We start from the raw sequence: 56109 nt of genomic DNA on the forward strand, positions 1-56109 counted from the left end.
CTGATCACCGCCGATTCGATCATCAACCTGACGCCGGATTCCCGTCGCCGGATCGAATTGGTCGTCGGCATCAGCTACGACGCCAGCATCGAAGTGGCGCGTGCGGAAGCGCTGAAAATCATGCAGTCCGACCCGCGCGTGCTGGCCGATCCGGCCGCCGACGTGCTGGTCTACGAACTGGCCGACAACAGCGTCAACCTCGGCATCCGCTGCCACGTCGGCAACGACGATTATTTCGTCACCAAGTGCGAGCTGACCGAGCGGATCAAGCTGGCCTTCGACGCCGCCGGTATCGGTATCCCGTTCCCGCAGCGCGACGTGCACATGTACCACCATCGCGCACCCACAACCGCAACCGCAACCGCAACCGGGAGTGTGGCGGAGACGACGGCGAACGAAGGCATCTCGCTGGATTCCAGCCAGCACCAACCGTCGACCGACCCGGAATAGCCGGCGGCCTCAGCTCCCGGCCAGTTCGCCCATGAAACGGCGATAGTGGCGAAGCTCGTCGATCGAGTCGTGCACGTCGCTCAGCGCGGTATGCGCGGACTGCTTGCTGACACCTTCCAGCACCTTCGGCGCCCAACGCCGGGCCAGTTCCTTCAGCGTGCTGACGTCGAGATTGCGGTAATGGAAGTACTTCTCCAGCCGCGGCATCAAGCGGTGCAGGAAGCGCCGGTCCTGGCAGATCGAATTGCCGCACATCGGCGAAGCGTTGGCCGGCAACCATTCGGCCAGGAAGGCCACGGTCCGCGCCTCGGCCTCGGCCATTCCGACCTGGCTGTCCAGCACTCGCTGCCACAGCCCCGAGCGCTGGTGCTGGTTCTGGTTCCAGCTATCCATCGCCTCCAGCACCGCCAGCGGATGGGCGATGGCGAATTCCGGACCTTCGGCCAGCACGTTCAACTGCGAATCGGTGACCACAGTGGCGATCTCGATGATCGAGTCCGCCGTGGTATCCAGGCCGGTCATCTCCAGATCGATCCAGATCAGCCGGCCGCCGCCGTTCGCCGTCCCGATTTGTGCCATACGCTCGCGCCCGGTGGTCGAAAACGAGCATCATAGCGCAGCCGCCTTCCCCACCCATCGCCTGCCAGGCACCGCCCATGCCGACCAATGCCGCCCTCTCGCACTACGCCATCCTGACCGCCATGCTGGCGCCGGCGTTCTTCCTGACCGCCACCGCGGCGCTGCTGACTTCGGCCAATGCCCGGCTGGCGCGGATCATCGACCGCGCACGCAGCCTGCTGAAGGAGCTGGCCGGCGACGTCGATGCCGAGCAGCGCGCCCTGCTGGAACAGCGGATCGCCATCCAGCGCCGGCGCACGCTGTTCATCCTGCGCGCCAGCCAGATGCTGTACGTGGCCATCACCTGCTTCGTCGGCACCAGCCTGGTGGTCGCCGGCGATTCGCTGTTCGACCACCGTTTCGGCCCGCTGCCGACCATCCTGGCGGTGCTCGGCGTGCTGTCGATGCTGACCGCCAGTCTGCTGCTCGCACGTGAGGCCTCGCTGGCGGTGCGCGCGGTCAATGACGAGATGGACGATGCCCACCGCTATGCCCGGCGCCGGCGGGGCGCCGACTGACCATTACAGCGGAGACTTGCCGCGCTTGCGGCGGAAATAGTTGCTGAGCATGGTTCCGGCCTGCTCGGCCAGCAGCCCGCCTTCGACCCGGATGCGATGGTTGTGGCGCGGATCGGCCAGCAGGTCGAACACACTGCCGGCAGCACCGGTCTTGGGGTCGCTGGCGGCATATACCAGGCGCTCGATCCGCGCATGGATCATGGCCATGGCGCACATCGCGCAGGGCTCCAGGGTCACGTACAGCGTGCAACCGGGCAGACGATGGTTGCCGACGGCCCGGCCCGCCTCGCGCAAGGCGACGATCTCGGCATGCGCGCTGGGATCGTGCAGGCGGATGTTGCGGTTCCAGCCCTCGCCCAGCGGTTCACCGTCCGGGCCGACCAGGACGGCACCGACCGGGATCTCGTCGTCTTCACTCTCTGCACGCACGGCCAGCGCCAGCGCGTGCTGCATCCAGCGGATATCCTCGCTCATGCTGCCAGTATAGGGCGTGCCTCGAAGGCGATTATTGCGCGGTCCAGCCTCCATCGACCGGGATCGCAGCGCCAGTCACGTTGTGCGCGATCGGCTGCGCCAGCCACAGCGCCAGCGAGCCGATCTCTTCCGGCCGGGACATGCGTCGGCTGGGCTGCTTTTCGGCCAGCAGCGAAGCGATCGCGGCATCGCGATCACCCGCATGCTGCGCGGCACGTTCCCGGATCTGCGGTTCGATGATGGCCGTTTCGGTCCAGCCCGGGCAGATGCAGTTGACGGTGACGCCACCGGCATCGCGCGATCCGGCATCGGCGTATTCGAGTGCCGCGACGCGCGATAGCCCCACCAGGCCGAATTTGGAAGACACGTACGGCGCCTTGCTGACCGAAGCGACGATGCCGTGTACCGAGGCGATGTTGATGACCCGGCCATAACCGCGGGCCGCCATGCCGGGAAGTGCTCGCTGCATGATGTGGAAAGGCGCGGACAGATTGACCGCCAGGATGTCGTTCCAGGTGCCGGCATCGATTTCGGCGAAGCGCAAGGTGCGTTGCATGCCTGCGTTGTTGATCACGATGTCGGCCCCGCCCCAGCCTTCCACCGCGTCCATCATCGCTTCGATGGCGGCCGCGTCGCGCAGGTCGGAGACGAACGCCCTGGCGTCCTCCGCACCCGCTGCACGCATGTCGGTCACGGCTTGCGCGGCCTGCGCATCATCGGCCGGACCATGCACGGCTACACGCGCGCCCGCGCCGGCCAATGCCAGCGCAATGGCATGGCCGATGCCCTGCACCGAGCCGGTGACCAATGCAGTCCTGCCGCTCAGGGTCGCTGCTTGCATGGGGTTTACCTCCTCTCAATCCTGCACTGTCATCAATAGCCTGCGCAGTTCCGTCTTCAGCACCTTGCCGTAATGGTTCTTCGGAAGCTCATCGACGAATACGTAGCGTTTGGGCCGCTTGAACCGGGCGATGTGCTCAAGACAATGCCGGTCCAGTTCGGCGGCATCGCGCGCCGTCGGCCCGGCTTCGACAAAAGCCACCACATCTTCGCCCCACTCCACGCTCGGTGCGCCGATCACCGATACCGCGCGCACCTGCGGATGCAGCAGCAGGGCCTCTTCGACCTCGCGCGGATAAATGTTGCTGCCACCGGAGATGATCACGTCCTTGGAGCGATCCATCAGGGTCAGGAAACCATCCTCGTCCAGCGCGCCGACATCGCCGGTGGCCAGCCAGCCATTACGCAACGCCGAGGCGGTGGCAGCAGGATTGTTCCAGTAGCCGGCCATCACAGGAATGCCGCGGACCATGATTTCGCCCTTTTCGCCGGCCGCGACCGGTTGCCCATCCGTGTCGGCGATGCGGACTTCCACGCAGGATTGCGCAGTACCGACGGATGCGGCACGAGCGGACCAGCGCGGATGGTCGCGAGCGGCCAGGATGTCACGCGACAGCGCGGTGATCGCCATCGGGCACTCTCCCTGACCGTAGATCTGCACGAACCGGGGGCCCATGGTCGCCAATGCCTCCTCGATGTCGGCCAGGTACATTGGTCCGCCTCCGTAGACGATGGTGCGAATGCCTTCGCCATGCCCGCCAAGGGCTCGCGCTTCCGCGGTCAGGTGGGCAACCATCGTGGGTGCGGCGAACATGTGCACGTCACCGAGCCGCGGAGCCAGTTCGAGGACCTCCCGTGCATCGAAGCCACCAGAGGGTGGCACCACATGACGGGCACCGCGCAGCACATGCATGAAGTTGTAGATGCCCGCGCCATGCGACATCGGCGCGGCATACAGGGCTGCATCGGTATGCTTGACCTCGTCCACATCGGCCAGATAGCTCAGAGTCATGGCCTGCAGATTGCCGTGCGAGATCATCACCCCTTTCGGCTTGCCGGTAGTGCCCGAGGTGTAGAACAGCCAGGCCAGGTCGTCGTGGGCGCGTTCCTGCAATGGTAGCGGGACGTCGCCTTCGTCCCCGATGCCGGCAATCTCCTCGGCCAACAGTATCCGCGGCGCGATCTCCGCTTCCGCGCAGGCATCACGCAGCGTCTGTGCATGGGCGGCATCCGTAAAGACGACGCGAGCGCCGCAATCGGCGAGGATCCAGGCCGTTTCGCGCGCGTGCAACTTGAAATTCACCGGCACCACGGCACCGCCGGCATGCCAGGTGCCATACAGGATCGGCAGGTATTGCGGGCAATTTGGCAGAAACAGCGCCACCCGCTCGCCAGCCGTTATGCCGCAATGGCGTTGCAGCGCCGTCCCCAGGGCGACGGCCTGCGCCTGAAAACCGGCATAGTCTAACAGAACCCGTTCTCCCAGCATCAGCGCTGGTGCATCCGGCCAGTGCCGAGCCGCGCGTTGCAGCCACAGGGCAAGGTTCATGGCAATGCTTCCAGAATGGAGACATAACTGGCGACCGCGCCGCCCCCCATGTTGAAGCACAGGCCCAGATCGGCGTGCGGCAGTTGCATGTCCCCGGCCTCGCCCAGCAACTGGCGCGATGCGATGACGTGCATCGACACGCCGGTGGCGCCAACCGGATGACCCTTGGCCTTCAGCCCGCCGGACAGATTGATCGGCAGCCGGCCATCGCGGGCGGTGTCTCCATTGATGACGGCTCGCCGTCCCTCTCCCGGTGCGGCCATCCCCATTGCCTCGACACTGAGCAGTTCGGCGATGGTGAAGCAGTCGTGCACTTCGGCGAAGGAAATGTCGTCCACGCACAGTCCAGACTGCGCATAGGCCGCTGCGAAGGCACGGCGCGGCCCTTCGAAGACCGCCAGATCCTTGGCCGACAGTGGCAACAGGTCGTTGATCTGGGCGGCGGCGCGAAATCCGACGGCACGACTATGCTCGCCGGCCAGGTCGGCACGAGTCAGGACAACGGCCGCGGCGCCGTCGGACACCAGCGAGCAGTCGGTCTTCTTCAAGGGCTCCGCAATCATCGGATTGCGTTCCGAAGACCTCAGGCAGAAGTCCAGGTCCAAGGGTCGGCGAAGCTGTGCCAGCGGATTGCGCATCGCCGCCAGGTGGTTCTTGACCGCGATATGGGCCATCGCCTCGACGGGGTCGCCATATCGGGCTGCATAAGCCTGAGCGTAACGAGCGAATATCTGCGGAAAACTGAACCCGGCCTCCTCACGCTGGTAGGCGGCCGAGCCCAGTGCGCGAGTGACCGCCTCGCCGGGAATGCCGGACATCTTTTCGGCGCCGACCACCAATGCACGTCGCACGCGGCCGGCGGCGATGGCGTCCATCGCCGCATACAGGGCCGCAGCGCCGGATGCGCAGGCATTCTCGCAGCGGGTCGCAGGCTTGAAGCGCAGCGCCGGATCGGCCGCCAGTGTCAGCGAGGCGCAGAACCCGTCGGCTACCAGTCCGGCACCGTAGTGACCCAGCCAGACCGCGTCGATGTCCGATGCCTGCAGGCCGGCGTCCATGATCGCTTCACGGGCGGCGGAAACGATCAGGTCTTCCAGCGAAAGTTCGTCGAAACGGCCGAACGGGGTGTGCCCCCAACCCACCATCACCGCATTCATGCGCTTTCCTCCCGCTCCAGCAGGAATCGCTCGATGGCCTCGTAGGCGACGGGTTCGTCCAGCATCGGCGCATGCCCCCTGCCCGGCACGGTGACTGTCAGCAGGCCGGGGTGGCGCTCGACCATGCGGGCTAGCGTCGGCACCGACAGGATGTCGGAAGTTTCTCCGCGGATTGCCAATGCGGGGAGAGGCCGCAGCGCGTCCCATAGCGGCCACAGATCCGGAGCAGGGGCAGCATCGGCGTCGGCGAAGGCATTGGCGATGGCCGGGTCGTAGGCAGACACCGGCCTGCCCTGCTCGTCTTCGAGAAAGAGCCTGCGCGTGAATGCCTGCCAGTCTCCGTCATCGTAATCCGGAAATACCACGGCATTGGCCTGACGCGCCTGCGCCACGGCTTCCTCCCAGGTTCGTGGCGAGGGTTGCGTGCCGATATGGGCGCGAATGCGTTGCAGGCCAGCGGGGTCCACTTCGGGCCCGACGTCGTTGAGGATCAAGCCGGCCACGCTTTGCGGCGCGGTCGCGCCCATCACCATCGCCATCACCCCGCCCATTGATGTCCCCAGCATCACCGCCCGGGACAAGCCCAGCCGGGCCATCAGGACAGCCATGTCCTGTACATATGTTGCCGGGGTATATCGGGCTGGCTCGGGATCATGATCGGAACGGCCGCGGCCACGCTGGTCCGGACACACGACCCTGTATCTCTCGGCCAGTCGCGGCGCCAACCGGTCGAAATCGGCACTGTTGCGGCTGAATCCGTGCATGCACAGTACCGCCAGCCGGGCATCGGCCGGACCGTAATCACGCGCATACAGGGTCAGCCCGCCGGATGCGGCCGGATAACGGAGTTCCCGATACGAGGTCATGCGCCCTCTCTGGATTGCACCGCCAGGCTGGCGACAGCCAGATCATAGGCAAGCACCCTGCGCATCGGAGGTGCCCTTTCGTACAAGGGCCTGGGTGAAAACGAGCAGCGCTCAGTGGCGATTCATTCCCACTCGATCGTAGCCGGCGGCTTGCCGCTGATGTCGTAGACCACGCGGGAGACGCCGCGAATTTCGTTGATGATGCGGTTGCTGACGGTGCCGAGGAAGTCGTAGGGCAAGTGTGCCCAGTGTGCGGTCATGAAGTCGATGGTTTCCACCGCGCGCAGGGCAATCACCCATTCGTAGGCACGGGCATCGCCGACCACGCCGACCGACTTGACCGGCAGGAACACGGCGAAGGCCTGGCTGGTGGTGTCGTACAGGTCGGCCTTGCGCAGTTCCTCGATGTAGATGGCGTCGGCGCGGGCCAGCAGTTCGGCATATTCGCGCTTGACCTCGCCGAGGATGCGCACGCCCAGACCCGGGCCGGGAAACGGGTGCCGGTAGACCATCTCGCGCGGTAGGCCCAGTTCCACGCCCAGCCGGCGAACCTCGTCCTTGAACAGCTCGCGCAGCGGTTCGACCAACTCCAGCTTCATGTCCTCGGGCAAGCCACCGACATTGTGGTGGCTCTTGATGACATGTGCCTTGCCGGTCTTGCTGCCGGCCGATTCGATCACGTCCGGATAGATGGTGCCCTGCGCCAGCCACTTGGCGTTGGACAGCTTGTTGGACTCTTCGTCGAAGATCTCGACGAACAGGTTGCCGATGATCTTGCGCTTGGCTTCCGGGTCGGCCACGCCTTCCAGCGCCGTGAAGTAGCGGTCGGCGGCGTTGACCCGGATCACCTTGACGCCCATGTGCTCTGCCATGGTCGCCATCACCTGATCGCCTTCCTGCCAGCGCAGCAGTCCGGTATCGACGAACACGCAGGTCAGCTGCTCGCCGATGGCCTTGTGCAGCAGCGCGGCGACCACCGAGGAATCCACGCCGCCGGACAGACCGAGGATGACTTCGTCGCTGCCGACCTGCCCGCGCACGCGTGCGATCTGGTCTTCGATGATGTTGGCCGGCGTCCACAGCGTGGCGCAACCGCAGGCATCGACGACGAAGCGGCGAAGCAGTTCCTGACCCTGCTTCGTGTGGGTGACTTCCGGGTGGAACTGCAAGCCGTACCACTTCCTGGACTCGTCGCTCATCGCCGCGACCGGGATGCGTTCGGTGACGGCGGTAACGGTGAAACCGGGCGGCGCCTGCGATACGTGGTCGCCGTGGCTCATCCACACGTCGATGCGCGGCGCGCCGTCATGATCGGACAGGCCGGCGAACAGCGCATCGGCCTGGACGATCTCGACCTCGGCATGGCCGAATTCGCGCTGGTCCGCCGCTTCGGTGGCGCCGCCCAGCTGCGCCGCCAGGGTCTGCATGCCGTAGCAGATGCCCAGGATCGGCAGGCCGCTGTCGAACACCTGCGGCGGTGCGGCCGGCGCACCGGCCTGGGTGGTCGATTCCGGCCCGCCGGACAGGATGATGCCCTTGGCTCCGAACCCGGCGATTTCAGCCGGATCGTGGTCCCAGGCCCAGATTTCGCAATAGACGCCGATCTCGCGAATGCGACGCGCGATCAGCTGCGTGTACTGCGCGCCGAAGTCGAGGATGAGGATCTTGTCGCTGTGGATGTTGGTCATGGTGCAAGGAGTGAGTGGAGAGGAGTGAGAAGTGAGCAAAGAAGCGGCAACTGATGGAGGAAACGAAGTGCTGGAACCATTTCTCACTCCTCACTCCTCACTCCTCTTTGCTCACTTCCCCTTTCCGCCGTCACCCCATCCGGTAATTCGGCGGCTCTTTGGTGATCTGCACGTCGTGGACGTGGCTCTCGCGCTGGCCAGCGCCGGTGATGGTCACGAATTGCGGCTTCTTCTGCATCTCGTCGATGGTCGCGCAGCCCACGTAGCCCATGGTCGCGCGCAGCCCCCCGATCATCTGGTGGATGATGCCGCCGACCGGGCCACGATATGGTACCCGGCCCTCGATGCCCTCCGGCACCAGCTTGTCGGCGTCGCTGGCGTCCTGGAAATAGCGATCCTTGGAGCCCTTCTCCATCGCGCCCAGGCTGCCCATGCCTCGATAGCTCTTGTAGCTGCGGCCCTGGAACAGTTCGACCTCGCCCGGCGCTTCCTCGGTGCCGGCGAACAGGCCGCCGATCATCACCGTGGAGGCACCGGCCACGATCGCCTTGCCGATATCGCCCGAGTAGCGGATGCCGCCGTCGGCGATCAGCGGAATGCGGTCCTGCAACGCCTCGGCCACCATCGACACTGCGGTGACCTGCGGCACGCCGACGCCGGCCACCATGCGCGTGGTGCAGATCGAACCGGGGCCGACGCCAACCTTGACCGCATCGGCACCGGCGTCCATCAGCGCCAGCGCAGCGTCGCCGGTGACGATGTTGCCGCCGATCACCTGCAATTCGGGATAGGTCTTCTTGGCCCAGGCTACGCGGTCGATCACGCCTTGCGAATGGCCGTGCGCGGTATCGACGATCACCACGTCCACACCCGCGGCAACCAGCGCATTGATGCGTTGCTCGGTGTCGCCGCCGACGCCGACCGCGGCGCCGACCACCAACTGGCTGGAAGCGTCCTTGGCGGCGTTGGGATTGTCGGTCTTCTTCTGGATGTCCTTGACCGTGATCAGGCCGCGCAGTGCGAACTCGTCGTTGACCACCAGCACCTTCTCGATGCGATTCTTGTGCAGCAGGTCCAGCACTTCCTCGTCGCTGGCGCCCTGCTTCACCGTGACCAGACGATCCTTCTTGGTCATGATGTGGCGGACCGGGTCGTCCAGCTTCTTTTCGAAACGCATGTCGCGGCTGGTGACGATGCCGACCAGTTGCCCGTCCCCGTCCACGACCGGCACCCCGGAGATGTTGCGCGCGCGGGTCAGTTGCAGCACCTCGCCGATGGTGGTTTCCGGTCCCACCGTGAACGGGTCCTTGATGACGCCGGCCTCGAACTTCTTGACCTTGGCCACTTCCGCGGCCTGCTGCTCGACGCTCAGGTTCTTGTGGACGATGCCGATGCCGCCGAGCTGGGCCATGGCGATCGCCAGCCGCGCTTCGGTCACCGTGTCCATCGCCGCCGAGACGATCGGCAGGTTCAGGCGCAGGCTTCGGGTCAGGCGGGTGGAGAGCGAAACGTCCTTGGGCAGGACGATGGAATGGGCAGGGACGAGGGAAACGTCGTCGTAGGTCAGTGCTTCAGCCTGGATGCGCAGCATCGGCGGTCCCGGGGAGTTGGGGAAGCACGGCATTCTACCGTTTTTGCCCCTCCAGCGCTTGCGTCGATATCGGATCAGCCGCCGGCTTCGGCCGCTTCCAGGGTATTCTGCATCAGGGTGGCCACCGTCATCGGCCCCACCCCACCGGGCACCGGAGTGATCCAGCTGGCGCGCTGTGCGGCGGCGTCGAAACCGACGTCGCCGACCAGGCGGCCGTCGTCCAGGCGGTTGATGCCCACGTCGATGACGACCGCGCCCGGCTTGACCCATTCGCCCGGAATCAGTCCCGGCCGGCCGGCGGCCACCACCAGGATGTCGGCTTCGCCGACGTGCCGCTGCAAGGCCTCGCGCGGGGTGAACTTGTGGCAGCTGGTCACCGTGCAACCGGCGATCAGCAGTTCCAGCGCCATCGGCCGGCCGACATGGTTGGACACCCCCACGATCGTGGCGCTGCGGCCGCGCACCGGCCGGTCGGTATAGCCAAGCAACGTGGTGATGCCGCGTGGGGTACACGGGCGCAGGCCGAACTGGCGCAGGGCCAGGTGGCCGACGTTGGCTGGATGGAAGCCGTCCACGTCCTTGCGCGGATCGATCCGCTCGATCAGCCGGCTGGCGTCGGGAATGCCCGGCAGCGGCAGCTGGATCAGGATACCGTGGATGTCCGGATCGGCGTTCAGGCGGTCGATCAACGCCAGCAGTTCGGCCTCGCCGGTGCCTGCGGGCAGGTCGAAGTCGTGGGCCTCGATACCGACCTTCTCGGCCGCGCGGCGCTTGTTGCGCACGTACACCGCCGATGCCGGGTCGCCACCGACTAGGACCACCGCCAGCCCCGGGCGCGGCAATCCGTTCGCCAGCCGGGCGTCGATGCGGACCTTCAGTTCGTCCAGCAGGTTCTCGGCGATGCTGCGGCCATCGAGGATACGGGCGGTCATGGGGAACGTATGCGGAAAACCGGGCACCTATTGTCCCCGATTCGCCTGCTTGCGCGCGAGCCCCGGGATGCGTCAGTGTGGCCTGTCTCCGGATCAGACCCACCGATTCGACCATGTCCAGACCTGCGAAATTGCTGCTTGTCGCGCTTGCCCTGGGCCTGCTGCTGTATGCGGGCACATGCACCCTGCTGTTCTGGCAGCAGCGCAGCCTGATCTATTTCCCGCAATACACGCGGATGCCTGCCGATACCACCGACATCGCCCTGCAGCGACCCGGTGGCATCGTATTGCGCGGCTGGGTCGTGAATCCGGGACAGCAGGATGCGGCGATCTATTTCGGCGGCAACGCGGAGTCGGTGCAGGGCAACCGCGAGCAGCTCGCCGAAACCTTGCCCGGGCATACGGTCTACCTGTTCGCCTACCGTGGATACGGCGCCAGCGATGGCGTCCCGGACGAGGCCTCGCTGATCGCGGACGCATTGGCGGTCCATGACGAAGTGCGGCGGCGCCATCCGGCTGGCCGCGTCGATGTGATCGGCCGCAGCCTCGGCAGCGGCGTAGCCGTCCAGCTTGCGGCGCACAGGCCCGTACCGAGGCTGGTTCTGGTAACTCCCTTCGACAGTCTGGCTCGCGTGGCCGCCGCGCACTATCCGGCGTTCCCGGTGCGCCTGCTGCTGCGCGACCATTTCGAGTCGATCCACTACCTGCCGAAGCATCGCGGCGAACTGCTGGTATTGCGCGCTGGCCGTGACAACGTGGTGCCGCCGGAGCATACCGACCGACTGCTACGATCCTTCCCCGGCACTGCGGAAGTCGTCGCGTTCGCCGACGCCGGCCATGACGACATTTCCACCGAGCCGGGCTATTGGCAATCGCTGCGCCGCTTTCTCGAGAGCGGGCCACCGTCGGTGTCCATGCACGAGGCCGTTGACTCCAAGCGCTGAAACGGGCCGTCAGGCTACCGGCGAATGCGCATCGGCAATGGCCGTACGGGGCCGCGACCGGGTTTCCCATATCGCCACGGCCAACAGCACCACCAGCACCAGCGCGTGCGCCAGCAACGGCTGCGCATGCAGGGCGACCGGCAGCAGCGCCAGCAGGCCGGCGAAACCGGCCAGATGCGACAACGGGAAGCGACCGTAGACCGCGCGCTTGTACAGTCCGTTACCGAGCAGGAACAGGGCCGCGCCACCCAGCAGCACACCAGCCTGGATCGGTTCCAGATGCCCGCGCGGATGGGCGATGACCAGGTCGTTGGCGACCGCCGCCACGATCACCCCGGCCAGGATGATCACGTGCACGTAGTGGTAATACGCGCCGTAGCGGCCGGGATCCTCGGCGGCAACGATCACCCGAGTGGCGTCTTTGACCGCGACGTTGAAGTAGATCCACCACATCGCCAGGCTGCCGACGAAGGAAATCAGGAAGGCGCCGACGATGGCCGAGTCCCAATGGTGCTCGTGGGCCAGGGTGGCGCCGGTGACCAGGATCGATTCGCCCAGCGCGACGATCATGAACAGACCGCAGCGCTCGACCAAGTGGCCGCCTTCGATGGTCCAGTCGCGCTTGCTGTCCGAGCGCCCCAGCCCCGGCAACGGGAAACCCAACATCGGCGAGACGTATTCGCACAACACCGCCACCGACCACAGGCCGATGCGCCAGCCGCCCTCGCTGAAACCGCCGGCCAGCCAGAACGCCGCGCTGATGCAGGCCCAGCCGAGGATGCGCGTGTAGTTGGCCGCCAGCGGCTGGCCGCGCAGGCTGAGGCGGATGAACAGCGCCCGCCCGACCTGGATCGCCGCATAACTGCCGGCGAACAACAGGCCGCGCTCGCCGAAGGCTTCCGGCAGCGCCGCCGCCATCAGCAGGGCCAGCAGCATGATGCCGAACAGCAGCAGGCGGATCGGCCGGGTTTCCGGATCGAACCAGTTGGTGACCCAGACCGTGTACTGCCAGCCAAGCCAGACCGCGAACCACAGCAGCATCGCCTGACCGATGCCGGCCCAGCTCAGGTGGCCGAGCAGGAAGTGCGAAACCTGGGTGACGGCGAAAACATAGACCAGGTCGAAGAGCAGTTCGGCGTAGCTGACCTTGGCTTCGTGGCCGTCGCGCACACGCAACAGCGGATGGGGAGCGGACGACATCAGGTGCTTTTCCTCGCGATCATTTTCCGGGCAGCTTCCACGCCAGCAGCGCCGCCAACGCTACCGGCAGCAGGTAGATCAGGGTCTGGATCGGCGCTTCCTCGGCCAGCGAATAGCCGTGCGACAAGCCGGTCCGCAGATTCCAGCCGACTACCAGCAACCACGCCACCGCGAAGCCGGCGAACGCCCAGCGCCGGCGGCCGGGGCCGCCCAGCCACATCGACACGGCCGCGACGGCCAGGCCGATCAGGATCAGGATCAAGGTGCGCATGCGGGTCGCCTCCGGTTCAGCGGGTAGTGTAGCCACCGTTGGCGAAAATCGTCTGCCCGGTGATCCACCAGCCGTCGGTGACCAGGAACTTGATGATCGGCGCGATGTCCTCGATATCGGTCAGGCCGGTCTTGCTGTATTTGCTCAGCGCCGCGGCGGACTTGTGATAGGCCACCGCGTCGGGCTTTTCCTGCCCGTAGAAGAACGGCGTGTCCATCGGGCCGGGACCAATGGCGTTGACCGAGATGCCGCGCTCGCCGAATTCCTTCGACGCGGCGCGGGTGAAATGCTCGACCGCGGCCTTGCTGCCCGGATACACGGCATAGAACGGCGTGTACGCGGCCAGCAGCGAGCTGACGATGGTGACGATGCTGCCACGCTCGGCCAGAGTACGGCCGGCTTCCTGGATGAAGAAGAACGCGGCCTTGGCGTTGATCGCGAAGCTGTCGTCGAAATCCTTCTCGGTCACCTCGGCGATCGGCTTCTTGATCACGATGCCGGCGGTGTTGATGGCAATGTCGATCTTGCCGAACGCCTGTAGCGCCCGCTCGAACAGCGCGGCGACCTGGGCCGGTTGGGTCAGGTCGCCCTGCACCGCCAGCGCCTTGGCCCCGGTCGCCTGCACGGCAGCCACCGTCTCCTCGGCGGCAGCCCGGGTGGCGTCGCTGTTGTAGTGGACCACGACCGCCGCCGCACCGGACGCGGCCAGGTCGCGGGAAATTAGTCCGCCCAGGTTCTTGGCGCCGCCGGCGATCAGGACGACCTTGTCTTGCAGGGAATGGTTTGCGCTCATCGGGCTTTCCTTGTGTCGTAGCGAAGGGAGTGCCCGCAGTTTCTTCGCTCGATGTTTTCGGATAAATAAGCCAGAATCTGAAATTGAATTCGATACGGTCGAATAATCATGGATCTGTTGCAGTCGCTGGGCATCTTCAGCCGGGTCGCCGAAGCCGGCAGCTTCAGCCGTGCCGCCGATGCGCTGGGCATGGCGACCTCGTCGGTCTCGGCCGCCGTGCAACGGCTGGAGCAGCACCTCGGCGTCCCGCTGTTCCAGCGCACCACACGCAAGGTCCGCCTGAGCAGCGAAGGCGAAGTGCTGTACGAGCGCGCCGCCCAGTTGCTCGGCGATGCCGAGGACGTGCGCGGCCTGTTCCGGCGCGACCGCCTGCCTTCCGGGCAGTTGCGGGTGGAAGTGCCGGCGCGGATCGCCCGCACCCTGATCGCACCGGCCCTGCCCGGCTTTCTGGCCCGCTACCCGGACATTTCGCTGGAACTCGGCAGCACCGACCGCCTCAGCAACCTGGTCGAGGAAGGCATCGATTGCGTGCTGCGCGTCGGCGAGCTGAACGTGTCGGGGCTGGTGGCGCGGCCGCTCGGCCGGTTCGCGGTCGGCACCTTTGCCAGCCCGGCCCTGATCGAGCGCCACGGCATGCCGACCGACCCGCCCACTTTGGCGCGGCTGCCGGTGGTGCACTTCGGCCGAATCGCGGCCGGCAAGCACGAGAACTGGGAATACCAGGACGACAGCGGCCAGTTGCTGTCGCTCGACCTGCGCGGCAGCGTCTCGGTCGGCAATGCCGAGGCCTACATCGCCTGCTGCGAGGCCGGCCTGGGCATGATCCAGGTGCCGCGCTACGACGTCGCCGAGTTGCTGGCGCTGGGCCGGTTGGTCGAGATCGTGCTGCCGGGGCTGCACGCCCCCAGCCTGCCGGTCAGCGTGCTGTACCCGCCGTCGCGGCGGTTGTCGCGTGCGCTGCAAGCGTTCGTCGAATGGCTGGACGACCTGCTGGCCCCGCACTTGGAATAGCACAGCCGCAAGCCTCGGACCCGCCTCCGGCGTTTGCTAGCATCGTCGCGCCTGCATCTTCAGGAATGACGGTGGTGACCCCGATCGAAGAATTCCCTGCCGACGCGCTGCCGGCCGATCTCGACACCCTGCTCGCCGGCGCCCGACCCTGCGTGCTGCGCGGGCTGTGCGCCGACTGGCCGCTAGTGCAGCTGGCGCGGCAGGACGATTCGCGCTTCGCACAAGCGCTGGCTGGGCTGGACAGCGGCGAGCCGGTGGATACCCTGCGCCTGCCACCGGAAGCCGAAGGCATCGTCGGCTACAACGACGACCTGTCCGGGTTCAGCTATCGCCACTTCCGGGTTTCGGTCACCGAGGCCTTGCAGCGATTGGCCGCCTGCAGCCGGAACGCACACCCTCCCGGTATCGCCCTGCAAAGCGCCCCGATTGCCACCTGCCTGCCCGGCATGCTGCACACCCATTCCCTGCCGCTGCGGCTGCCGGCCGCGACGACGCCGCGGATCTGGATCGGCAACCGGGTGACCACGCCGGCGCATTTCGACAGCAGCCACAACATCGCCGTCGCGCTGTGCGGCCAGCGGCGCTTCACCCTGTTCCCGCCGGAGCAGATCGGCAACCTGTACATCGGCCCGCCGGATTTCGCGCCGACGGCCGCGGCGATCACCGTGGCGCGGCTGGACCGACCGGATTTCCAGCGCTTCCCGCGACTGCGCGAGGCGCTGGAGGCCGGCCAGAGCGCCGTGCTGGGGCCCGGCGATGCGATCTACATCCCGCCGGTCTGGTGGCACCACGTCGAGTCGCTGGAACAGCTGAATGCGCTGGTCAACTACTGGTGGAGCACCCCGGTGGTCGCCGGCGAGCCGGCGCAACCCGGGCTGTCCGCGCTGATGCACGCACTGCTGGCGTTCTCCGGCCTGCCGGAGAGCGAACGCAAGGCCTGGCAGGCCGTATTCGGGCATTACGTGTTCGGCGAGGATCCCGGCACGCACCTGCCGCCGGACCGACGCGGCGTGCTCGGCCCGCCTTCGGCCGACAGCATGCAGCGGCTGAAGGAACTTGCGCGGCGCGGGCTGTAGACGACGCGGCGCTCAGTCGGCGGCGCAGAAGCGTTCGTAGTCGATGTAACCCGCCAGTTCGCGGCCCGGCGCGCAGGACAGGCATTCCGGGTCCGGCCGCAGCAACGTCTCGCGGAATCGCATGCCCAGCGCATCGAAACTCAACAGCCGTCCGACCAGCGGCTCGCCGATCTCCAACAATAGTTTCAACGCCTCGGTCGCCTGCAGCAGGCCGATCACCCCCGGCAACACGCCCAGCACCCCGGCCTCGGCGCAGTTGGGGGCGAATTCCGGTGCCGGCGGCTGCGGATACAGGCAGCGGTAACACGGCGCCCGGCCGCGATGTCGGCCCGCATCGAACACGCCGAGCTGGCCGCGGAAGCGTTCCACCGCGCCATACACCAACGGCAGGCGGTGACGGATGCAGGCATCGTTGAGCAGATAGCGGACCGGGAAATTGTCGGCGCCGTCGATCACCACGTCGACGCCGTCCAGCAGCCAGTCGATGTTGATCGAGGTGACCCGTTCGGTCACCGGCTCGACCTCGATGCGCGGGTTCAGCGCCGTCAGCGTGGCCGCCGCCGACGCCGCCTTCGGCCGGCCGATGCGATCCTCGGCATGCAGGATCTGCCGCTGCAGGTTGCTGCGTTCGATCCGGTCGTCGTCGGCGATGCGCAGATGTCCCACCCCGGCCGCGGCCAGGTAGTAGGCGGCCGGCGACCCCAGCCCGCCGGCACCGACCAGCAGCACGCGCGAACGTTCCAGCCGGCGCTGGCCCTCGACGCCGATCTCCGGCAGCAGCAAGTGGCGCGAATAACGTTCGCCGAAATCGCGCAGGTCGGCCTCCAGTTGCGGCACGACCGTCGGCAGTCCGGCCGCGGTCCACGCCGTCATGCCGCCGCTGACCGAAGCCAGCTCGGCATATCCGGCGCGCTGCAAGGCTTGCGCCGCCGCCAGCGAGCGCGCACCGACCTGGCAGAGCAGCAGGACTTCGACGCCCGGATCGGGCAGCCAGCGGCGCGGATCGGCTTCCAGGGCGGCGCGCGGAACGCCCAGTGCGCCTTCGGCCTGGCCGCCGGCGCGCTCGTGGTCCTCGCGCACGTCGACCAGCACCGCGCCCTGCGCCTGTCGCAGTCGCGCCTGTTGCGGGGAAATTTCGCGGATCGCCATGCCGCGATTATCGCGCCACGGCGTCGGCAACGCCTACTTGCGCTTCTTGACGTGGCGGATCAGCCGCCGCTTCTTCGCCAGCTGCCGTTCGCTGAGCTCATTGCGCTTGCCTTCGTAAGGGTTGCTGCCCTCGCGGAACAGGAAGCGTACGGGGGTGCCGACCAGCTTGAAGCGCTTGCGGAAGAAGTTCTCCAGATAGCGCGTGTACGAGGCCGGCAACACCTTCAGGCGGGTGCCGTGGACGACGAAGGTCGGCGGATTGGTGCCGCCTGGATGCACGTAGCGCAGCTTGGACACGTGTCCACGGATGCTGGGCGGCGGGTTGGCGACGACGGCGGTTTCCAGTGCGCGGTTCAGTTCGCTGGTGCCCCACTCGCGGGTGGCCGAATCGTGCGCACGGTGAATCGCGCGGAACAATTCGCGCAGGCCGGAGCCGTGCTTGGCCGAGATCCGCACCGCCTCGGCCCAGGCCACGAAGCTGAGCTTGCGCGACAGCAGCGCCTCGGCCTGTTCGCGCTGGTAGGTGCTCAGCCCGTCCCACTTGTTGACCGCCACCACTAGGGCGCGCCCGGCGTCGAGGATCGCGCCGAGCACGGTGGCGTCCTGGTCGGTGACGCCTTCGCTGGCATCCAGCATCAGCACCGCGATCTGGCATTGCTCGATCGCCTGCAGGGTCTTGACCACCGAGAACTTCTCGACCACTTCGTCGACCCGCGACTTGCGGCGCAGGCCGGCGGTGTCGATCAGGCGATACAGGCGGCCGTCGCGCTCCATGTCCACGGCGATCGAATCGCGGGTAGTGCCGGGCACTTCGGAGGCGATCATCCGCTCCTCGCCCAGCAAGCGGTTGACCAGGGTCGACTTGCCGACGTTGGGGCGGCCGACAAAGGCGATCCGCACGCGCTCGGGATCATCGTCCAGTACTTCGCCGGCGCCCTCTTCCGGCACCCGCGCCAGCACCTCATCGAGCAGGGTGTCGATGCCCTGCCGGTGCGAGGCCGAAACGGTAATGACGTCCTCGAAGCCGTAGCGGGCGAATTCGGCCATCGCCGCGTCCTCGTCCACGCCATCGATCTTGTTGATCACCAGCAGGGTCGGCCGTGCCGCCTTGCGCAGCCAGACCAGGATGTCGTCGTCCAGCGCCGAAGCGCCTTCGCGCCCGTCGACGATGAACAGAACCAGGTCGGCCTCTTCGGCCGCCGCCCGCGCCTGGCGCGCGGTGGCGCCGGCCAGGCCTTCGTCCTCGCCGGCGATGCCGCCGGTATCGACGATCACCAGCGGCCGCTCCGGCAGCAGCCGGCAGATGCCGTAGTTGCGGTCGCGGGTCACCCCCGGCTGGTCGTGGACCAGCGCGTCACGGCTGCGCGTGAGCGCATTGAACAGCGTCGATTTGCCCACGTTGGGGCGGCCGACGAGGGCGACGAGAGGCAGCATGGGAAACAACGTCTTGGAGATGCGGAAACCGGGGCAAGCGTAACCGCTTTTGCCCCGGCGGGTGGGTCGCCGACGGCGACCGGATCGGCTGCGGACGCTTGCCGCAGCCTTGTTCGGATATCAGTCCAGCTTGAACGCAGTCAGTTCGCCTTCGACGTTCTGCACCACCGCGATGCCGTCGACCACCACCGGCTTGGCGCGGATCGCTTCGCCACCGGCGCGCATGCGCGCGGCCAACTGGCCGTCGTCCAGCTTCAGCCAGTGCACGTAGCCGTCGAAATCGCCGACCACCGCGTAATCGCCCTGCACCGTCGGTGCGGTCAGCGAGCGCCGGGCTAGGGTCGGATTCGACCACAGCGCGCCGCCGCCGTAACGCTCCAGCGCCCACACCGTGCTTTCGCGGTCGCTCACCAAGACGCTGGCATAGGACAGGGCCAGGCCACCCACACCGCCATTGTCGCGGGTCCACATGACCCGGCCACTGGGGCCGTCGATGGCGACGGTTTCCTGCTTGTAGCTTGTCGCATACAGGGTGGCGCCATCCAGCACCGGGGCGCCGTCGACGTCGGCCATGCGGTCCAGTTCGCTGCGTCCTTCCGGAATGCCGACCGGCAGTTCCCACAGCAGGCGGCCATCGCTCAGCGACAGTGCCGTCACGTTGCCGTTGTCGTTGCCGACGAAGACCACGCTAGGGCCAAGTACCAGCGGCGCATTGCCGCGCACGGTCAATGCCGGCGTATCCTGCTGGGCAAACCAGCGCTGCTCGCCACTGCCGGCGTCGAAGGCGGTCACGGTGCCGTCATTGCCGCGCACCAGCACCAGGTTCTCGCCGATGGCCGGCGCCGAAATGATCTCGCTGCGTACCTGCGCGCGCCACTTCTCGCTGCCGTTGGCGGCATCCAGCGCGATCACCTTGCCCGACAGCGTGCCGATCACGACCAGACCACCGCCGACGCCGGGACCGCCGGACAGGCGCAGGTCGAGCTTGCGCTTGGCGCGCTTCTTGGCCAGCTTGTTGGCCTCCTTGCGCAGGCGCTTCTCTTCCTTGGTCTCGTCGCCGCCTTCCGGCGCCTCGCGGATCTCCGCCTGCGGCATCACCGATTCGGGCGCATCCTTGTCCGGGCGGTAGCGCCAGATTTCCTTGCCGGTCTGCAGGTCCAGCGCGTACACGCCGCCCTCGACCGCCGCCGCGTAGACGCGGCCATCGGCAATCGCCGGCGCCTGCCACAGGCCCAGGCGACCTTCGCCGTCGCCGACATTGGCGCTCCACAGCTTGGACACCTGCACCGTGGGGGTGAAATCGACCAGTTCGGCCGGCTCGGTCGGCTTTTCGCCTTCCTTGTCCTTGTTGCCGAACCAGCCCTTGATGGTGCTGCAGCCGGCCAGCATTGCGAGCATGGCGAACACGCCGAGGGCGCGCGTTCCGGTGGCGCGGGCTTTCACGAAAACGGACTTCATCATGCGGGCTCGGCGGGCTTGGGCGGCGTACCGCCGACATGGGTCAGCTTCAGTTCCAGCAGGCGTCGCTGCGGCGAAGCAATATCCAGCCCGGTCAGGGCCTTCAGGTAGAGGTCGCGGGCGACGTCGGTCTTGCCGGCGGCCAGTTCGGCATCGCCGCGGATTTCCAGGCTGGCCGAATCCTTGGACTGGCCCAGCACGGACAGGGCTTCGTCAGGCTTGCCGGTTTCGACCAGCAGGCGCGCCAGCCGCTGATCGACCAGCGCCTTCAGCGCCGGCTCGGGCTTCAGCGCACGCAAGGTGGCGATGGCGTCGTCGGTCTTGCCGGCATCGACCTGGGCGCGGGCCAGACGCAGCGTGGCCAGATCGCGGTAGATCGGGTCCTTGCCGTCGAGCCCGGCGATCTCCAACCTGGCCTTGTCCAGGTCGGGCGTGTCGTCACCCTCAACCTGCAGCAGGTCATCGACGTCCTGATAGGCGGTGTAGGCCTGCTGCTTGCCCTGCAGCTTGTCCTTCTGCCACCACTGCCACCCCAGAATCGCCGCCAGACCCAGGGCGATACCAGCAATCAAGCCGGTACCGTTGTCCTTGAGCCAGTTGCGGACGCGCTCACCTTGTTCGTGCTCGTCGAGCAGATCGTCAATCGCCATGCGTTCTCTTGCGCCGCCCTTGCGGGCGGCCGGTCGTTTCTTCTGTACGGATTGTTCGGGGTTGCCGGTGTCGCAGGTCCGCCCGGATCAGCGTTCGGCGGGCTCCAGCGAGCCTTCGGAGGATACCGTAAAGCGGGCCACGTTTGCCCGCTGGTACGGAGCGGTGTCTACCGTACTCCCGGCTAGCTGAACCTCGACCGCCGCGGCATTGCCCAGCACCACGTCACCCACCTCGCCCTTGCGGTAGCTGCGTTGATCGCCCGCCTCGAACAAGCCCTGTTCCACCAGCTCTCCATCCGGGCCGGAGACCTGAACCCAACTGTCGCCACTGAAACGCAGCGACAACGCCGGGGCGCTGCGTGGCAGCGGCGCCAGCGAGGCGGTGATCGGCGAAGCCTGCCGGCGCGAAGGGCCATGGACCTTGCCCGGGCTGGCCGCCGACGCGGCCGGGGTCACCTTGGCATCCACCGGAACGACCTCCAGCGAAGCGGTGCGACGGGCCTCGTTGCCCAAGTGCGGTCGGGTCGCCAGCCACACCGGGATCGCGATGGCGGCCGTCAGCACCACGTACACCGCGCGCCGGCCGATGCTTTCCAGCACCACCTGGTAATGCGGCGTGTAGGTATGGCTGACCAGTTCGGCCGGGCGTTCGAATCCGGCCTGCACCTGCGGCAGGTAGGGCTCGATGTCGAGCTTCAGGAAGCGGGCGTAGCTGCGCAGCTGCCCGCGCACGAATACCCAGGCGCCGAGCCGCTCCCACTGTTCGGCTTCCAGCGACTCCAGCGCCCGCACCTGCATTTTCAGCTGTTTGCCGACCTGCTCCAGGCTGAGGCCGGCCTGTTCCCGCGCCTGACGCAGCGCAGCGCCGACGCCGCTGCCCGCCATCGACGGAGATTGCATCGAACGAATATCGCTCATGGTCTTGCGGATTCCCCTGTGCTTGCAGCGCCAGCATCCGGAAACTCGGTCCGTAGCCGATCAAAATAGCGAGAGGCGGCAGCCTTGTCACCCAGTTTTTCCTCGATTTCGGCAGCCAGTCGCAATGTTTCCGGATTGGCCGGCGCCGCGGCCAGCCTGCGCTGGGAAAAGGCACGGGCGTCGAGGTACTGCCCCTGCCGGTACTTGAGCCCGGCCATGGCGGCCAGGGCGACGGCGTTCTGCGAATCCAGTCCGAGCGCGCCGCGCAGGTCGCGCTCGGCGCGTTCGGCCTGGCCGCTGTCCAGCGCGCAGCTGCCGGCATTGGCCAGCGCCGCCGCAGGCGTCGGGTAATTAGGGGTGGCCAGGGCGCGGTCGAACCACAGCAGCGATTCGGCCGGATAGCCATTGGCGCACAGCCAGGCGCCGTAGTTGTTCAGCGCTCCGCCCTGCCTTGGTGCCAGCTCGGCTGCGCGCTTGTAGTGCTCGCCGGCGCGCTCGGCATTGCCGCGACGCTCCTCGATGATCGCCAGCAGGGTATACGCATCGGCCGAATCCGGGCTTTCCTTCAGCACCGTGCGAGCCTCGCGTTCGGCGGTGTCCAGATCGCCGCTGCGCAGGCGCTGGGTGGCCAGGGCCAGCCGTTCCTGCACGGCCAGCCGCTGCTGGGTGGCTTCGCTGTCCTGGACGTTGTACTCGGACTTCGGCGGCTCGAAGCTTTCAATCTTCGGCGAGGGGCGGATGAAGGTCAGCCGCGAACAACCCGCGGCGAGCAGGGCCACGACCAGCAGCATCAGCACCAGCTCACGCCGCATGGTCGACTCCGCCCTGCTCCTGCAGCCGGCGCCGGAACTCGGCCTGGCGTCGGGTTCGGTCCATCACCTGCCCCTTCAGCTGGCCGCAGGCGGCGTCGATGTCGTCGCCGCGCGTGCGCCGGACCAGGGTCAGCACGTTGGCGTCGATCAGTATCTTCTGGAACGCACGCACGTCTTCTTCCGGCGTGCGCTCGAAGCGGGTGCCTGGGAACGGATTGAACGGAATCAGGTTGACCTTGGCCGCCTCGCGCGACTGCATGGTGTTGCAGAACTGCCGCATCAACCGGGCCAGCTGGCGCGCATGTTCGGGACGGTCGTTGACGCCGTGCATCAGGGTGTATTCGAAGGTGATCGAATCGCGGCGCGAATTGGCCTGCAGGTAGCGCACGCAGGCGTCCATCAGTTCGGCGACCGGGTACTTCTTGTTCAACGGCACCAGTTCGCTGCGCAGTTCGTCGTTCGCCGCATGCAGCGATACCGCCAGCGAGACGTCGCTCTCGACGGACAGGCGGTCGATCATCGGCACCATGCCGGCGGTGGACAGCGTCACCCGCTTGTTGGCCAGACCATATCCAAGGTCGTCGCGCATCACGCTCATCGCGCGCACGACGTTGTCGAAATTGGCCAGCGGCTCGCCCATCCCCATCATCACCACGTTGGTCAGGCGCCGCTGCTGGTGCGGCACGTTGCCGAGGTGGCGCGCAGCCACCCACACCTGGCCGATGATTTCGGCGGTGGACAGGTTGCGGTTGAAGCCCTGAGTGGCAGTCGAACAGAACTGGCAATTCAGTGCGCAACCAACCTGCGAAGACACGCACAGGGTGCCGCGGGTCTTGTCCGGGATGTAGACGGTTTCGATCGCGTTCCTGCCGTCCATGCCGAGCAGCCACTTGTGGGTGCCGTCGGCCGAAGGCTTGTCGAACTGCACGTCCGGCACCCGCACTTCTGCGCGTTGCTCCAGCTTGGCGCGCAAGGCCTTGCCAAGGTCGGTCATCTGCCCGAAATCGGTAACGTGGCGGTGATGGATCCACTTCATCACCTGGTGCGCGCGGAAACGCTGTTCGCCGAGGGTATCGGCGAACCAGCGTTCCAGCCCCGCCCGATCCAGTTCGAGCAGGTTCTGCCGGTCGGCGGGAACCGGCGCGGGAGTCGCCGCATCAGGCGCATTGCCCGATGTCGGTGCCCGTGTTGCCTGTTCCTCGCCAATCACGATCAATCCTCGTCTTAGCGCGCGTACACGTCGGTGCTGGGGAAGAAATAGGCGATCTCGACCGCCGCCGTTTCCGGCGCATCCGAACCGTGCACCGCATTGGCATCGATCGAATCGGCGAAGTCGGCGCGGATCGTGCCCGGCGCGGCTTCCTTCGGATTGGTCGCGCCCATCAGTTCGCGGTTCTTCAGGATGGCGCCTTCACCTTCCAGCACCTGGATCATCACCGGGCCGCTGATCATGAACTCGACCAGTGCATTGAAGAACGGACGCTCGCGATGCACGGCATAGAAGCCTTCGGCCTCCGCGCGCGAAAGATGTTTCATCTTCGCGGCGGCGATCTTCAGGCTGGCCTTTTCGAATCGCGAATAGATGTCGCCAATGACATTCTTGGCAACGGCATCTGGCTTGATGATGGACAGGGTGCGCTCCAGCGCCATGGGAATTGTCTCCGAAACGGGGCCGCAGGCGATCGCGAACGGCCAGATTAGCATGGAAAAACCCGCGTGTGGACGCGGGTTTAGCCGATATGGCTGCGGTAATTTTAGCGGATTGTTTTGCAAACGCACATGATTTTTTCGCCCCTTTTCGATCAGGTGCCGATCAGGCGATTGACCCGGTCCGGGATTGGTCCTATCATCAAACAAGCGTTTGAATGATCGCAAGGCGAGGGGCGATGACACATCCGCAGTTTTCCACCAAGGACCGCATCCTCGGCGCCGCCGAGGAACTGTTCGCGCAGCACGGCTTTGCCGGCACCTCGCTGCGCCAGGTCACCACCCGCGCCGACGTCAACATCGCCGCGGTCAACTACCACTTCGGCAGCAAGGAAAACCTGGTCAACGAGGTGTTCCGCCGCCGCATGGACGTGATGAGCGCGCATCGGCTGGAGCAGCTGCACCGCGCCCAAGCCGAGCGGCCGGAGGATCTGGAGGCGATCCTGGCCGCCTTCGTCGAACCGGCGCTGGCGATGGCCCAGGACCGCCACGGCGGCGGCGCCTTCATCCGCGTCATCGCCCGCGCCTACGCCGAGAAGAACGACAGCCTGCGCCAATTCCTGTCCGACCAGTACGGCCATGTGCAGCGCGAATTCGCCCGCGCCATCGCCGCCTGCCTGCCGGCGCTGAGCAAGCAGGAGCTGTACCTGCGACTGGACTTCCTTGGCGGCGCGCTGACCTATGCAATGGCCGACTTCGGCCTGATCAAGCGACCCGCCGGTGTCACCGAAGCGGAGCATCGTGGGCGCATGGCCAACGAACTGATCGGTTTTGCCGCGGCCGGCTTTCGCGCCTGAGCTATAGACAACTTCGAGAATAATTCCCTTTCTAAACAGATGGATGCCTATCATGTCTGAGAAACTGCTTGTACGCCGCGCCGCGGTCCTGGGGGCCGGCGTGATGGGGGCGCAGATCGCCGCGCACCTGACCAATGCCGGCGTGGACACGGTGCTGTTCGACCTGCCGGCCAAGGACGGTCCTGCCGACGGCGTGGTGCTGAAGGCCATCGCCAACCTCGGCAAGCTCAGCCCGGCCCCGCTGGCCAGCAAGTCGCTGGCCCAGGCCATCACCCCGGCCAACTACGACACCGGCCTGGAGCAACTGAAGGACTGCGACCTGATCATCGAGGCGATCGCCGAACGGATGGACTGGAAGCAGGACCTGTACAAGAAGATCGCGCCGTTCGTGGCCGAGCACGCGATCCTCGCCAGCAACACATCAGGCTTGGGAATCAACAAGTTGGCGGAAGTTCTTCCGGAACAGCTTCGCCACCGGTTCTGCGGCGTGCACTTCTTCAACCCGCCGCGCTACATGCACCTGGCCGAACTGATCCCCGCCAGCACCACCGAGCCGGCGGCGCTGGAAGGCCTGGAAACCTTCCTGACCACGCAGCTGGGCAAGGGCGTGGTCTACGCCAAGGACACTCCCAACTTCATCGGCAACCGGATCGGCGTGTTCTCGATCCTGTCGGTGATCCACCACACCGCGCAGAGCGGGCTGGGCTTCGACGAGGTCGATGCGCTGACTGGCCCGCTGCTGGGGCGGCCGAAGTCGGCCACCTACCGCACCTCCGACGTGGTCGGCCTGGACACCATGGCCCACGTCATCAAGACCATGCAGGACCTGCTGCCGGACGACCCGTGGCATGCCTACTTCAAGTCGCCCGAATGGCTGCAGGCGCTGATCGCCAAGGGCGCGCTGGGGCAGAAGGCCGGCGCCGGCATCTTCCGCAAGGTCGGCAAGGACATCGTGGTGCTGGATCTGGACAAGCAGGACTACCGCCCGGCCGAGCGCACCGCCGCCGCCGAGGTGGTGGAAATCCTCAAGCTGAAGAATCCGGCCGAGAAGTTCGCCAAGCTGCGCGAAAGCCAGCACCCGCAGGCGCAATTCCTGTGGGCCTGCTTCCGCGATCTGTTCCATTACAGCGCCTATCACCTGGCCGACATCGCCGACACCGCGCGCGATGTCGACCTGGCCATCCGCTGGGGCTACGGCTGGTCGCTGGGGCCGTTCGAGACCTGGCAGGCTGCCGGCTGGCAGCAGGTAGCGGCGTGGATCGCCGAGGACATCGCCGCCGGCAAGGCCATGAGCAGCGCGCCGCTGCTGGCCTGGGTCACCGACGGCCGCACCGGCGTGCACGCAGCCGACGGCAGCTACAGCCCGACCCGGAACGCCAGCGTGCCGCGCTCGGCGCTGCCGGTGTACAAGCGCCAGCGCTTCCCCGACCCGATGCTGGACGAGACGCCGGCGCCGGGCGAGACGGTGTTCCAGAATGACGGCGTCCGTCTGTGGACCGACGGCGACGGCATCGGCGTGGTCAGTTTCAAGACCAAGATGCACACGGTGTCCGACCAGGTGCTGGACGGCCTGCAGGAAGCCATCGGCATCGCCGAACTCAAGTTCGACGGCCTGGTGATCTGGCAGCCGAAGGAGCCGTTCTCGGCCGGTGCCGATCTGGCCGGCGCGCTGGGCCTGCTGCAGGCCGGCAAGGTGGACGCCTTCGAGGCGATGGTCGCCAACTTCCAGGCCACCAGCCAGCGGATCAAGTACGCGCTGGTACCGGTGGTTGCGGCGGTACGCGGGCTGGCGCTGGGCGGCGGCTGCGAATTCCAGATGCACAGCGCCCGCAGCGTGGCCGCGCTGGAAAGCTACATCGGCCTGGTCGAAGCCGGCGTCGGCCTGCTGCCGGCCGGTGGCGGCCTGAAGGAACTGGCGGTGCGCGCCTCCGCCGCGGCCGGTCCGGGCGGCGACGTGTTTGCCGAACTGCGCAAGACCTTCGAGACGGTGGCGATGGCCAAGGTCTCGGCCTCGGCGCTGGAAGCCAGGGAACTGGGGCTGATGCGCCCCGGCGACCTGGTGGCCTACAACACCCACGAAACGCTCTACATCGCCAAGCAGCAGGCGCGTGCCATGGCCGAAAGCGGCTACCGCCCGCCCCTGCCCGCGCGCCAGGTTCGCGTGGCCGGCGATGTCGGCATCGCCACCTTCAAGATGATGCTGGTCAACATGCTGGAAGGCCGCTTCATCAGCGAATACGACTACGAAATCGCCTCGCGCATCGCCAGCGTGCTGTGCGGCGGCGAAGTCGATCGCAATGCGGTGGTGGACGAAGACTGGCTGCTGAAGCTGGAACGCAGGCACTTCGTCGAACTGGCCCAGCAGGAAAAGACCCAGGCCCGCATCGCCCACATGCTGAAGACCGGCAAGCCGCTCAGGAACTGAGGTTCGGAAAGGTCACCTGCCGAGTCGCCTGCCCCCAAATCGCCTGCCCCGAATACCGAATCCCGGAGTCATCCCATGAGCAAACAAATCCAGGACGCCTACATCGTCGCCGCCACCCGCACCCCGGTCGGCAAGGCGCCCAAGGGCATGTTCCGCAACACTCGTCCCGACGAAATGCTGGCGCACGTGCTGAAGGCCGTGATCGCACAGGCGCCGGGTATCGACGTCAACCGCATCGACGACGCCATCATCGGCTGCGCCATGCCCGAAGGCGAGCAAGGCATGAACGTGGCCCGCATCGGCGTGCTGCTGGCCGGGCTGCCCAACACCGTGGCCGCGCAGACCGTCAACCGCTTCTGTTCCTCCGGCGTGCAGGCGGTGGCGCTGGCCGCCGACCAGATCCGCCTGGGCAACACCGACCTGATGCTGGCCGGCGGCACCGAAAGCATGTCGATGGTGCCGATGATGGGCAACAAGGTCGCCTTGAGCCCGGAAGTCTTCGCCAACAACGAAAATGTCGCCATCGCCTACGGCATGGGCATCACCGCCGAGAAGGTGGCCGAGGAATGGAAGGTCAGCCGCGAGGACCAGGACGCTTTCGCCCTGGCTTCGCACCAGAAGGCAATCGCCGCAATCCAGGCCGGCGAATTCCGCGACGAGATCACGCCCTACGAGATCGTCTCGCACCTGCCCGACCTGGCCGGCGGCGGCATCCTGACCCGCAACAAGCGCGTCGATACCGACGAAGGCCCGCGCCCCGAGACCACGCTGGAAGGGCTGGCCAAGCTGCGCACGGTGTTCCGCAACGGCCAGTTCGGCGGCAGCGTCACCGCCGGCAACAGCTCGCAGATGAGCGATGGCGCCGGCGCGGTGCTGCTGGCCTCCGAGCGCGCGATCAAGGAGTACGGCCTGACCCCGCTGGCGCGCTTCGTCAGCTTCTCGGTCGCCGGCGTGCGTCCGGAAGTGATGGGCATCGGCCCGATCGCGGCGATTCCGAAGGCACTGGCGCAAGCCTGCCTCAGCGAAGACCAGCTGGACTGGATCGAGCTGAACGAAGCCTTCGCCGCGCAGTCGCTGGCGGTGATCCGCGACTGCAAGCTGGACCCGTCCCGGGTCAACCCGCTGGGCGGCGCCATCGCCCTCGGCCACCCGCTGGGCGCGACCGGTGCGATCCGTACCGCCACCCTCGTCCACGGCATGCGCCGGCACAAAAAGAAGTACGGCATGGTGACGATGTGCATCGGCACCGGCATGGGTGCGGCGGGAATCTTCGAGGCGCTGTAAGGCCACCGAACTGGAGTCATCGTGCCATGGCGGCAAACGACTTCTGGAAACTTCGCGAAGCTCCACTGCACGAGTTCCAGGAAGCTGACTGGGAAGCCTACTACCCGGCCATGGCGCGCTGGCTCGCGCATGACGACGCAGATATCCGGGAAGCCTGTGTCGAACGCTTGGCGATGGCCGTACTGTCTGCGGAAGTGCGCACGTTGCCGCGCGACGATGGTGGAACCGAATCGGCCCGCCATCGTCTGTCCTGGTTGCTGGAAGTCCTCGTCCGGGCGCATGCCAAGCATACCGATGTGCTGGGATTCTTTCTCGACAATCTGCGCTACCACGGCGATAAAGAACCCTTCCTGACCCCATTGCTGGACTGGCTGCGGGCTCTGCACCGCGAACGCCCCTTCGGCATCAGTCCCGAGCACGTGGAAGGCATCCTGGTATTGATCACACCATGCGATGACTGGGACACGCAGGCCCCGCACTGGATCGCCCTGCTGGACCACCCTTCCGATTACGTGCGTGCCTGTGCCGCCTACCGGCTCGCCAATTGCGGTACGGACACCACTCCCGACACCGACACATTGTTCGCCCTGATCCAGCGCAAGGAAATCGAACGTCCGGGCATTGCCGGCCCGTTCTGGACAAACGCGCAATATCGCGCCGATGAAATTTCGATCGACCCGGCCGAATGGATGCTGGGCATTCTCGAACAGCGTCAAACCGACGAGCCTGCCGGCCTGCCGTTTTGCGGCATCGATTTCCATCTGCACGAATGGTGCAGCAACTCTCCGCAACTGGTAGAACGCATGCGCCGGGGGGGGCACTTGGCACTGGCACTGGAAACCGCCACGGAAACACGTGGCGTGGTTCAGGGCATGCTTCCCCAGTTGCTGGCGCTCGGCGACGAGGACGACCCACGCATCGCACATGCTGCCTGGTGGCATCTCGCCTTGTACTACCACACCCTGCATCCTCGCGCCCATGCCGACGAGCCGGGTATCCGCCATTTCCCGCTATGGCAGCCGGATGCGGACATGTTCGTGCTGCATGAAGTCTGGGACGACAAATGGCGCAACGTCATGGTGCTTTATCCAGCCAGGGAGGGCGAGGAATTCGACGATGTCCGCGCCTGGGCGCTGATCGACATGGTGTTACCGCCCGAGATCCGCGGCGCATTGGCGCATCACTTCCTGTCGGCGCACGATGCCCCGCCTGCACCCTTTCGGCTGGGTGACGACCTGCTCTTCGAATTCGAAACCGGCGCGCTGCTGAAAATGGAGGGCGACCCGGACCAGCGTCGTTGGCGCAGGCTCGAAATCGTCGGACGCGGCATACAGGAGCAATGAGGCCCGCCTGCTTCCATGGACGCCATTGCTTGCCGTAAACGGTTTGCCTGCCGCACATCCTGTGGACGGCAATCCTCTGCTGGATAGCGGCCACGATCATCCCCTTGGCCTTCTGGCTGCGCAGGGCTCATGTCGGAGGCACGCGGTTGATGCTTGTCGCACCTGTGCACGCTGAGGAACGAGCCCTCAGCGCGGCGGCGGCGCGAGTACCTGACGGTCGCCGTTATGCTCGGGCGGGCTGACCACGCCGGCCGCTTCCATCGCCTCGACCAAGCGCGCGGCGCGGTTGTAGCCGATCTTCAGCCGGCGCTGCACGCCGGAGATCGAGGCGCGCCGGGTTTCGGTGACGATCTGCACCGCCTGGTCGTACAGCGGGTCGGCCTCGGGGTCGTCGGCGCCGGCCGATTCCGGCAGGCCGGTCGCGCCGACCACCACGCCGTCGCCCATCACCTGCACTTCTTCCAGTACGCCTTCGATGTAGTCGGCCCGGCCGCTGGCCTTCAGGTGCTCGACCACGCGATGCACTTCGTCGTCGCTGACGAAGGCGCCGTGCACGCGCTCGGGCAAGGCCGTGCCCGGCGGCAGGTACAGCATGTCGCCGTTGCCGAGCAGGGTTTCCGCACCGGACTGGTCGAGGATGGTGCGCGAGTCGATCTTGGAACTGACCTGGAAGGCAATCCGGGTCGGCACGTTGGCCTTGATCAGGCCGGTGATGACGTCCACCGACGGCCGCTGGGTGGCCAGGATCAGGTGGATGCCGGCCGCGCGCGCCTTCTGCGCCAGCCTGGCGATCAACTCTTCGACCTTCTTGCCGACGATCATCATCATGTCGGCGAATTCGTCGATGAAGATGACGATGAACGGCAGCGGCTCCAGCGGGCGCGGGGCCTCGTCCAGATCGGGATTGGGCTTGAACAGCGGGTCCAGCAGCGGCTGGCCGGCGTCGATGGCGTCGCGCACCTTCTTGTTGAAACCGGCCAGGTTGCGCACGCCGACCGCGCTCATCAGCTTGTAGCGGCGCTCCATTTCGGCCACGCACCAGCGCAGGCCGTTAGCGGCCTCCTTCATGTCGGTGACCACCGGTGCCAGCAGGTGCGGAATGTCCTGGTAGACGCTCAGCTCGAGCATCTTAGGATCGATCATCAGCATCCGCAGGTCTTTCGGGCTGGCCTTGTACAGCAGGCTCAGGACCATGGCATTGACCGCCACCGACTTGCCCGAGCCGGTGGTGCCGGCCACCAGCAGATGCGGCATCCGCGCCAGGTCGGCGACCGTCGGCCGACCGGCGATGTCCTTGCCCAGCGCCAGCGTCAGCGGGCTGGCCGACTTGTCGTATTCCTTCGAGCGCAGCAGCTCGCTCAGGTAGATCATCTCGCGGCTGGTGTTGGGGATTTCCAGCCCGATCACCGACTTGCCCGGGATCACGTCGACCACGCGCACCGACTTCACGCTCAGGCCGCGGGCGATGTCCTTGTCCAGCGAGCTGATCTGGCTGACCTTGACCCCCGGCGCCGGTTCGATCTCGAAACGGGTGATGACTGGACCCGGATAGGCGCCGACCACCTCGGCGTCGATGCGGAAATCCTTCAGCTTGAACTCGATCTGCCGCGACAGGGTTTCCAGTGTCTCTTCCGAATAGCCCTTCGGCTGCGGCTTGGGGTCGTCCAGCAGGGCCAGCGGCGGCAGCCCGGAGCCGTCGCCGCCGGTACCGTGGAACAGCGGGATCTGCTGCTCGCGCTTGGCGCGGTCGCTCTTCTCGATCACCGGGGCCGGCGGCGGCTCGATCTTCACCGGCTCGCGGCGGGCGCGCTGCACCGCATCGGTCTTGCGCACTTCCTCGCGCTGCTCGCGCAGGGCGCGGGTCTGCTGCCATTCGCTGGCCTGCTTGCCGCTGCGACGCAACAGCGCCGGCAACGCCAGCACCCAGCCGCCGATGCGTTCCATCACCGCGAACCACGACAGCCCGGTCGCCAGGGTGATCGACACCAGCAGCAGCGCCAGCAGGAACAGATTGCTGCCCAGGCTGCCGAACAGGCCGTTCAGCGAACCACCGACCAGCCGTCCGAGGATGCCGCCGGCACCGGCCGAGAAACTGTCGGCCGACAGGCCGCGCATGTACAGCAGGCCAGTGGCGGCGATCACGAAACCGACCATGCCCACCAACCTCAACGCCGGACCGAGGTCGACGTCGCCATCGCCGTCGCTGTCCATGCCGAACAGCGCGATCCAGGCCACCGCACCAAGGATCAGCGGCAGCAGGAAGGCCACGTAACCAACGAAACCCAGCAGCAGGTCGGCCAGCTTGGCGCCGACGATGCCGCCCAGGTTGTGCACCGGCGCGGTCAGGCTGCCGGTATGCGACCAGCCCGGGTCGCTGGCCGAATAGGTGAACAGGCAGGCCAGCAGGTACAGCAGCAAGGGCGCGATGGCGATCAGGGCCAGGTCGCGCCACAGCCGCTGGCGTCGCGTCGGTGCGGCCGAAGCGCTGCGTGCGGTCGCCTTGCCTTCCTTGCCGTTCTTGGCCTTGCCGCGTTCCGAAAGCTGTTTCGCCACCTATGCCTGACCTTAGGAATATTCCGTTAGTGACTGATAATAAATGAATCCATCGCGGATTTCAGGTGCCGGAACGGATCCTCCGCGGCCAGTGCCGCCAACGCACCGCCCAAGCAAACCGTTGCTTGCCGCCTGCTCCCCTGCCTGTCCGCATCTGCGAGCGAATGGACCGGCGCATTCCACCGGACGCCTTGATTCGACCAGCCCGCATCGCCACTCTATGGACCTGCGTTGTGGTCCGCTGGAAACGCCGCAATGCCGTCCTTTCCGAACCGTTTCGAGTATACATGAGCCCCTCCGACGCCCCCGCCAAACACGCCCGCCTGCTGATCCTCGGTTCCGGACCGGCCGGCTGGACCGCCGCCGTCTACGCCGCCCGCGCCAACCTCAAGCCGGTACTGATCACCGGCTTGCAACAAGGCGGCCAATTGATGACCACCACCGAAGTCGAAAACTGGCCCGGCGGCGCCCACGACCTGCAGGGACCGGGGCTGATGCAGCAGATGCAGGAGCACGCCGAACGCTTCGAGACCGAAGTGATCTTCGACCACATCCACGGTGCGGACCTGTCCAGGCGTCCGTTCACCCTGACCGGCGACAACGGCAGCTACACCTGCGATGCCCTGATCATCGCCACCGGCGCCACCGCCCGCTACCTGGGCCTGGAATCTGAGGAGAAGTTCAAGGGCCGCGGCGTGTCCGCCTGCGCCACCTGCGACGGCTTCTTCTACCGCGACCAGGACGTGGCGGTGATCGGCGGCGGCAACACCGCGGTGGAAGAGGCGCTGTACCTGTCCAATATCGCCCGCAAGGTCTACGTGGTCCACCGCCGCGACGCCCTGCGTTCGGAAAAGATCCTGCAGGATCGTCTGTTCGCCAAGGCCGCCGAAGGCAAGGTCGAATTCGTCTGGAACCATGTCGTCGACGAAGTACTCGGCGACGAGGCCGGCGTGACCGGCGTGCGGGTGAAATCGGTGACCGACGACAGCACTCGCGACATCCCGGTGCACGGCTTCTTCGTCGCCATCGGCCACACACCCAATACCGGCCTGTTCGATGGCCAGCTGGAAATGGACAACGGCTACCTGCGGATCCGATCCGGGCTGGCCGGCAACGCCACCGCGACCAACATCCTGGGCGTGTTCGCCGCCGGCGACGTGACCGACCAGCACTACCGCCAGGCGATCACCTCGGCCGGCTTCGGCTGCATGGCGGCGCTGGACGCGGACCGGTTCCTGGAGAACGCAGGCTGACCGTCTGTTTGTCGTCCCGGCAGACGCTGGACCCCGGCTTTCGCCGGGATGACGACTGATACATGGCTGACCTACGGATACATCGAAGACTTTCCGGCATACCCGCCGCATGCTGGGATGCCCTGCACGATGGCCGCAATCCGTTCATCAGCCACGCTTTCCTGTCCGGCCTGGAAGACACCGGCTGCCTGCGCCCGGACTGGGGCTGGCAGCCGCACCACCTCACCCTATGGGACGGCGACGAACTGATTGCTACCGCGCCGGGCTATCTGAAGGACAACTCGCACGGCGAGTTCGTGTTCGATCACGCCTGGGCACACGCCTACGCGCGCTACGGCATGGACTACTACCCCAAATGGCTGTGCGCGGTGCCCTATTCGCCGGTCACCGGCCTGCGCCTGCTGGCCCGTGACGACGCATCCCGCCGCGCCTTGCTGGATGCCATCGTGGACGAGACGCGGCGGCTGGGCCTGTCGTCGGCCCACGTCAATTTCCACACCGCCGAGGAGGACGGCGTGTTTGCCGACGACTGGCTGCCGCGACTGGACGTGCAGTACCACTGGCACAACAACGCCGGCTGGCGGGACTTCGACGATTTCCTGTCGGCGATGGACCACAAGCACCGCAAGAACATCCGCCAGGAGCGGCGCAAGGTCGCCGAGGCCGGGGTGGTCTTCCGCGTCCTGCACGGCGATGAAGCCAGCCCGGCGGATCTGGCGGCGATGCACGACTTCTACCTGCAGACCTTCGCCGACTACGGCAATTCGCCGGCGTTGACCCTGGCCTTCCTGCAACACCTGGCGCGCACCCTGCCGCGGCAACTGGTGCTGTTCCTGGCCGAATTCGACAACCGACCGATCGCCGGCGCCCTGTGCCTGCGCGGCGGCGACACCCTGTACGGGCGCTACTGGGGCGCGCACGGCCTGCCCGATGGGCGCCGACTACCTGGCCTGCACTTCGAAACCTGCTACTACCAAGGCATCGACTACTGCCTGCGGCACGGCCTGACCGTGTTCGAGCCGGGTGCGCAAGGCGAGCACAAGATCGCCCGCGGCTTCCTGCCGACCCTCGTGCGCAGCCGGCACTGGCTGGTCGATGCCGACTTCGCCGAGGCGCTGACGCGCTGGTGTGCGGACGAAACCGAATCCGTGCGCCGCTACGCCGGGCTGCTGGCGGCGCATTCGCCGTTCCGCAACGGCGGCTGAGCCCACCGGACGCTGCCTACAATGATCGCGTGAGCCAGCGCCCTTTCCTGTTGTCCGCCGATCCTGCCACGCCGTTCCCGCCGGTGGAACAGGCCCTGCGGCAGCCGGACGGACTGCTGGCGATCGGCGGCGACCTGCACCCGCAGCGCCTGCTCAATGCCTACCGCAATGGCATTTTCCCGTGGTTTTCCGAGGGCCAGCCGATCCTGTGGTGGTCGCCGGACCCGCGCATGGTGTTCCGGACCGACGGCGTGCGGCTGTCGTCGCGTTTCCGCCGTCACCTGCGACGCCTGCCTTGGGTGGTTCGGGCCGATACCGCATTCGGACAGGTCATCGAACGTTGCGCCAGCACGCCACGGCCGGGGCAGGACGGCACCTGGATCACCGCAGACATGCAAGCCGCCTATATCGCCCTGCACCACCTGGGTCACGCCCACTCGGTCGAAGTGCTCGACGGCGACCATCTGGTCGGCGGCATCTACGGCGTCGCCATCGGCAGGATGTTCTTCGGCGAGAGCATGTTCAGCACCGTGTCCGGTGGCTCAAAGGTGGCGCTGGCCGCCCTGGCCCTGCAGTTGTGCCGCTGGGGCTGGCCGCTGATCGACGCCCAGGTCGAGAACTCACATCTGCTCAGTCTGGGAGCTGAAAGCCTGCCCCGGGACGCGTTCATGCGGGCCGTCCGCGCGCAGGCGGCCTTGCCCGAGCCTCCCGGCCGCTGGACTCAACGCTTCGGCACCTTCCCGGCCTCCAAGCTGGCCAATTCTTAACGCTTTTTGCACAGACCGCCGCCGACGCGTAAAATGCGCCGGTTGCGGCCCCGCCGCGCAGTTGTTCCACAACCACGGATTTCCATGTCGAAAGACGATTCCATCGAGTTCGAAGGCACAGTCACCGAGACCCTGCCCAACACCATGTTCCGGGTCACCCTGGAAAACGGTCACGAGATCATCGCCCACATCTCCGGGCGCATGCGCAAGAACTACATCCGCATCCTGACCGGCGACAAGGTCAAGGTCGAGATGACGCCCTACGACCTGACCAAGGGCCGGATCACCTACCGCATGAAGTGATGCGGTAGCGACTGCACGAAAAAGCGGCCAATGGCCGCTTTTGTTGTGTGCAATGCGCAATATTCGCGCGACCCAATCTGATATGGATGCAACAGCGTGCGAATCGGTTGCATGACTTGCGTCACCGATGACGCAAGTCATATGGACCTCCGACAGATTCGGTATGCGCCGTACATCGATACCTTGAGCGCCGGCCAATCCGGTCACTTCCGATCAAGGTATTCCGAATGAAACTCCCTCTCAGTCTCGTCATCGTCGCGGCATGCCTATCGACCATGCCGGCCGCACACGCGGAACAGGACCCCATGCCGCTGGAAGGTTGCGCGACACTCGGGGACGGACAGCAGATCGTGCGCGGCAGTGGGAACGGCAAGCGCATCTATGTGCGCGACGGCGAGGACCACTATCAACTGACCTTCCGCAATGGCTGCAGCGCGGCAGTACTGGCTTCGAAAATCTCGATATCGACCGATGGCCAGGCCAACAAACTTTGTTCGGAGGCCACGAAAGTCAAAGCTGACCGGCAAACCTGTCGGGTATCCGAAGTCACGAGGATCAGCCCCGAGGAATTCGATCGCCAGAAAAAACGCGCACGCCACTAGACCACACTGCCCACTGAAGAAAACCAAGGGAGGCCATGTCGCCTCCCTTGTCGTTTCCGCGCCACTGGAGGCTCACACCGTCGCCGGCAGCAGGCGCTCCGGTTCGGCGAAGGCTTCCACGACCAGTTCGTCGTCGACCACGTCGATGTTGACCCGACCGCCGCCGACCAGCTTGCCGAACAGCAGTTCGTCGGCCAGCGGGCGCTTGACCTTGTCCTGGATCACCCGCGCCATCGGCCGTGCGCCCATCAGCGGATCGAATCCGTGCTGGGCCAGCCAGTCGCGCGCGGTCGGCGTGGTCGTCAGGCCGACGCCCTTCTCGTGCAGCTGCGCTTCCAGCTCGATCAGGAACTTGTCCACCACGCGCAGGATGTGGTCGAAGCCCAGTCCCTGGAACTGCACGACGGCATCGAGCCGGTTGCGGAACTCCGGGGTGAAGCCCTTGCGGATCACTTCCATCGCATCGGTGCTGTGGTCCTGCTTGGTGAAACCGATCGAGCGCCGCGCCGCCTGCGCCGCGCCGGCATTGGTAGTCATCACCAGGATCACGTTCTTGAAGTTGGCCTCGCGGCCGTTGGTGTCGGTCAGCGTGCCGCGGTCCATCACCTGCAGCAGGATGTTGAAGATGTCCGGGTGCGCCTTCTCCACCTCGTCCAGCAGCAACACGCAATGCGGGGTCTTGACGATCTTCTCGGTCAGCAGGCCGCCCTGGTCGAAACCCACGTAGCCCGGCGGCGCGCCGATCAGGCGGCTGACCGAATGCGGCTCCATGTATTCGCTCATGTCGAAGCGGACCAGCTCGATTCCCAGCTGCAGCGCCAGCTGCTTGGTCACCTCGGTCTTGCCGACGCCGGTCGGGCCGGCGAACAGGAAGCTGCCGATCGGCTTGTCCGGATTGCCCAGGCCGCTGCGCGCCAGCTTGATCGCCGAAGTCAGGGTATCGATGGCCGGGTCCTGGCCGAAGATCACCATCTTCAGGTTGCGCTCCAGGTGCTGCAGCACGTCCTTGTCGGAGGCGCTGACCTGCTTGGTCGGGATGCGCGCCATCTTGGCGACGATGGTCTCGACCTCTTCGACGTCGATCAGCGCCTTGCGCACGCTTTCCGGCAACAGCCGCTGGCGCGCGCCGGCCTCGTCGATGACGTCGATCGCCTTGTCCGGTAGCAATCGGTCGCCGATGTGCTTGACCGACAATTCGACCGCGGCCTGCAGGGCCTCGTCGGCGTAGGTCACATCGTGATGGGCCTCGTACTTGGGCTTCAGCCCCTGCAGGATTTCGTAGGTCTCGCCCACGGTGGGCTCGACGATGTCGATCTTCTGGAAGCGCCGCGCCAGCGCGCGGTCCTTCTCGAAGATGCCGCGGTATTCCTGGAACGTGGTCGAGCCGATGCAGCGCAGCTCGCCGCTGGCGAGCGCCGGCTTGATCAGGTTGGAAGCATCCATGGTGCCGCCGCTGGCCGAGCCGGCGCCGATGATGGTGTGGATCTCGTCGATGAACAGGATCGCGCCCGGATGCTTCTTGATCGCCCCCAGCACCGCCTTCAGCCGCTTCTCGAAATCGCCACGGTACTTGGTGCCCGCCACCAGCGCGCCCAGGTCCAGCGAATAGATCGTCGCATCGTGCAGCACCGGCGGCACCTGTCCCTCGACGATGCGCTTGGCCAGGCCTTCGGCGATGGCGGTCTTGCCGACGCCGGCCTCGCCGACGTACAGCGGGTTGTTCTTGCGCCGGCGGCACAGGACCTGGATGGTACGTTCGATCTCCTCGCCGCGGCCAACCAACGGATCGATCCGGCCCTCGCGGGCCATCGCGTTGAGGTCGCTGGCGTATTCGGCCAGGGCGTCGCCCTTGCCTTCGCCCTCGCCGCCTTCGGCCTTGGCGGCGGCTTCGTCGCCCGGGCCAGCTTCTTCATCGCCGCTCTTGGCGATGCCGTGCGACAGGTAGTTGACCACGTCGAGCCGGTTCACGTCCTGCTGGTTCAGGTAATAGACGGCGTGGGAATCCTTTTCGCCGAAGATCGCCACCAGCACGTTGGCGCCGGTGACTTCCTTCTTGCCCGAAGACTGCACGTGGTAGACCGCGCGCTGCAGGACCCGCTGGAAGCCCAGCGTGGGCTGGGTGTCGCGACCATCGTCCTCGGCCAGCCGCGAGACCGAAGTCTCGATGGACTTCTCCAGTTCGGCGCGCAGACGGTCGGTGTCGGCGCCGCAGGCCCTCAGCACGGCAAGCGCCGACTCGTTGTCCAGCAGGGCCAGCAGCAGGTGCTCGACCGTCATGAACTCGTGGCGCGCCTCGCGGGCTCGCTTGTAACACTGGCCGATGGTCTGTTCCAGATCTTTGCTGAACATGGCGAACTCCTGCCTACCGATGCCAACAATATGCGGTCTGCGGCCGCGATTTCCACAATCCGGATGAATTGCTTCGTTCAGGAAACGGAAAGCCTTCGGCCAATCCGCCGCACCGTCAGGCCTTTTCCATGGTGCACAGCAGCGGGTGCTGGTTCATCCGCGAGAACTCGTTGACCTGGGCGACCTTGGACTCGGCCACCTCGCGGGTGAACACCCCGCAGACACCGCGGCCCCGGGTATGCACGTGCAGCATGACCTGGGTGGCCTTGTCCAGGTCCATCGAGAAGAACTGCTGCAGCACGCCGACCACGAAGTCCATCGGCGTGTAATCGTCGTTCAGCAGCAGCACCTGGTACATCGGCGGCGGCGCGACTTCCGGCTTGCTGGCCTCGACCAGTACGCCGTGATCGCGTTCGTTTTCGCCTTGCGTGCCCATGCCGGGAATTATACCGGGGCCCACGCGCGTGGACGCAGGCGGCCCCGAGCTTCACAATAAGGATTCCCTGCACTGCCGCGAACCGACGAAACCGATGTCCCTGCCCCTGCGTCCGCTGTTTTGCCTGTTTTCGGCCCTGTTGCCGGCAGCGCCCGTGCTGGCCCGGGACGCTTCGGTCGAAGCCCGTCTGGATGCGCGCGGCGTCAAGTATGTCCTCGACGAGGACGGCGACTACAAGGTGACCTACAGCTACTCGTCCGAAGGCCGCACCCAGCTGGTCTTCGTCAGTGGCGGCACCGAAAGCGTCGACGGCTTCGCCATCCGCGAAGTGTTCTCGCCGGCCGCCCGGGTTGCCGATGACGGCATCGACGGTGCCAGGGCGCTGGCACTGCTGGCCGAAAGCCGTGCCAGCAAGCTGGGCAGCTGGGAAATCGGCGGCGACATCCTGTATTTCGTCATCAAGCTGCCCGACGGCGTCTCCGCAGTCGAACTGGAACAGGCCATGGACATCGCCGCGCAGACGGCCGACGACATGGAAATCGAGCTTTCCGGCGACAAGGACGATCTGTGAGTTATCGCGAAGGTCGCTTCTGGCAGCCCGACGTCACCGTGGCCACGGTGGTGGTCCGCGACGGGCGACTGCTGATGGTCGAGGAATACGCCGGCGGCAACCGGCTGGTGCTGAACCAGCCGGCCGGTCATCTGGAACCCGACGAGAGCCTGTTGCAGGCGGCGCTGCGCGAGACGCTGGAAGAAACCGGCTGGGACGTGGAACTGACCGACTTCATTGGCGCCTACCAGTGGAAGGCGCCGGTGCGCCCGGGAGAAAGCGACGGCCGCCACTACCTGCGCTTCGCCTTCACCGCCAGGCCGCTGCGCCACGATCCTTCCCGCCCCCTCGACGACGGCATCGAGCGTGCACTGTGGATGACGCCGTCCGAACTGGAACAGGCCTGCGAACGCCACCGCAGCCCGATGGTCTGGCAGGTGGTGGCCGACTGGCTGGCCGGACGTCGCTACCCGCTGCAGATGCTGAGCCAGATCGACGGAAACGCCGCGCCATGAGTTCCGCGCGGGTCGTGGTCGGGGTATCGGGCGGCGTCGATTCGTCGGTGGCCGCCCTGCGCCTGGTCGAATCGGGCGAGTCGGTGGCGGGGCTGTTCATGCAGAACTGGTCCGACGACGGCAGCGGCGAATGCCGCGCCGAGGACGACCGCCGCGACGCGGTCGCGGTCTGTGGCCGGCTCGGCATCCCGTTCCACTTCCGCGACTTTTCCGCCGAATACTGGTCCGGCGTGTTCGAGCATTTCCTCGCCGAATACGCCGCCGGGCGAACCCCCAACCCGGACGTGCTGTGCAACCGCGAGGTCAAGTTCAAGCACTTCCTGGATGCGGCGCGCGAACTCGACGCGGAGAAGATCGCCACCGGCCACTACGCCCGCATCGACCAGGCCGACGGCCAGTGGCGACTGCTGCGCGCCGTGGACCGCAACAAGGACCAGAGCTATTTCCTGCACCAGCTGGGCCAGGCGCAACTGTCGGCCACGCTGTTTCCGGTCGGCGAACTGCACAAGGACGCACTGCGCGGAATCGCCCGCGATGCCGGCCTGCCAACCCACGACAAGAAGGATTCGACCGGGATCTGCTTCATCGGCGAGCGCGACTTCCGCGAATTCCTCGGCCGCTACCTGCCGGCCCGGCCCGGCGAGATGCGCACTCCGGACGGCCAGCGCATCGGCGAGCATCCCGGTGTGTTCTATTTCACCCTCGGCCAGCGCGAAGGCCTGCAGATCGGTGGCGTGCGCGGGCGTCCGGCCGCACCGTGGTACGTGGTCGGAAAGGACGTGGAGGACAACGTGCTGTACGTCGATCAGGACACCCGCAGCCCGTGGCTGCTGTCGACCCGGTTGTGGTCGGAACCGGCGCACTGGTGCGCCGGCGCAGCGCCGGCGCGCGAATTCGAGTGCACGGCGCAGACCCGCTATCGGCAGGCCGACGAGCCATGCCGGGTCGCGGTCGGCGACGACGGCCGCCTGTGCGTGGAGTTCCCGCAGCCGCAGCGGGCGGTCACCCCCGGTCAGTCGGTGGTGCTGTACCAGGGCGATGTCTGCCTGGGCGGTGCGGTGATCGAGCGCACCGATGCCCCGTTCGGACATGCCGCAACGACGGGGAAAGCCGCATGAGCCGCCCGCTTTCCGAACGCGTGCTGGCCCTGGCCGGACTGGTGCAGGCGCTGGCCCAGGTGCGGCGGATCGCCGAGACCGGGCAATCCGACCCGGCGCAGGTGCAGACCGCGCTCGACAGCGTGTTCCGCATCGATGCCGAGACCCCGGAAGCGGTCTACGGTGAGGTCACGTCGTTGCGGGCCGGCCTGCGGGTGTTGCGCGACCATCTCGACAAGCGCAACCGCGACGACGGCCTGCTGAAGCTGTTCATGGCGGTATTGCAACTGGAGCGCCGCTTCATCGGCGAACCCAACACGGTGACCGCGGTCGGCAACGGTATTGCCGAGCTGTCGCCACAGGCCGACGAGCACGGCAGCACCCATCCGGACGTGCTGGCGGCGCTCGGCAACCTGTATGCCGACACACTCAGCCACCTGCGCCCCAAGGTCATGGTGCAAGGCAATCCGCATTACCTGTCGCAGCCGGCCGTGGTCTCGGAAATCCGCGCCATCCTGCTGGCCGCGGTGCGCTCGGCGGTGTTGTGGCGGCAACTGGGCGGCAGCTACTGGGATCTGCTGCTGTCGCGTCGGGCGATGGCCGACGCGATCGAGGGCTGGCTGGACTGATCGGACCACAGAGATGATCCGGAGAGCCTGAAACGACGAAGGGCCCGGCAATACCGGGCCCTTTGCAATGCGAATCAGGCCACGCCGTCAGGCCTCAACGGTATCGGCCACCTCGCGGTACTCCTCGATCCGGTCGAAGTTCATGTAGCGGTAGATATCGGCGCCGTTCTCGTTGATGACGCCGATATCGGCCATGTACTCCTCGCGGGTCGGAATCCGGCCCAGACGCGAGCAGATCGCCGCCAGTTCCGCCGACCCCAGGTACACGTCGGTGTTGCGGCCCAGGCGATTGGGGAAGTTGCGGGTCGAGGTCGACATGGCGGTCGCGCCCTCGCGGATCTGCGCCTGGTTGCCCATGCACAGCGAGCAGCCCGGCATTTCCATCCGCGCACCGGCGGTGCCGAAGGTACCGTAGACGCCTTCGTTGGTCAGTTCGCTGGCGTCCATCTTGGTCGGCGGCGCGATCCACAACCGGGTCGGGATGTCGCGCTTGCCCTCCAGCAGCTTGGCCGCGGCGCGGAAGTGGCCGATGTTGGTCATGCACGAGCCGATGAACACCTCGTCGATCTTGGCGCCAGCCACTTCGGACAGGGTCTTGGCGTCGTCCGGATCGTTCGGGCAGCAGACGATCGGCTCGACAATCTCGGCCAGATCGATCTCAATCACCGCGGCGTACTCGGCGTCGGCATCCGGCTCCAGCAGCTGCGGATCGGCCAGCCACTCCTGCATCTTCCTGATCCGGCGGCCCAGCGTGCGCGCGTCCTGGTAGCCCTCGGCGATCATCCACTTCAGCAGGGTGATGTTGCTGTTGAGGTATTCGATGATCGGCGCCTTGTCCAGCCGCACCGTGCAGCCGGCAGCCGAACGCTCGGCCGAGGCGTCGGCCAGCTCGAAGGCCTGCTCCACCTTCAGTTCCGGCAGGCCTTCGATCTCGAGGATACGGCCGGAGAAGATGTTCTTCTTGCCCTTCTTCTCGACGGTCAGCAGACCGGCCTTGATCGCGTACAGCGGAATCGCGTGAACCAGGTCGCGCAGGGTCACACCCGGCTGCATCTTGCCCTTGAAACGCACCAGCACGCTTTCCGGCATGTCCAGCGGCATCACCCCGGTAGCGGCGGCGAAGGCGACCAGGCCGGAGCCAGCCGGGAACGAGATGCCGATCGGGAAGCGGGTGTGCGAATCGCCGCCGGTACCGACGGTGTCCGGCAGCAGCATGCGGTTGAGCCAGCTGTGGATGATGCCGTCACCGGGATGCAGCGACACGCCGCCGCGGGTGGAAATGAATTCCGGCAGCGTGTGGTGGGTCTTCACGTCCACCGGCTTCGGGTAGGCGGCGGTGTGACAGAACGACTGCATGACCAGATCGGCCGAGAAGCCCAGGCAGGCCAGGTCCTTCAGCTCGTCGCGGGTCATCGGGCCGGTGGTGTCCTGCGAACCGACCGAGGTCATCTTCGGCTCGCAATAGGTGCCCGGACGCATGCCCTTGCCTTCCGGCAGGCCGCAGGCACGGCCGACCAGCTTCTGCGCCAGGCTGAAGCCCTTGCCGGTATCCGGCGGGTTGACCGGCAGGCGGAACAGATCGGTCGGCGGCAGCTTGAGCGCCTCGCGCGCCTTGGCGGTCAGGCCACGACCGATGATCAGCGGAATGCGGCCGCCGGCACGCACTTCGTCCAGCAGCACTGCGGACTTCAGGGCGAACTCTGCGATCACTTCGCCGTTCTTCAGTGCCTTGCCGTCATACGGACGCAGTTCGACCACGTCGCCGTGTTCCATCTGCGAAACGTCCAGCTCGATCGGCAGCGCACCGGCGTCTTCCATCGTGTTGTAGAAGATCGGCGCGATCTTGCCGCCCAGGCAGACGCCACCGGCGCGCTTGTTGGGGATGTACGGGATGTCGTCGCCGGTCCACCACAGCACGCTGTTGGTCGCCGACTTGCGGCTGGAACCGGTGCCGACCACGTCGCCAACATAGGCGACCAGATGCCCCTTCTGCTTGAGGTCGGCGATGGCCTGGATCGGACCGCGCTTGCCGTCTTCCTCGGGTACGAACGGCGCATCGGGACGCTTGTTCTTCAGCATCGCCAGCGCGTGCATCGGGATGTCCGGACGGGTGGTCGCGTCGGGCGCCGGCGACAGGTCGTCGGTATTGGTTTCGCCCGGCACCTTGAACACGGTGATGGTCAGGCTTTCCGGCACTTCCGGCTTGCTGGTGAACCATTCGGCCTCGGCCCAGCTGTTCAGCACTGCCTGGGCGTTGGCATTGCCTGCCTCGGCCTTCTCCTGCACGTCGTGGAAGGCGTCGAACACCAGCAGGGTGTGCTTCAGACCCTCGGCGGCGACCGTGCCCAGCTCGGCATCGTCCAGCAGCTGGATCAGCGGATGGACGTTGTAGCCGCCGAGCATGGTGCCCAGTAGTTCGGTGGCGCGCGCGGGGGAGATCAGCGCGTTCTTCTCGCTGCCGAAGGCCAGCGCGGCCAGGTAGCTGGCCTTGACCTTGGCCGCGTCGTCGACGCCGGCCGGCACGCGATGGGTCAGCAGGTCGAGCAGGAACTCTGCCTCGCCGGCCGGTGGGGCCTTCAGCAGCTCGATCAGCTCTGCGGTCTGCTGCGCGGTCAGCGGCAGCGGGGGGATGCCCAGCGCGGCGCGCTCGGCTTCGTGTTGGCGGTAGGCTTCCAGCATGGCGGCTCCGTATGGCTGTGTTTGGATGCGGTGGGTTCAGGGGTTCATTCGGCGACCGGCACGATCAACTTCAATCCCTTGAAGTAGTCGCGATAGAAGCGGTCGTCGCGGGTGATCAGGCCATTGCATTGCAGCAGCGCGTGCGCGCCGATCAGGAAATCCGGCACCGCGCGGGTACGACTGCTGCCACGCTGACGATAGCGCCGTTGCATTTCACCGGCGCGAAGGGCCGACTTGGTTTCCAGCGGACTGAAGCGGATGCCGATGTCTTCGAGCGCGGCCAGTGCCTCCGAGCCATCGCGCAGGGCGCTGCAGACTTCGGCTACGGCCACATCGCAAATCACCACCGGGCCCGCACCCAGACACTGGCGCAGGCAGGCCTCGGCGGCGTCGGCCTGCGGGCCGTTGGCCAGCAGGTCGATGACGACCGACGAGTCGGTGGCGATCATGGCTCCAGCGGCTCGCCGGGCGCGCGCCCGCGCAAGGCCAGCATCGCCTCGTCGGTATCGGCAAAGCCGTCCAGCTTGAAGCGCCCGCGCACACGCGAAATGGCGTCGTCGACGTTCTTGCGCAAAACAATCCGGCTGCCGTCCAGCTCGACCTTCAGGGTGGTGCCCTTGGTCAAGCCCAGCGCATCGCGGACCGCTTTCGGCAAGGTGATCTGGCCGCGTTCGGCAACGGTAGCTTCCATTCGGATGCCCTCTCAGGTATGCATAAATGATACGTACTTTCTCATGCGTACTCAAGCCATCACTTCGCGTCGGGCGCATAATGCACACAGATCGGAGCGCTGGAAATGCGCCTTTGGCCGCACCTCCGACGAGCCGCCCCACTCCCCCGCCACAGGAGCCGCACCATGCGTGATTCCTTCGCCACCCGAGACACCCTGACCGTCAACGGCAGGTCCTATACCTATGCCAGCCTGCCGCGGCTCGGCCAACGCCATGACCTGAGCCGGCTGCCCTATTCGCTGAAGATCCTGCTGGAGAACCTGCTCCGCCACGAGGACGGCGTCAGTGTGCTGCCGCAGCACATCGAAGCGCTGGCCAGCTGGGACCCGAAGGCCGAGCCGGACACCGAGATCGCCTTCATGCCAGCCCGCGTGGTGTTGCAGGATTTCACCGGCGTGCCCTGCGTGGTCGATCTGGCGGCGATGCGCGATGCGGTGGTGAAACTCGGCGGCGACGCCGACCAGATCAATCCGCTGATCCCGTCCGAACTGGTCATCGACCATTCGGTGCAGGTGGACGTGTTCGGCAAGCCCGAGGCGCTCGACCTGAACGGCAAGATCGAGTTCGACCGCAACAAGGAGCGCTACGGCTTCCTGCGCTGGGGGCAGAAGGCCTTCGACAACTTCAAGGTGGTGCCGCCGAACACCGGCATCGTGCACCAGGTCAACCTGGAGAACCTGGCCCGGGTAGTGTTCACCGGGCAGAAGGACGGCCAGGACTGGGCCTATCCGGACACCGTGTTCGGCACCGACAGCCATACCACGATGATCAACGGCATCGGCGTGCTCGGCTGGGGCGTGGGCGGGATCGAGGCCGAAGCGGCCATGCTCGGCCAGCCCTCGTCGATGCTAATCCCGCAGGTGGTCGGCTTCAAGCTGACCGGCAGACTGCCCGAAGGCGCCACCGCCACCGACCTGGTGCTGACGGTGACGCAGATGCTTCGCCAGCACGGTGTGGTCGGCAAGTTCGTCGAATTCTTCGGCGACGGCCTGCAGCACCTGCCGCTGGCCGACCGCGCGACCATCGGCAACATGGCGCCGGAATACGGCGCCACCTGCGGCATCTTCCCGATCGACGCCGAGTCGCTGAACTACCTGCGCCTGTCAGGCCGCAGCGAGGAACAGATCGCCCTGGTCGAAGTCTACGCCAGGGCGCAAGGACTGTGGCACGCCCCGGACAGTCCGCACGCCGACTACAGTTCCACCCTGCATCTGGACATGGGCGACGTGCGCCCTTCGCTGGCCGGGCCCAAGCGCCCGCAGGACCGCGTGCTGCTGCAGGACGTCAAGCGCAACTACAACGACAACCTGCCGGCGCTGACCGCCAATCGCGACAAGCGCAGCCAGGAGGTGGCCGATTTCGTCGCCGAAGGCGGCGGCGCGGCAGTCGGCAACGAACAGCTCAGCAAGGGCTTCTCCGACATCGAGATCGACGGCCGCAAGGTCCGCCTGAAGGACGGCGCGGTGGTGATCGCCGCCATCACCTCCTGCACCAACACATCCAACCCGGCGGTGATGCTGGGTGCCGGCCTGCTGGCGCGCAATGCCGCCGCCCGCGGCCTGACCCGCCAGCCGTGGGTCAAGACCTCGCTGGGGCCGGGCTCGCGGGTGGTCACCGACTACCTGCAGAAGGCCGGGCTGCTGGACGATCTGGAAAAGATCGGTTTCTACGTGGTCGGTTACGGCTGCACCACCTGCATCGGCAACTCCGGACCCTTGCCGGCGGAAGTCAGCGCCGGCATCGCCGCCGGCGACCTGGTGGTCAGCTCGGTGTTGTCGGGCAACCGCAATTTCGAAGGCCGCGTGCATCCGGAAGTGAAGATGAACTACCTGGCCTCGCCGCCGCTGGTGGTCGCCTACGCGCTGGCCGGTACCGTCGACATCGATCTGACCGCCGAGCCGCTGGGCACCGGCAGCGACGGCCAGCCGGTCTACCTGCGCGACATCTGGCCGAGCAACAAGGAAATCGGCGACTTCATCGCCGCCACGATCGGCCCGGAGATGTTCAAGCAGAACTACGCCGATGTATTCAAGGGCGACAGCCGCTGGAACACCATCGAATCGCCCGACGGCGAGCTGTACGCCTGGAGCGAAGCCTCCACCTACATCAAGAACCCGCCCTACTTCGACGGCATGACGACGGCAGTCGGCGACATCGCCGATATCCATGGCGCCCACATCATGGGCATCTTCGGCGATTCGATCACCACCGACCACATCAGCCCGGCCGGCAACATCAAGAAGGATTCCCCGGCCGGCCGCTTCCTGATCTCGCGCGGCGTGCAGCCGGCCGACTTCAACAGCTACGGCAGCCGCCGCGGCAACGACGACGTGATGGTGCGCGGCACCTTCGCCAACATCCGCATCAAGAACCTGTTCTTCGACGGCGAGGAAGGCGGCAACACGCTGTACTTCGGCAGCGCCACTCCCGAGAAGATGTCGATCTACGACGCGGCGATGAAATACAGGGCCGACGGCGTGCCGACCGTAGTCCTGGCCGGCAAGGAATACGGCACCGGATCGTCGCGCGACTGGGCGGCCAAGGGCACCAACCTGCTGGGCATCAAGGCGGTGATCGCCGAAAGCTTCGAGCGCATCCACCGCTCCAACCTGGTCGGCATGGGCGTGCTGCCGCTGCGCTTCCGCGATGGGCAGAACGCGCAGTCGCTGGGGCTGCAGGGACCGGAAATCCTCGATGTCACCGGCCTGCAGGACGGCGACTCGAAGACCGCACGGGTCAGCGCGACCCGCGCCGACGGCAGCCGAGTCGAATTCGAGGTGGACGTATTGCTGCTGACGCCGAAGGAAGTGGAGTATTTCCGCCACGGCGGCCTGCTGCATTACGTGCTGCGCCAGTTGGCCTCCCGCAAGGATTGATTCGGCCTTCACGACCGGCGGAAACCCCGCCCCGCGAAGCACGCGGGGCGCTCGGCCGCCATCCCGAGCCTGCGTTTGCCGACCGAAGGTGGCCGGTCGCGGTGGCTCGATGGCGTTATAGTCATGGCCATCACGACCCGCCTGGAGGCACCATGTCTTCGTTAGCTGCCGTGTTGCGAACCGCCGTCCTGACCGCCCTGCTGCTGCCGCTGTCGGCCAACGCCATCGAAGTGACCGGGATGAAGGACTTCCCCGACCTGCATGGCCGCTATGCACCGGCCGGCGACTGCTCACGCGAGCCGCTGATCGTCGTCGACCCCCAGGGCATCAGCATCACCGTGTCCGGCAAGACCGAGCGCTACGCCAAGGTCGAATACGCCGCCAGTTACGGCGGCAACTTCTATCAGGGCATCGTGCAGTGGTTTTTCCCCTACGGGGCTCCGGGCAACTGGCCGGTCATCATGGCCTTCAATGCGGATGAGACCCGGGACAAGCTGACCATCTCCGCGAACGACGAAGGCTGGAAAGGCGGGCCACCGCTGAAACCGCGCAACAAGGCGCTGGTCGATGCTTCCCCCTACCGGAAGTGCCGCTGATCCCGGCACCTACAGCAAGGGCTTCCACTCGGCGTAGTAAACGCGCCATTCTCCATCCTCTTCCCGCCAGCCGCTGGTGAGGTCGTAGGTCTGTGCACGATCCGGCAGCAGCCGACCACCCCCGGCAAGTATCACGCGCATGCGCAGGCTGGCATGTTCGCCCTGGACCTGGATATCCCAGGGGCCACTGCTGATGCCGATATCGGCATTGGCCAGGATCTGCGCGCGCAGCAGGTTGTGCAACGCAGCACGATCCATCCCGCCATTGCCGGCAAAATCCTCTGTCACGCCAGCCATGAACCCGCGCGCATTGCCCGTTCGTACCGCCTCCAGCATGGTTTCCACCTGATGGCGCAGGCGCTCTTCCGCCGGCGGGCGGCTACAGGCCGACATCAGCATGGTCACCAGGATCAGGGCCATGCATGCAAACCACGCGCGTGGACCGGCAATACCCTTCGCGTTTTCCATGCGGAACGGTATGCTTCGATCCAGACGCCCAGCGTTGGCGCCAGTGGCTCCAATCAATTCAGACATGCTCAAGATCCATGGGGAGGAATGACAACATGATTCAGGACCGGCCGTGGTTCAAGAGTTACCCGAAAGGCATTCCGCACGAAATCGACCTCGACGAGTATCGCTCCGTCGTCTCCGTGCTTGATACCGCCATCCGGGATTACCACGCCCGCCCCGCCTTCTCCAACTTCGGCAAGACGCTCACCTACGGCGATATCGACCGGCTGAGCCGCGAGTTCGCCGCTTACCTGCTCGGCGAACTGAAGCTGAAGAAGGGCGACCGCGTCGCCATCATGATGCCGAACTGCCTGCAGTATCCCATCGCCATCTTCGGCACCCTGCGTGCGGGCCTGACGGTGGTCAACGTCAACCCGATGTACACGCCCCGGGAACTGAAGCATCAGTTGCTCGATTCCGGCGCCAGCGTGCTCGTGGTCGTCGACAACTTCGGCGATACCGTGCAGGAAGTGCTGGCCGATACCCCGGTCAGGCAGGTCATCACCACCGGTCTCGGTGATCTGGTCGGCTTCCCCAAGGGAGCGATCATCAACTTCGTGCTGAAGTACGTGAAGAAGATGGTCCCGGACTACCGGCTTCCCGGCGCCATCCGTTTCAGGCAAGCGCTGTCGGCCGGAAGCGGGCATGCGCTTCCGGAAGTCGACATCGACCCCGAGGATATCGCCTTCCTGCAATACACCGGCGGCACCACCGGCGTGGCCAAGGGCGCGATGCTGACCCACCGCAACATGGTCGCCAACATGCAGCAGGCATCGGCCTGGATCGGTCAGAGCGTCAAGACGGATGGCGAGCTGATCGTGACCGCGTTGCCGCTGTACCACATCTTCGCGCTGACGGCGAACTGCCTGGTCTTCATGAAATTCGGCGCCTCCAACCTGTTGATCACCAACCCCCGCGACATGCCTGGGTTCATCAAGGAAATCAAGGATATAGGGTTCACCGCCATCACTGGCGTCAATACCTTGTTCAATGGCCTGCTGAATACCTCGGGCTTCGACCAAGTCGATTTCTCGCGCTTGCACATGACCCTGGGCGGAGGCATGGCCGTGCAACGCGCCGTGGCCGAACGCTGGAAAAAGGTCACCGGCGTGACCCTGGTGGAAGCCTACGGCCTGACCGAAACCGCACCGGCCGCCTGCATCAATCCGATGGATCTGAAGGAATACAACGGCGCCATCGGCCTGCCTATCCCTTCCACCGATGCCTGCGTGAAGAACGACGACGGAGACATCCTGCCGGTCGGCGAGGTCGGCGAGCTGTGCATCAAGGGCCCGCAGGTGATGAAGGGGTACTGGCAACGTCCTGAAGAGACGGCGAACGTGCTCGACAAGGACGGCTGGCTGCACACTGGCGACATGGCCAAGATGGACGACGACGGCTTCTTCTACATCGTCGACCGCAAGAAGGACATGATCCTGGTCTCCGGCTTCAACGTGTACCCCAACGAAATCGAGGATGTCATCGCCGGCATGAACGGCGTGCTGGAAGTGGCCGCCATCGGCATACCGGACGAACGATCCGGCGAAGCGGTCAAGATCTTCGTGGTGCGCAAGGACCCGAGCCTCGACGAAGCGGCCATCCGCAGCTATTGCCGCGACAACCTGACCGGCTACAAGCAGCCGAAGCACATCGAGTTCCGCCAGGAGTTGCCGAAAACCAATGTCGGCAAGATCCTGCGCAAGGAACTGAGGGCAGAATCCGCTTAGGATTCCATCGGCCACCGACCCGGGCCGATCAATTCATCGCTTCCCTCCTCCGCGGGCGGCAACGCCCTCTAAATGTGATATCCGTCACACATACGAACATCCATGCCCTCGCGACTCGTCCGCAGAGGGCCTCCAGGCGCCTCTGTGGCCATCCGTTCGGTAGTAGCATCGGTCCCGTGCACCCCGCACACCTTTCGCCCCAGGCCAGCCCCGTTCGCAATACTGGCCCCGGACGATCCAGACCACCACCGAGGATCCTGTCATGAGCAACGTCGAGAAGTTGCAGCGTACCCAGCGTTTTTCCACCATCCGCGCCGAATCGGCCCCCGATGGCAACAGCCACTGGATGTACATGCACGAGGATGCCCCGAACGGCACCCGCCCCTGTTTCCGTAGCGAACTGCTGGAAGAAATGTGGAGCTTCACCTCGTCGATCACGCGGCGCGAAAGCGAACGCGAGTCCGGTCGTCTGCGCCATTTCGTGCTCGCCTCCGCCGCCAACGCATTCAATCTGGGTGGCGACCTCGACCTGTTCTCGAAGCTGATTCGCGGCAAGGATCGCGAACACCTGCTGGCCTACGCGCGCCGCTGCATCGACGGCGTCCATACCCTGCATACCGGACTCGGCGGCGACGTGCGCACGATCGCGCTGGTCCAGGGCGACGCCCTGGGCGGCGGCCTTGAAATGGCACTGGCCTGCCACACCATCGTTGCCGAAGAAGGCGTCGAGATGGGCTTGCCGGAAGTGCTGTTCGGGCTGTTCCCGGGCATGGGAGCCTATTCGTTCCTGTGCAAGCGCGTCAGCCCGCAACTGGCCGAAAAGATCATCCTCGACGGCACCATCTACAGCAGCGAGGACATGCACAGGATGGGCGTGGTCGACATCCTGGTGCCGAAGGGCGAAGGCGAAGCCGCGGTTCAGGACCTGATCCGGCAGCAGCAGCGTTCGCCGCATTCGCATCTGGCGATGAACGCGGTACGCAATCTCGCACAGAAGGTCAGCTACGACGAGTTGATGGGCATCACCGAAATCTGGGTGGACACCGCATTGGCGCTCGGCGACAAGTCGTTGCGGATGATGGAGCGGATCGTGCGCGCGCAGGAAAAGCGTGCAAGCATTCGCGCCGCCTGAGATCCACCGAGGATTTCCGCACCAATTCAAGTCATAGGTGGGAGGGTCGGACAGCCGGGCAACGGGGCCTGGCTGTCCGGCATTTTCGTGCCGGCATCCCCCGCTCAGCTCGACTCGCTGTCCTTCTTGTTTGCGGCTTCGGCAGCTTTCCTGTTGCGCTCGCGCGCCTCCAGCGCCGCGCGCCCGTGCGTCAAATGCGAGTTGAGCATCGCCACACGCTGACGCCATTCCCGTGTCACCTGCCAATCGGGCAGACGCATCAACTCTCCGCTCGCGCTGGCCAATCGCACCAGCCCGAGGTTGCTGGCAACGCCTTTCAAGGCATGCGCGTGCTCGCGTAGCCGGTTCGAATCGCCCTGCTCCATCGCATGGGACATGGCGCCGATGCAGCCGTCGGCATCGTTGAGGCACTGGGTGACGAACTCGCGTTCGAACGACTCGCCCATGCCCAGCGCGTTCAATTCATCCAGCACACCGGGATCGAGGACACCATCGGGCGCGGACAGGTGATCGGCCCGCTGGACCTGCGTCGGAGCGGTGACTTTTCCCTGAGAAGCAATTTCCGCCAGCACGTCCAGCAAGCGCGTTGCGACCACCGGCTTGGCCAGGAATGCGCGTGCACCGGCCTGCTCGCAACGCTGGATCGATTCCGGGGTAACGTCGGCGCTCAGGATCAGCAAGGGCGTACGGCGCGGGCTGCCAGCCTCCATCATCCGCAACTGCTTGAGCAGATCGAGACCGCTGAGTTCGGGCATATGCAGGTCACAGATGACGGCGTCATATTCCGAACTCTCCAGCGCATCCAGCACGTCCTCGCCGCCGCTGACACAAGTGATGCGATGACCCGCCTTCTGCAACAGACGCTGCACCACCATCCGGTTGGCCTCATGATCGTCCGCCACCAGGATCTGCATGCTGCGCACACGGGCACGGTGCCGCAGGAACGGATCGGAAAATGCGATGACGTTCTCGGCCGGCTCCTGTTCCTCGATCCAGGCAACCGCGGGCTGCGGCTCATGTCGCCGCTCCACAGTCGTCACCACCTCGAACGGGATATCGACCCAGAAGCGGCTGCCACTGGACTCGTCGCTTTCGAATCCGATGCTGCCCCCCATGGCTTCGGTCAAGGCCTTGGCGATCGTGGTGCCAAGTCCTGTACCGCCGTAACGCCGGATCAGGCTGGCGTCTGCGCGTTCGAAGGCCTCGAACAGGCGCTCGCGCACGTTCGCCGGAATACCGATACCCGTATCGGATACCGCGAAATGCAATCGCGCGACTCCACTGTCGTCGGCAGCGATGCAGGCGATCTCGAGCTTGACGCTCCCCTTGTCGGTGAACTTGACCGCATTACCGGCCAGGTTGAGCAGGATCTGCCGAAGATGGCGAGAATCTCCGCGCACCCTCTCGGGCACGTTGTCGGCCATGTCGACGGTGTATTCCAGCTGCTTGGCCTTGGCCTGCGGCAGCAATATGAAGCCGATATTGTTGACGATTTCACGTGGCGAGAACTCGACGACATCCAACCTGAGCTTGCCCGCCTCGATTGCGGAAATATCCAGCACGTCCTCGACCAGTGCCAGCAAGGACCGTGTCGATGCCTGGATGGTTGACAGACATTCGCGCTGCTCGTTGTCCAGCCGCGTGGTCGCCAGCAGGTCGGACATGCCGGACAACCCGTTCAAGGGCGTGCGGAACTCGTGGCTCATGTTGGCCAGGAAGCGGCTCTTGGCCTCGTTGGCACGACGTGCCTCTTCGGTGGCGCGGGTCAACGCACGCAGCAATCCGGAAAGATAGAGCGGTACCGCGATCAACCCGACCCACAATCCGAGACCGAGGCTGAAGTTCTGCCTCCAGTAGCTGTTGGCGACGAGCACGATGCCGAAACTGATGCAGGCCGATACCACTGCGCCGGCCAGATAGCGGTTGCCGTAACGCAAGCCGTTGCCGACCGTCACCCACATCAGGATCACGTACAGCCAAGCCAGAGGCTCACCCTTCAGCAGCATCGCCGCGGTCATCAGACCGTAGTCGGTGACCATGCCGATGATCCGACGCACGTGCGACTTACCCGGATTGATCAATATCGCGATGAACAGCATCAGGCCAATGCCTGCACCGATGCCGCTCATCACGCTCGACCACAGATAGACATCGGCTGGCAGGGCGCTGAACTGGGACGCGATCGCCATGTAGACGATGACCCCGGTAAAAATGATGACGCGAATAGCCGTCTGCCCATGCTCGCTGTCGGGGCGGTTGGACAGGCGATGCTGCATCCAAGAAACGAGGTTGCGCTCCATGCCGGTCACTCCATCCCCGGACGGATCTGCACCGTCGAATAGCGCTCGCAAATGTCCTCGAGCCGCTCGCGCCCCTGGATCAGCGCATCCACACACTTCGGGTCGAACAGGCGCCCGCGCTGGGAATACAGATGGGCCAGCGCCGCATCCTTGCTCCAGGCCTTCTTGTACGGCCGCGGCGAGATCAGTGCATCGAACACGTCGGCCACCGCCACGATCCGCGCTTCCAGCGGAATCTCGTCGCCGACCAGGCCGTCCGGGTAACCGCTGCCGTCGTAACGCTCGTGGTGCCGCAACGCGATCACCGCCCCCAGCTGGATGAAGCGATTCTGGCTGCCGCTGAGCAATTCATGGCCGATCCGCGGGTGCCGGCGCATGACGGTGGCTTCGTCCTCCGAGAGCGGGCCCGGTTTCATCAGCACATTGTCCGGAATCGCGATCTTGCCGATGTCGTGCAAAGGGGCCGCCAGTTCGATCGTGCGAATCTCGTCCTCGGACATCTCCAACTGCTCGGCGATCAGCCCAGCCACATGCGCCATCCGCTCCAGGTAGGCGCTGGTGCCGCTGTCGCGGTATTCGATCGCGCGCGCCAGGCGGGACAGCGTCTCGCGTTCGCGCTCTTCCACTTCGTGCATGCTGGACAGCAGGCGCTGCTCCAGCGACATCGCCCGCTGCTTGACGTTCTCCGACTGCAACCGCAGCTGCAGCAGGTTGCGGCAACGCGCGCGCAGTTCACGCGGACGCACCGGCTTGACCAGGAAATCGATCACCCCGGCCTCGAGCGCAGCCTGGCGGATCGGTTCGTCGCCGACCACCGTGATCAGCACGATCGGGATATCGCGATGCATCGGCAGGCGGCGAAAGCGGCGGGCGAATTCCAGCCCGTCCATGCCCGGCATCCGATAGTCCAGCAGCAGCAGGTCGGTGCGGTTGTTTTCGCACCAGGCAAGCGCCAGCTGCGGATCGCCGAAATCGTGCACCGACAATTCGCTGGCGATGTCCTCGATAACGTGGCGCAGCATGGTCCGCGCCGACGTCTGGTCGTCAACGATGACGATGTTCAAGTCGGTGACACCCCCGAGCGGCCAGCCATGATGGCTGTCGGGAGAGGATACTCCGGTGTAGACCCTGCTGGCATCCAACATGTACTGATCTCCGCGCCTGCTCCGGCGACGATGTGGAAAGCCGCATCGTCATGGTCGCGGCCTGCCACCTGCTTTTTGTACCAACGCAATCCTGTGCTATAGCCGGAAATGCTGCATAACTCATGCCAGCTGGAAGATTAACCCCAATTATGGAACGGATGCCACTCCTCCAGCGATTTATCCCGCTCCTGCGCGATAT

Annotated in this window: 51 protein-coding genes (1 of these 51 cut by a window edge); 22 read left to right on the forward strand and 29 right to left on the reverse strand. The window is 65.9% G+C overall.

Annotated elements, in window-relative coordinates; translation table 11 throughout:
* Positions 1-450: the 3' end of a mechanosensitive ion channel family protein gene (locus tag CSC70_RS08860; protein WP_162456317.1), read on the forward strand. Its footprint begins 486 nt before the window's first position; the window shows 450 of its 936 coding nt (coding positions 487-936); its start codon lies off the left edge, out of view; the stop codon is at positions 448-450.
* A 9-nt stretch (positions 451-459) separates the two neighbouring features.
* Here the strand turns inward: CSC70_RS08860 and orn are convergent, their stop codons facing one another.
* Positions 460-1029: an oligoribonuclease gene (gene orn, locus CSC70_RS08865; RefSeq protein WP_162456318.1), complete on the reverse strand. Its 570-nt coding sequence runs from the start codon at positions 1027-1029 to the stop codon at positions 460-462.
* A 77-nt stretch (positions 1030-1106) separates the two neighbouring features.
* On the opposite strand from orn, the gene CSC70_RS08870 reads away from it, so the two are divergent.
* A complete protein-coding gene (locus CSC70_RS08870; RefSeq protein ID WP_162456319.1) occupies positions 1107-1586 on the forward strand; it encodes a DUF2721 domain-containing protein in 480 nt (159 codons plus the stop codon).
* 3 nt (positions 1587-1589) lie between these two features.
* Here the strand turns inward: CSC70_RS08870 and tadA are convergent, their stop codons facing one another.
* From tadA to folD, 8 genes are all read right to left on the reverse strand, one after another.
* Positions 1590-2060, reverse strand: coding sequence for a tRNA adenosine(34) deaminase TadA (tadA, locus tag CSC70_RS08875; protein ID WP_246189379.1), 471 nt, complete (start codon positions 2058-2060; stop codon positions 1590-1592).
* A 31-nt stretch (positions 2061-2091) separates the two neighbouring features.
* Positions 2092-2901: an SDR family NAD(P)-dependent oxidoreductase gene (locus CSC70_RS08880; RefSeq protein ID WP_162456321.1), complete on the reverse strand. Its 810-nt coding sequence runs from the start codon at positions 2899-2901 to the stop codon at positions 2092-2094.
* Between the two features lie 15 nt (positions 2902-2916).
* Entirely contained in the window at positions 2917-4449 is a 1533-nt protein-coding gene (locus CSC70_RS08885) for a class I adenylate-forming enzyme family protein (RefSeq protein WP_162456322.1), read from the reverse strand.
* A complete protein-coding gene (locus CSC70_RS08890) occupies positions 4446-5606 on the reverse strand; it encodes a thiolase domain-containing protein (RefSeq protein WP_162456323.1) in 1161 nt (386 codons plus the stop codon). Before CSC70_RS08890 ends, CSC70_RS08885 begins: the two co-directional genes overlap by 4 nt.
* Positions 5603-6472: an alpha/beta fold hydrolase gene (locus tag CSC70_RS08895; RefSeq protein ID WP_162456324.1), complete on the reverse strand. Its 870-nt coding sequence runs from the start codon at positions 6470-6472 to the stop codon at positions 5603-5605. The genes CSC70_RS08890 and CSC70_RS08895 overlap by 4 nt, the downstream gene beginning before the upstream one ends.
* A 122-nt stretch (positions 6473-6594) precedes the next feature.
* Positions 6595-8160 (reverse strand): glutamine-hydrolyzing GMP synthase, encoded by a 1566-nt coding sequence (guaA, locus tag CSC70_RS08900; protein WP_162456325.1) that lies wholly within the window; start codon positions 8158-8160, stop codon positions 6595-6597.
* Between the two features lie 130 nt (positions 8161-8290).
* Positions 8291-9751 carry an IMP dehydrogenase gene (gene guaB / locus CSC70_RS08905; RefSeq protein ID WP_162456326.1) on the reverse strand — a complete coding sequence of 487 codons (1461 nt, stop codon included), beginning with the start codon at positions 9749-9751 and terminating at the stop codon, positions 8291-8293.
* Positions 9752-9825: 74 nt separating this feature from the next.
* A complete protein-coding gene (gene folD, locus CSC70_RS08910) occupies positions 9826-10683 on the reverse strand; it encodes a bifunctional methylenetetrahydrofolate dehydrogenase/methenyltetrahydrofolate cyclohydrolase FolD (protein WP_162456327.1) in 858 nt (285 codons plus the stop codon).
* A 113-nt stretch (positions 10684-10796) separates the two neighbouring features.
* On the opposite strand from folD, the gene CSC70_RS08915 reads away from it, so the two are divergent.
* Positions 10797-11627 (forward strand): alpha/beta hydrolase, encoded by an 831-nt coding sequence (locus tag CSC70_RS08915; RefSeq protein ID WP_162456328.1) that lies wholly within the window; start codon positions 10797-10799, stop codon positions 11625-11627.
* A gap of 9 nt (positions 11628-11636) precedes the next feature.
* Here CSC70_RS08915 and CSC70_RS08920 read toward each other — a convergent pair whose 3' ends face one another.
* From CSC70_RS08920 to CSC70_RS08930, 3 genes are read right to left on the reverse strand one after another with little or no spacing between them, the layout of a single operon-like run.
* Entirely contained in the window at positions 11637-12827 is a 1191-nt protein-coding gene (locus tag CSC70_RS08920; protein WP_162456329.1) for a low temperature requirement protein A, read from the reverse strand.
* Between the two features lie 19 nt (positions 12828-12846).
* Positions 12847-13098 (reverse strand): hypothetical protein, encoded by a 252-nt coding sequence (locus CSC70_RS08925; RefSeq protein WP_162456330.1) that lies wholly within the window; start codon positions 13096-13098, stop codon positions 12847-12849.
* A gap of 16 nt (positions 13099-13114) precedes the next feature.
* Positions 13115-13891: an SDR family oxidoreductase gene (locus CSC70_RS08930; protein ID WP_162456331.1), complete on the reverse strand. Its 777-nt coding sequence runs from the start codon at positions 13889-13891 to the stop codon at positions 13115-13117.
* A 108-nt stretch (positions 13892-13999) separates the two neighbouring features.
* Between CSC70_RS08930 and CSC70_RS08935 the strand changes: the two genes are divergently transcribed.
* A complete protein-coding gene (locus CSC70_RS08935; RefSeq protein ID WP_162456332.1) occupies positions 14000-14902 on the forward strand; it encodes a LysR family transcriptional regulator in 903 nt (300 codons plus the stop codon).
* Positions 14903-14967: 65 nt separating this feature from the next.
* Positions 14968-15978 carry a cupin-like domain-containing protein gene (locus CSC70_RS08940; RefSeq protein WP_162456333.1) on the forward strand — a complete coding sequence of 337 codons (1011 nt, stop codon included), beginning with the start codon at positions 14968-14970 and terminating at the stop codon, positions 15976-15978.
* A 12-nt stretch (positions 15979-15990) separates the two neighbouring features.
* On the opposite strand, the gene moeB is transcribed toward CSC70_RS08940, so the two are convergent.
* The 8 genes from moeB to ndk all read right to left on the reverse strand — a co-directional run bounded on the left by moeB (position 15991) and on the right by ndk (position 24049).
* Positions 15991-17127 carry a molybdopterin-synthase adenylyltransferase MoeB gene (gene moeB / locus CSC70_RS08945; protein WP_162456334.1) on the reverse strand — a complete coding sequence of 379 codons (1137 nt, stop codon included), beginning with the start codon at positions 17125-17127 and terminating at the stop codon, positions 15991-15993.
* A 33-nt stretch (positions 17128-17160) separates the two neighbouring features.
* Positions 17161-18561, reverse strand: coding sequence for a ribosome biogenesis GTPase Der (gene der, locus CSC70_RS08950; protein ID WP_162456335.1), 1401 nt, complete (start codon positions 18559-18561; stop codon positions 17161-17163).
* A 120-nt stretch (positions 18562-18681) separates the two neighbouring features.
* The gene (gene bamB, locus CSC70_RS08955) at positions 18682-20022 is read right to left on the reverse strand and encodes an outer membrane protein assembly factor BamB (protein ID WP_162456336.1); all 1341 of its coding nucleotides are present in this window, start codon (positions 20020-20022) and stop codon (positions 18682-18684) included.
* Positions 20019-20669 carry a YfgM family protein gene (locus CSC70_RS08960; RefSeq protein WP_162456337.1) on the reverse strand — a complete coding sequence of 217 codons (651 nt, stop codon included), beginning with the start codon at positions 20667-20669 and terminating at the stop codon, positions 20019-20021. The genes bamB and CSC70_RS08960 overlap by 4 nt, the downstream gene beginning before the upstream one ends.
* A gap of 87 nt (positions 20670-20756) precedes the next feature.
* A complete protein-coding gene (locus tag CSC70_RS08965; protein WP_162456338.1) occupies positions 20757-21587 on the reverse strand; it encodes a helix-turn-helix domain-containing protein in 831 nt (276 codons plus the stop codon).
* Positions 21584-22381, reverse strand: coding sequence for a type IV pilus biogenesis/stability protein PilW (pilW, locus tag CSC70_RS08970; RefSeq protein ID WP_425501565.1), 798 nt, complete (start codon positions 22379-22381; stop codon positions 21584-21586). Before pilW ends, CSC70_RS08965 begins: the two co-directional genes overlap by 4 nt.
* 7 nt (positions 22382-22388) lie before the next feature.
* Positions 22389-23606 carry a dual-specificity RNA methyltransferase RlmN gene (rlmN, locus tag CSC70_RS08975; protein WP_162456578.1) on the reverse strand — a complete coding sequence of 406 codons (1218 nt, stop codon included), beginning with the start codon at positions 23604-23606 and terminating at the stop codon, positions 22389-22391.
* Positions 23607-23623: 17 nt separating this feature from the next.
* Positions 23624-24049 (reverse strand): nucleoside-diphosphate kinase, encoded by a 426-nt coding sequence (gene ndk, locus CSC70_RS08980; RefSeq protein WP_162456340.1) that lies wholly within the window; start codon positions 24047-24049, stop codon positions 23624-23626.
* Between the two features lie 236 nt (positions 24050-24285).
* On the opposite strand from ndk, the gene CSC70_RS08985 reads away from it, so the two are divergent.
* The 4 genes from CSC70_RS08985 to CSC70_RS09000 all read left to right on the forward strand — a co-directional run bounded on the left by CSC70_RS08985 (position 24286) and on the right by CSC70_RS09000 (position 29955).
* Positions 24286-24903 carry a TetR/AcrR family transcriptional regulator gene (locus CSC70_RS08985; protein ID WP_162456341.1) on the forward strand — a complete coding sequence of 206 codons (618 nt, stop codon included), beginning with the start codon at positions 24286-24288 and terminating at the stop codon, positions 24901-24903.
* Between the two features lie 52 nt (positions 24904-24955).
* The gene (locus CSC70_RS08990) at positions 24956-27328 is read left to right on the forward strand and encodes a 3-hydroxyacyl-CoA dehydrogenase/enoyl-CoA hydratase family protein (RefSeq protein WP_162456342.1); all 2373 of its coding nucleotides are present in this window, start codon (positions 24956-24958) and stop codon (positions 27326-27328) included.
* Positions 27329-27403: 75 nt separating this feature from the next.
* Positions 27404-28612 carry an acetyl-CoA C-acyltransferase gene (locus CSC70_RS08995; protein ID WP_162456343.1) on the forward strand — a complete coding sequence of 403 codons (1209 nt, stop codon included), beginning with the start codon at positions 27404-27406 and terminating at the stop codon, positions 28610-28612.
* A 26-nt stretch (positions 28613-28638) separates the two neighbouring features.
* A complete protein-coding gene (locus CSC70_RS09000) occupies positions 28639-29955 on the forward strand; it encodes a hypothetical protein (RefSeq protein WP_162456344.1) in 1317 nt (438 codons plus the stop codon).
* Positions 29956-30141: 186 nt separating this feature from the next.
* Here the strand turns inward: CSC70_RS09000 and CSC70_RS09005 are convergent, their stop codons facing one another.
* On the reverse strand, positions 30142-32508 hold the full coding sequence (locus tag CSC70_RS09005) for a DNA translocase FtsK (RefSeq protein ID WP_162456345.1): 2367 nt from the start codon (positions 32506-32508) through the stop codon (positions 30142-30144).
* 287 nt (positions 32509-32795) lie between these two features.
* On the opposite strand from CSC70_RS09005, the gene trxB reads away from it, so the two are divergent.
* From trxB to CSC70_RS09030, 5 genes are all read left to right on the forward strand, one after another.
* On the forward strand, positions 32796-33761 hold the full coding sequence (trxB, locus tag CSC70_RS09010) for a thioredoxin-disulfide reductase (protein WP_162456346.1): 966 nt from the start codon (positions 32796-32798) through the stop codon (positions 33759-33761).
* A gap of 62 nt (positions 33762-33823) precedes the next feature.
* Positions 33824-34966: a GNAT family N-acetyltransferase gene (locus tag CSC70_RS09015; RefSeq protein ID WP_162456347.1), complete on the forward strand. Its 1143-nt coding sequence runs from the start codon at positions 33824-33826 to the stop codon at positions 34964-34966.
* A gap of 29 nt (positions 34967-34995) precedes the next feature.
* Positions 34996-35733 (forward strand): leucyl/phenylalanyl-tRNA--protein transferase, encoded by a 738-nt coding sequence (gene aat, locus CSC70_RS09020; protein ID WP_162456348.1) that lies wholly within the window; start codon positions 34996-34998, stop codon positions 35731-35733.
* 84 nt (positions 35734-35817) lie between these two features.
* A complete protein-coding gene (gene infA / locus CSC70_RS09025; protein WP_162456349.1) occupies positions 35818-36036 on the forward strand; it encodes a translation initiation factor IF-1 in 219 nt (72 codons plus the stop codon).
* A gap of 227 nt (positions 36037-36263) precedes the next feature.
* On the forward strand, positions 36264-36638 hold the full coding sequence (locus CSC70_RS09030) for a hypothetical protein (RefSeq protein ID WP_162456350.1): 375 nt from the start codon (positions 36264-36266) through the stop codon (positions 36636-36638).
* A 72-nt stretch (positions 36639-36710) separates the two neighbouring features.
* Here the strand turns inward: CSC70_RS09030 and clpA are convergent, their stop codons facing one another.
* A complete protein-coding gene (gene clpA, locus CSC70_RS09035) occupies positions 36711-38987 on the reverse strand; it encodes an ATP-dependent Clp protease ATP-binding subunit ClpA (RefSeq protein ID WP_162456351.1) in 2277 nt (758 codons plus the stop codon).
* Between the two features lie 115 nt (positions 38988-39102).
* Positions 39103-39423, reverse strand: coding sequence for an ATP-dependent Clp protease adapter ClpS (clpS, locus tag CSC70_RS09040; RefSeq protein WP_162456352.1), 321 nt, complete (start codon positions 39421-39423; stop codon positions 39103-39105).
* Positions 39424-39517: 94 nt separating this feature from the next.
* Here clpS and CSC70_RS09045 point away from each other — a divergent pair, with 94 nt between their 5' ends.
* The 4 genes from CSC70_RS09045 to hflD are packed head-to-tail and all read left to right on the forward strand — an operon-like array spanning position 39518 to position 42214.
* On the forward strand, positions 39518-39994 hold the full coding sequence (locus tag CSC70_RS09045; RefSeq protein ID WP_162456353.1) for a hypothetical protein: 477 nt from the start codon (positions 39518-39520) through the stop codon (positions 39992-39994).
* Complete coding sequence (locus tag CSC70_RS09050) at positions 39991-40488, forward strand: NUDIX hydrolase (protein WP_162456354.1); 498 nt, start codon at positions 39991-39993, stop codon at positions 40486-40488. The genes CSC70_RS09045 and CSC70_RS09050 overlap by 4 nt, the downstream gene beginning before the upstream one ends.
* Positions 40485-41606, forward strand: a complete 1122-nt coding sequence (mnmA, locus tag CSC70_RS09055; RefSeq protein WP_162456355.1) for a tRNA 2-thiouridine(34) synthase MnmA — start codon at positions 40485-40487, stop codon at positions 41604-41606. The genes CSC70_RS09050 and mnmA overlap by 4 nt, the downstream gene beginning before the upstream one ends.
* Positions 41603-42214 carry a high frequency lysogenization protein HflD gene (hflD, locus tag CSC70_RS09060; RefSeq protein WP_162456356.1) on the forward strand — a complete coding sequence of 204 codons (612 nt, stop codon included), beginning with the start codon at positions 41603-41605 and terminating at the stop codon, positions 42212-42214. Before mnmA ends, hflD begins: the two co-directional genes overlap by 4 nt.
* An 87-nt stretch (positions 42215-42301) precedes the next feature.
* Here hflD and acnB read toward each other — a convergent pair whose 3' ends face one another.
* Genes acnB through CSC70_RS09075 form a run of 3 tightly spaced genes read right to left on the reverse strand, consistent with a single transcriptional unit; the run spans position 42302 to position 45584 of the window.
* Positions 42302-44893, reverse strand: a complete 2592-nt coding sequence (gene acnB, locus CSC70_RS09065) for a bifunctional aconitate hydratase 2/2-methylisocitrate dehydratase (protein WP_162456357.1) — start codon at positions 44891-44893, stop codon at positions 42302-42304.
* A gap of 44 nt (positions 44894-44937) precedes the next feature.
* A complete protein-coding gene (locus tag CSC70_RS09070; RefSeq protein ID WP_162456358.1) occupies positions 44938-45342 on the reverse strand; it encodes a type II toxin-antitoxin system VapC family toxin in 405 nt (134 codons plus the stop codon).
* Entirely contained in the window at positions 45339-45584 is a 246-nt protein-coding gene (locus CSC70_RS09075) for an AbrB/MazE/SpoVT family DNA-binding domain-containing protein (RefSeq protein WP_162456359.1), read from the reverse strand. The genes CSC70_RS09070 and CSC70_RS09075 overlap by 4 nt, the downstream gene beginning before the upstream one ends.
* A gap of 165 nt (positions 45585-45749) precedes the next feature.
* On the opposite strand from CSC70_RS09075, the gene acnA reads away from it, so the two are divergent.
* Together acnA and CSC70_RS09085 are read left to right on the forward strand one after the other, a co-directional pair.
* The gene (gene acnA / locus CSC70_RS09080; protein ID WP_162456360.1) at positions 45750-48500 is read left to right on the forward strand and encodes an aconitate hydratase AcnA; all 2751 of its coding nucleotides are present in this window, start codon (positions 45750-45752) and stop codon (positions 48498-48500) included.
* Positions 48501-48652: 152 nt separating this feature from the next.
* Positions 48653-49096: a hypothetical protein gene (locus tag CSC70_RS09085; protein ID WP_162456361.1), complete on the forward strand. Its 444-nt coding sequence runs from the start codon at positions 48653-48655 to the stop codon at positions 49094-49096.
* 9 nt (positions 49097-49105) lie between these two features.
* Here CSC70_RS09085 and CSC70_RS09090 read toward each other — a convergent pair whose 3' ends face one another.
* Positions 49106-49516 carry a nuclear transport factor 2 family protein gene (locus CSC70_RS09090; RefSeq protein WP_162456362.1) on the reverse strand — a complete coding sequence of 137 codons (411 nt, stop codon included), beginning with the start codon at positions 49514-49516 and terminating at the stop codon, positions 49106-49108.
* A 143-nt stretch (positions 49517-49659) separates the two neighbouring features.
* Between CSC70_RS09090 and CSC70_RS09095 the strand changes: the two genes are divergently transcribed.
* Together CSC70_RS09095 and CSC70_RS09100 are read left to right on the forward strand one after the other, a co-directional pair.
* Positions 49660-51333, forward strand: a complete 1674-nt coding sequence (locus tag CSC70_RS09095) for a long-chain fatty acid--CoA ligase (protein ID WP_162456363.1) — start codon at positions 49660-49662, stop codon at positions 51331-51333.
* A gap of 262 nt (positions 51334-51595) precedes the next feature.
* Positions 51596-52465, forward strand: a complete 870-nt coding sequence (locus CSC70_RS09100; RefSeq protein WP_162456364.1) for a crotonase/enoyl-CoA hydratase family protein — start codon at positions 51596-51598, stop codon at positions 52463-52465.
* Between the two features lie 104 nt (positions 52466-52569).
* Here the strand turns inward: CSC70_RS09100 and CSC70_RS09105 are convergent, their stop codons facing one another.
* On the reverse strand, positions 52570-54765 hold the full coding sequence (locus CSC70_RS09105) for an ATP-binding protein (RefSeq protein ID WP_162456365.1): 2196 nt from the start codon (positions 54763-54765) through the stop codon (positions 52570-52572).
* 5 nt (positions 54766-54770) lie between these two features.
* Complete coding sequence (locus CSC70_RS09110) at positions 54771-55910, reverse strand: response regulator (RefSeq protein ID WP_162456366.1); 1140 nt, start codon at positions 55908-55910, stop codon at positions 54771-54773.
* Positions 55911-56109 lie beyond the last annotated feature (199 nt).

The organism is Pseudoxanthomonas kalamensis DSM 18571 (assembly GCF_010211745.1).
GTDB classification, from domain to species: Bacteria; Pseudomonadota; Gammaproteobacteria; order Xanthomonadales; family Xanthomonadaceae; genus Pseudoxanthomonas_A; species Pseudoxanthomonas_A kalamensis.

What these genes read in the sequence shown, in the direction of transcription:
- orn (WP_162456318.1), bottom strand. Translation starts at nt 1,029, where the DNA reads ATGGCACAAATCGGGACGGCGAACGGCGGCGGCCGGCTGATCTGGATC.
- CSC70_RS08870 (WP_162456319.1), top strand. Translation starts at nt 1,107, where the DNA reads ATGCCGACCAATGCCGCCCTCTCGCACTACGCCATCCTGACCGCCATG.
- tadA (WP_246189379.1), bottom strand. Translation starts at nt 2,060, where the DNA reads ATGAGCGAGGATATCCGCTGGATGCAGCACGCGCTGGCGCTGGCCGTG.
- CSC70_RS08880 (WP_162456321.1), bottom strand. Translation starts at nt 2,901, where the DNA reads ATGCAAGCAGCGACCCTGAGCGGCAGGACTGCATTGGTCACCGGCTCG.
- CSC70_RS08885 (WP_162456322.1), bottom strand. Translation starts at nt 4,449, where the DNA reads ATGAACCTTGCCCTGTGGCTGCAACGCGCGGCTCGGCACTGGCCGGAT.
- CSC70_RS08890 (WP_162456323.1), bottom strand. Translation starts at nt 5,606, where the DNA reads ATGAATGCGGTGATGGTGGGTTGGGGGCACACCCCGTTCGGCCGTTTC.
- CSC70_RS08895 (WP_162456324.1), bottom strand. Translation starts at nt 6,472, where the DNA reads ATGACCTCGTATCGGGAACTCCGTTATCCGGCCGCATCCGGCGGGCTG.
- guaA (WP_162456325.1), bottom strand. Translation starts at nt 8,160, where the DNA reads ATGACCAACATCCACAGCGACAAGATCCTCATCCTCGACTTCGGCGCG.
- guaB (WP_162456326.1), bottom strand. Translation starts at nt 9,751, where the DNA reads ATGCTGCGCATCCAGGCTGAAGCACTGACCTACGACGACGTTTCCCTC.
- folD (WP_162456327.1), bottom strand. Translation starts at nt 10,683, where the DNA reads ATGACCGCCCGTATCCTCGATGGCCGCAGCATCGCCGAGAACCTGCTG.
- CSC70_RS08915 (WP_162456328.1), top strand. Translation starts at nt 10,797, where the DNA reads ATGTCCAGACCTGCGAAATTGCTGCTTGTCGCGCTTGCCCTGGGCCTG.
- CSC70_RS08920 (WP_162456329.1), bottom strand. Translation starts at nt 12,827, where the DNA reads ATGTCGTCCGCTCCCCATCCGCTGTTGCGTGTGCGCGACGGCCACGAA.
- CSC70_RS08925 (WP_162456330.1), bottom strand. Translation starts at nt 13,098, where the DNA reads ATGCGCACCTTGATCCTGATCCTGATCGGCCTGGCCGTCGCGGCCGTG.
- CSC70_RS08930 (WP_162456331.1), bottom strand. Translation starts at nt 13,891, where the DNA reads ATGAGCGCAAACCATTCCCTGCAAGACAAGGTCGTCCTGATCGCCGGC.
- CSC70_RS08935 (WP_162456332.1), top strand. Translation starts at nt 14,000, where the DNA reads ATGGATCTGTTGCAGTCGCTGGGCATCTTCAGCCGGGTCGCCGAAGCC.
- CSC70_RS08940 (WP_162456333.1), top strand. Translation starts at nt 14,968, where the DNA reads ATGACGGTGGTGACCCCGATCGAAGAATTCCCTGCCGACGCGCTGCCG.
- moeB (WP_162456334.1), bottom strand. Translation starts at nt 17,127, where the DNA reads ATGGCGATCCGCGAAATTTCCCCGCAACAGGCGCGACTGCGACAGGCG.
- der (WP_162456335.1), bottom strand. Translation starts at nt 18,561, where the DNA reads ATGCTGCCTCTCGTCGCCCTCGTCGGCCGCCCCAACGTGGGCAAATCG.
- bamB (WP_162456336.1), bottom strand. Translation starts at nt 20,022, where the DNA reads ATGATGAAGTCCGTTTTCGTGAAAGCCCGCGCCACCGGAACGCGCGCC.
- CSC70_RS08960 (WP_162456337.1), bottom strand. Translation starts at nt 20,669, where the DNA reads ATGGCGATTGACGATCTGCTCGACGAGCACGAACAAGGTGAGCGCGTC.
- CSC70_RS08965 (WP_162456338.1), bottom strand. Translation starts at nt 21,587, where the DNA reads ATGAGCGATATTCGTTCGATGCAATCTCCGTCGATGGCGGGCAGCGGC.
- ndk (WP_162456340.1), bottom strand. Translation starts at nt 24,049, where the DNA reads ATGGCGCTGGAGCGCACCCTGTCCATCATCAAGCCAGATGCCGTTGCC.
- CSC70_RS08985 (WP_162456341.1), top strand. Translation starts at nt 24,286, where the DNA reads ATGACACATCCGCAGTTTTCCACCAAGGACCGCATCCTCGGCGCCGCC.
- CSC70_RS08990 (WP_162456342.1), top strand. Translation starts at nt 24,956, where the DNA reads ATGTCTGAGAAACTGCTTGTACGCCGCGCCGCGGTCCTGGGGGCCGGC.
- CSC70_RS08995 (WP_162456343.1), top strand. Translation starts at nt 27,404, where the DNA reads ATGAGCAAACAAATCCAGGACGCCTACATCGTCGCCGCCACCCGCACC.
- CSC70_RS09000 (WP_162456344.1), top strand. Translation starts at nt 28,639, where the DNA reads ATGGCGGCAAACGACTTCTGGAAACTTCGCGAAGCTCCACTGCACGAG.
- trxB (WP_162456346.1), top strand. Translation starts at nt 32,796, where the DNA reads ATGAGCCCCTCCGACGCCCCCGCCAAACACGCCCGCCTGCTGATCCTC.
- CSC70_RS09015 (WP_162456347.1), top strand. Translation starts at nt 33,824, where the DNA reads ATGGCTGACCTACGGATACATCGAAGACTTTCCGGCATACCCGCCGCA.
- infA (WP_162456349.1), top strand. Translation starts at nt 35,818, where the DNA reads ATGTCGAAAGACGATTCCATCGAGTTCGAAGGCACAGTCACCGAGACC.
- CSC70_RS09030 (WP_162456350.1), top strand. Translation starts at nt 36,264, where the DNA reads ATGAAACTCCCTCTCAGTCTCGTCATCGTCGCGGCATGCCTATCGACC.
- clpA (WP_162456351.1), bottom strand. Translation starts at nt 38,987, where the DNA reads ATGTTCAGCAAAGATCTGGAACAGACCATCGGCCAGTGTTACAAGCGA.
- clpS (WP_162456352.1), bottom strand. Translation starts at nt 39,423, where the DNA reads ATGGGCACGCAAGGCGAAAACGAACGCGATCACGGCGTACTGGTCGAG.
- CSC70_RS09045 (WP_162456353.1), top strand. Translation starts at nt 39,518, where the DNA reads ATGTCCCTGCCCCTGCGTCCGCTGTTTTGCCTGTTTTCGGCCCTGTTG.
- mnmA (WP_162456355.1), top strand. Translation starts at nt 40,485, where the DNA reads ATGAGTTCCGCGCGGGTCGTGGTCGGGGTATCGGGCGGCGTCGATTCG.
- hflD (WP_162456356.1), top strand. Translation starts at nt 41,603, where the DNA reads ATGAGCCGCCCGCTTTCCGAACGCGTGCTGGCCCTGGCCGGACTGGTG.
- acnB (WP_162456357.1), bottom strand. Translation starts at nt 44,893, where the DNA reads ATGCTGGAAGCCTACCGCCAACACGAAGCCGAGCGCGCCGCGCTGGGC.
- CSC70_RS09070 (WP_162456358.1), bottom strand. Translation starts at nt 45,342, where the DNA reads ATGATCGCCACCGACTCGTCGGTCGTCATCGACCTGCTGGCCAACGGC.
- CSC70_RS09075 (WP_162456359.1), bottom strand. Translation starts at nt 45,584, where the DNA reads ATGGAAGCTACCGTTGCCGAACGCGGCCAGATCACCTTGCCGAAAGCG.
- acnA (WP_162456360.1), top strand. Translation starts at nt 45,750, where the DNA reads ATGCGTGATTCCTTCGCCACCCGAGACACCCTGACCGTCAACGGCAGG.
- CSC70_RS09085 (WP_162456361.1), top strand. Translation starts at nt 48,653, where the DNA reads ATGTCTTCGTTAGCTGCCGTGTTGCGAACCGCCGTCCTGACCGCCCTG.
- CSC70_RS09090 (WP_162456362.1), bottom strand. Translation starts at nt 49,516, where the DNA reads ATGGCCCTGATCCTGGTGACCATGCTGATGTCGGCCTGTAGCCGCCCG.
- CSC70_RS09095 (WP_162456363.1), top strand. Translation starts at nt 49,660, where the DNA reads ATGATTCAGGACCGGCCGTGGTTCAAGAGTTACCCGAAAGGCATTCCG.
- CSC70_RS09100 (WP_162456364.1), top strand. Translation starts at nt 51,596, where the DNA reads ATGAGCAACGTCGAGAAGTTGCAGCGTACCCAGCGTTTTTCCACCATC.
- CSC70_RS09105 (WP_162456365.1), bottom strand. Translation starts at nt 54,765, where the DNA reads ATGGAGCGCAACCTCGTTTCTTGGATGCAGCATCGCCTGTCCAACCGC.
- CSC70_RS09110 (WP_162456366.1), bottom strand. Translation starts at nt 55,910, where the DNA reads ATGTTGGATGCCAGCAGGGTCTACACCGGAGTATCCTCTCCCGACAGC.